Source organism: Acinetobacter sp. ANC 4173 (assembly GCF_004331255.1).
In the GTDB taxonomy this organism is placed as follows: Bacteria; Pseudomonadota; Gammaproteobacteria; order Pseudomonadales; family Moraxellaceae; genus Acinetobacter.
This window is the reverse complement of the sequence record NZ_SJOF01000001.1, coordinates 1-57,671: the sequence shown is the minus strand read 5'-3', so window position 1 is coordinate 57,671 and position 57,671 is coordinate 1. Positions and strand designations below refer to the sequence as shown.

At 42.2% G+C, this 57,671-nt stretch carries 52 protein-coding genes and 1 pseudogene (1 of these 53 running past the window's edge); 21 read left to right on the top strand and 32 right to left on the bottom strand.

Annotation, left to right across the window (positions count from 1 at the left end; all coding sequences use genetic code 11):
• From murD to E0H94_RS00250, 4 genes are all read right to left on the bottom strand, one after another.
• Positions 1–248, bottom strand: the 5' portion of a protein-coding gene (murD, locus tag E0H94_RS00265) for a UDP-N-acetylmuramoyl-L-alanine--D-glutamate ligase (RefSeq protein WP_131324559.1). 1,099 nt of this gene lie to the left of the window's left edge; only the first 248 of its 1,347 coding nucleotides appear in the window; it begins with the start codon at positions 246–248; its stop codon lies off the left edge, out of view.
• Between the two features lie 159 nt (positions 249–407).
• Positions 408–662 carry a DUF6587 family protein gene (locus E0H94_RS00260; protein ID WP_131324558.1) on the bottom strand — a complete coding sequence of 85 codons (255 nt, stop codon included), beginning with the start codon at positions 660–662 and terminating at the stop codon, positions 408–410.
• Positions 663–682: 20 nt separating this feature from the next.
• The gene (gene feoB / locus E0H94_RS00255) at positions 683–2,539 is read right to left on the bottom strand and encodes a ferrous iron transporter B (RefSeq protein WP_131324557.1); all 1,857 of its coding nucleotides are present in this window, start codon (positions 2,537–2,539) and stop codon (positions 683–685) included.
• Positions 2,536–2,799 carry a FeoA family protein gene (locus E0H94_RS00250; RefSeq protein ID WP_131265343.1) on the bottom strand — a complete coding sequence of 88 codons (264 nt, stop codon included), beginning with the start codon at positions 2,797–2,799 and terminating at the stop codon, positions 2,536–2,538. Before E0H94_RS00250 ends, feoB begins: the two co-directional genes overlap by 4 nt.
• Positions 2,800–2,970: 171 nt before the next feature.
• On the opposite strand from E0H94_RS00250, the gene xerD reads away from it, so the two are divergent.
• The 4 genes from xerD to thrC all read left to right on the top strand — a co-directional run bounded on the left by xerD (position 2,971) and on the right by thrC (position 7,440).
• Positions 2,971–3,888 (top strand): site-specific tyrosine recombinase XerD, encoded by a 918-nt coding sequence (gene xerD / locus E0H94_RS00245; protein ID WP_131324556.1) that lies wholly within the window; start codon positions 2,971–2,973, stop codon positions 3,886–3,888.
• A gap of 110 nt (positions 3,889–3,998) precedes the next feature.
• Entirely contained in the window at positions 3,999–4,814 is an 816-nt protein-coding gene (locus E0H94_RS00240) for a DsbC family protein (RefSeq protein WP_131324555.1), read from the top strand.
• 124 nt (positions 4,815–4,938) lie between these two features.
• The gene (locus E0H94_RS00235; RefSeq protein ID WP_131324554.1) at positions 4,939–6,243 is read left to right on the top strand and encodes a homoserine dehydrogenase; all 1,305 of its coding nucleotides are present in this window, start codon (positions 4,939–4,941) and stop codon (positions 6,241–6,243) included.
• Between the two features lie 57 nt (positions 6,244–6,300).
• Positions 6,301–7,440, top strand: a complete 1,140-nt coding sequence (gene thrC / locus E0H94_RS00230; protein ID WP_131324553.1) for a threonine synthase — start codon at positions 6,301–6,303, stop codon at positions 7,438–7,440.
• Between the two features lie 62 nt (positions 7,441–7,502).
• On the opposite strand, the gene E0H94_RS00225 is transcribed toward thrC, so the two are convergent.
• The 3 genes from E0H94_RS00225 to pbpG all read right to left on the bottom strand — a co-directional run bounded on the left by E0H94_RS00225 (position 7,503) and on the right by pbpG (position 10,132).
• Complete coding sequence (locus E0H94_RS00225) at positions 7,503–8,273, bottom strand: hypothetical protein (protein WP_131324552.1); 771 nt, start codon at positions 8,271–8,273, stop codon at positions 7,503–7,505.
• 27 nt (positions 8,274–8,300) lie between these two features.
• The gene (locus E0H94_RS00220; RefSeq protein WP_131324551.1) at positions 8,301–8,921 is read right to left on the bottom strand and encodes a DUF6915 family protein; all 621 of its coding nucleotides are present in this window, start codon (positions 8,919–8,921) and stop codon (positions 8,301–8,303) included.
• Between the two features lie 152 nt (positions 8,922–9,073).
• A complete protein-coding gene (pbpG, locus tag E0H94_RS00215; protein ID WP_131324550.1) occupies positions 9,074–10,132 on the bottom strand; it encodes a D-alanyl-D-alanine endopeptidase PBP7/8 in 1,059 nt (352 codons plus the stop codon).
• Between the two features lie 218 nt (positions 10,133–10,350).
• Between pbpG and E0H94_RS00210 the strand changes: the two genes are divergently transcribed.
• From E0H94_RS00210 to E0H94_RS00200, 3 genes are read left to right on the top strand one after another with little or no spacing between them, the layout of a single operon-like run.
• Complete coding sequence (locus E0H94_RS00210; protein WP_131324549.1) at positions 10,351–10,986, top strand: response regulator; 636 nt, start codon at positions 10,351–10,353, stop codon at positions 10,984–10,986.
• Positions 10,987–11,022: 36 nt separating this feature from the next.
• On the top strand, positions 11,023–12,582 hold the full coding sequence (locus tag E0H94_RS00205; protein ID WP_131324548.1) for a sensor histidine kinase: 1,560 nt from the start codon (positions 11,023–11,025) through the stop codon (positions 12,580–12,582).
• A 24-nt stretch (positions 12,583–12,606) separates the two neighbouring features.
• Positions 12,607–14,016: a sigma-54-dependent transcriptional regulator gene (locus E0H94_RS00200; RefSeq protein WP_165495570.1), complete on the top strand. Its 1,410-nt coding sequence runs from the start codon at positions 12,607–12,609 to the stop codon at positions 14,014–14,016.
• Here E0H94_RS00200 and E0H94_RS00195 read toward each other — a convergent pair whose 3' ends face one another.
• The 4 genes from E0H94_RS00195 to lptF all read right to left on the bottom strand — a co-directional run bounded on the left by E0H94_RS00195 (position 14,017) and on the right by lptF (position 19,048).
• Complete coding sequence (locus E0H94_RS00195) at positions 14,017–15,183, bottom strand: S41 family peptidase (protein ID WP_131324546.1); 1,167 nt, start codon at positions 15,181–15,183, stop codon at positions 14,017–14,019.
• Positions 15,184–15,206: 23 nt separating this feature from the next.
• Positions 15,207–16,754 (bottom strand): 2,3-bisphosphoglycerate-independent phosphoglycerate mutase, encoded by a 1,548-nt coding sequence (gene gpmI / locus E0H94_RS00190; protein WP_131324545.1) that lies wholly within the window; start codon positions 16,752–16,754, stop codon positions 15,207–15,209.
• Between the two features lie 121 nt (positions 16,755–16,875).
• Positions 16,876–17,946 carry an LPS export ABC transporter permease LptG gene (gene lptG / locus E0H94_RS00185; RefSeq protein WP_131324544.1) on the bottom strand — a complete coding sequence of 357 codons (1,071 nt, stop codon included), beginning with the start codon at positions 17,944–17,946 and terminating at the stop codon, positions 16,876–16,878.
• 1 nt (position 17,947) lies between these two features.
• A complete protein-coding gene (gene lptF / locus E0H94_RS00180; RefSeq protein WP_131324543.1) occupies positions 17,948–19,048 on the bottom strand; it encodes an LPS export ABC transporter permease LptF in 1,101 nt (366 codons plus the stop codon).
• Positions 19,049–19,207: 159 nt separating this feature from the next.
• On the opposite strand from lptF, the gene E0H94_RS00175 reads away from it, so the two are divergent.
• The 4 genes from E0H94_RS00175 (at position 19,208) to E0H94_RS00160 (ending at position 22,063) form a co-directional block, all read left to right on the top strand.
• Positions 19,208–20,656 carry a leucyl aminopeptidase gene (locus E0H94_RS00175; RefSeq protein ID WP_131324542.1) on the top strand — a complete coding sequence of 483 codons (1,449 nt, stop codon included), beginning with the start codon at positions 19,208–19,210 and terminating at the stop codon, positions 20,654–20,656.
• The gene (locus E0H94_RS00170; RefSeq protein WP_131324541.1) at positions 20,649–21,056 is read left to right on the top strand and encodes a DNA polymerase III subunit chi; all 408 of its coding nucleotides are present in this window, start codon (positions 20,649–20,651) and stop codon (positions 21,054–21,056) included. The genes E0H94_RS00175 and E0H94_RS00170 overlap by 8 nt, the downstream gene beginning before the upstream one ends.
• A 22-nt stretch (positions 21,057–21,078) precedes the next feature.
• Positions 21,079–21,714, top strand: a complete 636-nt coding sequence (locus tag E0H94_RS00165) for a hypothetical protein (RefSeq protein ID WP_227548521.1) — start codon at positions 21,079–21,081, stop codon at positions 21,712–21,714.
• 130 nt (positions 21,715–21,844) lie between these two features.
• Entirely contained in the window at positions 21,845–22,063 is a 219-nt protein-coding gene (locus tag E0H94_RS00160) for a hypothetical protein (protein ID WP_131324540.1), read from the top strand.
• Positions 22,064–22,109: 46 nt separating this feature from the next.
• On the opposite strand, the gene E0H94_RS00155 is transcribed toward E0H94_RS00160, so the two are convergent.
• The 7 genes from E0H94_RS00155 to glnK form a co-directional block, all read right to left on the bottom strand.
• Positions 22,110–22,658 carry a VTT domain-containing protein gene (locus tag E0H94_RS00155; protein WP_131324539.1) on the bottom strand — a complete coding sequence of 183 codons (549 nt, stop codon included), beginning with the start codon at positions 22,656–22,658 and terminating at the stop codon, positions 22,110–22,112.
• A 108-nt stretch (positions 22,659–22,766) separates the two neighbouring features.
• On the bottom strand, positions 22,767–23,426 hold the full coding sequence (locus E0H94_RS00150; RefSeq protein ID WP_131324538.1) for a riboflavin synthase: 660 nt from the start codon (positions 23,424–23,426) through the stop codon (positions 22,767–22,769).
• Positions 23,427–23,452: 26 nt separating this feature from the next.
• Positions 23,453–24,742, bottom strand: coding sequence for a DNA adenine methylase (locus E0H94_RS00145; RefSeq protein ID WP_131324537.1), 1,290 nt, complete (start codon positions 24,740–24,742; stop codon positions 23,453–23,455).
• Positions 24,739–25,824, bottom strand: a complete 1,086-nt coding sequence (gene ribD / locus E0H94_RS00140; RefSeq protein WP_131324536.1) for a bifunctional diaminohydroxyphosphoribosylaminopyrimidine deaminase/5-amino-6-(5-phosphoribosylamino)uracil reductase RibD — start codon at positions 25,822–25,824, stop codon at positions 24,739–24,741. The genes E0H94_RS00145 and ribD overlap by 4 nt, the downstream gene beginning before the upstream one ends.
• An 8-nt stretch (positions 25,825–25,832) precedes the next feature.
• Positions 25,833–26,294, bottom strand: a complete 462-nt coding sequence (gene nrdR / locus E0H94_RS00135; protein WP_116762406.1) for a transcriptional regulator NrdR — start codon at positions 26,292–26,294, stop codon at positions 25,833–25,835.
• Positions 26,295–26,434: 140 nt separating this feature from the next.
• Positions 26,435–27,838, bottom strand: a complete 1,404-nt coding sequence (locus E0H94_RS00130; RefSeq protein WP_131324535.1) for an ammonium transporter — start codon at positions 27,836–27,838, stop codon at positions 26,435–26,437.
• Between the two features lie 58 nt (positions 27,839–27,896).
• Positions 27,897–28,235, bottom strand: a complete 339-nt coding sequence (glnK, locus tag E0H94_RS00125) for a P-II family nitrogen regulator (protein ID WP_016168502.1) — start codon at positions 28,233–28,235, stop codon at positions 27,897–27,899.
• A 277-nt stretch (positions 28,236–28,512) separates the two neighbouring features.
• Here glnK and E0H94_RS00120 point away from each other — a divergent pair, with 277 nt between their 5' ends.
• Together E0H94_RS00120 and E0H94_RS00115 are read left to right on the top strand one after the other, a co-directional pair.
• Positions 28,513–28,740: an accessory factor UbiK family protein gene (locus E0H94_RS00120; RefSeq protein WP_131324453.1), complete on the top strand. Its 228-nt coding sequence runs from the start codon at positions 28,513–28,515 to the stop codon at positions 28,738–28,740.
• Between the two features lie 66 nt (positions 28,741–28,806).
• A complete protein-coding gene (locus E0H94_RS00115) occupies positions 28,807–30,285 on the top strand; it encodes a YifB family Mg chelatase-like AAA ATPase (protein WP_131324534.1) in 1,479 nt (492 codons plus the stop codon).
• Between the two features lie 81 nt (positions 30,286–30,366).
• Here the strand turns inward: E0H94_RS00115 and E0H94_RS00110 are convergent, their stop codons facing one another.
• A complete protein-coding gene (locus E0H94_RS00110; RefSeq protein ID WP_131324533.1) occupies positions 30,367–31,137 on the bottom strand; it encodes a TorF family putative porin in 771 nt (256 codons plus the stop codon).
• A gap of 1,250 nt (positions 31,138–32,387) precedes the next feature.
• On the opposite strand from E0H94_RS00110, the gene E0H94_RS00105 reads away from it, so the two are divergent.
• Entirely contained in the window at positions 32,388–33,662 is a 1,275-nt protein-coding gene (locus tag E0H94_RS00105) for an OprD family outer membrane porin (protein ID WP_131324532.1), read from the top strand.
• 102 nt (positions 33,663–33,764) lie between these two features.
• Here E0H94_RS00105 and ppa read toward each other — a convergent pair whose 3' ends face one another.
• Both ppa and E0H94_RS00095 read right to left on the bottom strand, forming a co-directional pair.
• Positions 33,765–34,289: an inorganic diphosphatase gene (gene ppa, locus E0H94_RS00100; protein ID WP_131324531.1), complete on the bottom strand. Its 525-nt coding sequence runs from the start codon at positions 34,287–34,289 to the stop codon at positions 33,765–33,767.
• 112 nt (positions 34,290–34,401) lie between these two features.
• Entirely contained in the window at positions 34,402–34,800 is a 399-nt protein-coding gene (locus E0H94_RS00095; protein ID WP_131324530.1) for an MAPEG family protein, read from the bottom strand.
• Positions 34,801–34,907: 107 nt separating this feature from the next.
• Between E0H94_RS00095 and E0H94_RS00090 the strand changes: the two genes are divergently transcribed.
• The gene (locus tag E0H94_RS00090) at positions 34,908–35,297 is read left to right on the top strand and encodes a hypothetical protein (RefSeq protein ID WP_131324529.1); all 390 of its coding nucleotides are present in this window, start codon (positions 34,908–34,910) and stop codon (positions 35,295–35,297) included.
• Positions 35,298–35,346: 49 nt separating this feature from the next.
• Here E0H94_RS00090 and E0H94_RS00085 read toward each other — a convergent pair whose 3' ends face one another.
• From E0H94_RS00085 to E0H94_RS00060, 6 genes are all read right to left on the bottom strand, one after another.
• A complete protein-coding gene (locus E0H94_RS00085; RefSeq protein WP_131324528.1) occupies positions 35,347–37,023 on the bottom strand; it encodes an AMP-binding protein in 1,677 nt (558 codons plus the stop codon).
• A 151-nt stretch (positions 37,024–37,174) separates the two neighbouring features.
• Positions 37,175–39,394, bottom strand: a complete 2,220-nt coding sequence (gene parC, locus E0H94_RS00080; protein ID WP_131324527.1) for a DNA topoisomerase IV subunit A — start codon at positions 39,392–39,394, stop codon at positions 37,175–37,177.
• A 263-nt stretch (positions 39,395–39,657) separates the two neighbouring features.
• Positions 39,658–40,977, bottom strand: coding sequence for an MFS transporter (locus E0H94_RS00075; protein WP_131324526.1), 1,320 nt, complete (start codon positions 40,975–40,977; stop codon positions 39,658–39,660).
• Positions 40,978–41,192: 215 nt separating this feature from the next.
• Complete coding sequence (locus tag E0H94_RS00070) at positions 41,193–41,837, bottom strand: trimeric intracellular cation channel family protein (protein WP_131324525.1); 645 nt, start codon at positions 41,835–41,837, stop codon at positions 41,193–41,195.
• A 63-nt stretch (positions 41,838–41,900) separates the two neighbouring features.
• Positions 41,901–42,368, bottom strand: coding sequence for a YchJ family protein (locus E0H94_RS00065; protein ID WP_131324524.1), 468 nt, complete (start codon positions 42,366–42,368; stop codon positions 41,901–41,903).
• A gap of 73 nt (positions 42,369–42,441) precedes the next feature.
• The gene (locus E0H94_RS00060) at positions 42,442–44,025 is read right to left on the bottom strand and encodes a TerC family protein (RefSeq protein ID WP_131324523.1); all 1,584 of its coding nucleotides are present in this window, start codon (positions 44,023–44,025) and stop codon (positions 42,442–42,444) included.
• A gap of 329 nt (positions 44,026–44,354) precedes the next feature.
• On the opposite strand from E0H94_RS00060, the gene E0H94_RS00055 reads away from it, so the two are divergent.
• Positions 44,355–44,975, top strand: coding sequence for a TIGR00730 family Rossman fold protein (locus E0H94_RS00055; protein WP_131324945.1), 621 nt, complete (start codon positions 44,355–44,357; stop codon positions 44,973–44,975).
• A 29-nt stretch (positions 44,976–45,004) separates the two neighbouring features.
• Here the strand turns inward: E0H94_RS00055 and E0H94_RS00050 are convergent.
• Positions 45,005–45,666: pseudogene (locus E0H94_RS00050) on the bottom strand (hypothetical protein); the annotation flags it as partial.
• Positions 45,667–45,939: 273 nt separating this feature from the next.
• Here E0H94_RS00050 and mdtD point away from each other — a divergent pair.
• The 4 genes from mdtD to E0H94_RS00030 all read left to right on the top strand — a co-directional run bounded on the left by mdtD (position 45,940) and on the right by E0H94_RS00030 (position 50,147).
• On the top strand, positions 45,940–47,331 hold the full coding sequence (gene mdtD, locus E0H94_RS00045; RefSeq protein ID WP_131324944.1) for a multidrug transporter subunit MdtD: 1,392 nt from the start codon (positions 45,940–45,942) through the stop codon (positions 47,329–47,331).
• 76 nt (positions 47,332–47,407) lie between these two features.
• Positions 47,408–48,178: a GH25 family lysozyme gene (locus tag E0H94_RS00040; protein ID WP_131324522.1), complete on the top strand. Its 771-nt coding sequence runs from the start codon at positions 47,408–47,410 to the stop codon at positions 48,176–48,178.
• Between the two features lie 134 nt (positions 48,179–48,312).
• Positions 48,313–49,368 carry a DNA polymerase IV gene (dinB, locus tag E0H94_RS00035; RefSeq protein ID WP_131324521.1) on the top strand — a complete coding sequence of 352 codons (1,056 nt, stop codon included), beginning with the start codon at positions 48,313–48,315 and terminating at the stop codon, positions 49,366–49,368.
• Positions 49,369–49,790: 422 nt separating this feature from the next.
• A complete protein-coding gene (locus E0H94_RS00030) occupies positions 49,791–50,147 on the top strand; it encodes a RidA family protein (RefSeq protein ID WP_131265384.1) in 357 nt (118 codons plus the stop codon).
• Positions 50,148–50,187: 40 nt separating this feature from the next.
• Here E0H94_RS00030 and E0H94_RS00025 read toward each other — a convergent pair whose 3' ends face one another.
• The 3 genes from E0H94_RS00025 to E0H94_RS00015 form a co-directional block, all read right to left on the bottom strand.
• Complete coding sequence (locus E0H94_RS00025) at positions 50,188–50,733, bottom strand: DUF2726 domain-containing protein (RefSeq protein ID WP_131324520.1); 546 nt, start codon at positions 50,731–50,733, stop codon at positions 50,188–50,190.
• Between the two features lie 322 nt (positions 50,734–51,055).
• Positions 51,056–53,464 (bottom strand): YgiQ family radical SAM protein, encoded by a 2,409-nt coding sequence (locus E0H94_RS00020; RefSeq protein WP_131324519.1) that lies wholly within the window; start codon positions 53,462–53,464, stop codon positions 51,056–51,058.
• 275 nt (positions 53,465–53,739) lie between these two features.
• Positions 53,740–55,113 carry an aromatic acid/H+ symport family MFS transporter gene (locus tag E0H94_RS00015; RefSeq protein WP_131324518.1) on the bottom strand — a complete coding sequence of 458 codons (1,374 nt, stop codon included), beginning with the start codon at positions 55,111–55,113 and terminating at the stop codon, positions 53,740–53,742.
• A gap of 246 nt (positions 55,114–55,359) precedes the next feature.
• Here E0H94_RS00015 and E0H94_RS00010 point away from each other — a divergent pair, with 246 nt between their 5' ends.
• On the top strand, positions 55,360–55,899 hold the full coding sequence (locus E0H94_RS00010) for an NADPH-dependent FMN reductase (protein ID WP_131324517.1): 540 nt from the start codon (positions 55,360–55,362) through the stop codon (positions 55,897–55,899).
• 161 nt (positions 55,900–56,060) lie between these two features.
• Here the strand turns inward: E0H94_RS00010 and E0H94_RS00005 are convergent, their stop codons facing one another.
• Positions 56,061–56,558, bottom strand: a complete 498-nt coding sequence (locus E0H94_RS00005; protein WP_131324516.1) for a hypothetical protein — start codon at positions 56,556–56,558, stop codon at positions 56,061–56,063.
• Positions 56,559–57,671: the final 1,113 nt, after the last annotated feature.

The window sequence follows — 57,671 nt, the reverse complement described above, 5'->3', positions numbered from 1 at the left end:
TGAAGTTCTGGAAGCTTGAGATCTAAACCAGGACTCACAATAATTTCTTCGGCTTGTAATAAGAGTTCTTGATCCAATTGACCAAAACTGGTTTGTACATCGGCAGGAATCTGGTCATGTCCCGGAGGGGTGGCTCGTGAATCTGTTACTGCAACGCGGTAGCCCTTTTCATGTAAGAAATTTACTGCTGCAACACCTGAAATTCCCAGCCCTGCAACGACTTTTAATCCACCACGCTGTATTAACATTTTTGCCCCATGTTTTGGTTGATTGGTAAAACTGACAAAATGTTAGCACTTTGCTGTTTTGAATGCTTTTTCTGTTTTGACTTTCTCTCTGTTTTTTTGTGTCAGCGCGTAAAAAAGCCGTCGAATCTGACGGCTTTTGCGGGATTAGGGAAAAATTGCTTATTTCCACTTCACGGCTTGAATCTCAGCAGTTTTATTTGCGCTGGGTGCATCCTCTTGACTACAGCCACAACCGCCACTACAACCTGCAACTGGTGCAGGCTTGAGCCATTTAGATAGCGTGTTCCAACCCTGCTTTTCCGTAAATCCAGCCAATGCGCCAAAAGTTTTATTGGCTGTCTTCGGAAACACTTTCTTAAACACCACCACTGTACTCCACAGCACCAAGGCTGCAACAATCAGAATTTCAACCATGTTCAGAGTCTCCTTGCAGATTAACCGAAATAGTGCGAGGCAATTTGATACGTCAGGAATGACATCAAATACGCTAGGCCAAACAAATACGCAGTCATAAAGCTCACGGTTTTCCATGAACCTGTTTCACGACGTACAGTCGCTAAAGTCGCTAAACAATGTGGCGCATAAATAAACCAGACCAATAAAGATAAACCTGTTGCCAAAGACCAACCTAAATCACTATTACCACTAATGATGGCGGCCAAGCCTTGCGACATCGCATCATCATTCACCGCAGATAAAGCATAAACAGTACCCAAAGCCGCAACTACAACCTCTCGCGCTGCCATAGCTGGAATTAATGCAATACAAATCTGCCAGTTAAAACCTAATGGCGCAAAAATTGGTTGCATGATATGCCCCAACATCCCTGCAAAGGAATAATCGATATCAGGCATAGTCGCGCCTACTGGCGGTTGCGGGAAAGTACACAAGAACCAGAGCAACACCGAAAGGGCAAAGATAATGCCACCAACGCGCTTCAAAAATATCTTGGTACGATCCAACAAACCAATACCGACACTTTTTAGGTCAGGAAAACGGTAACTTGGCAGCTCCATCAGCAACGCATGTTGCGATTTATCTTTCTGGAAAAATTTCAATACAAATGAAACAATCAATGCACTGACAATGCCTGCCATATACAAAGCAAACAGCACCAAACCTTGTAAATTAAAAATCCCCCACACTGTTTGTGCAGGAATAAACGCTGCAATTAACAAGGCATATACAGGCAGACGTGCCGAACAGGTCATTAGGGGTGCCACAAAAATTGTGGTTAAACGATCACGTGGGTCACTGATACTACGGGTTGCCATAATTCCAGGAACCGCACAGGCAAAGCTAGACAACAAAGGAATAAAAGCTCGACCACTCAGGCCTGCTTTAAACATCAGTTTATCCAGTAAGAACGCTGCACGAGGTAAATAGCCAGATTCTTCCAAAACCAAAATAAAGAAGAACAGAATAATAATCTGGGGCAAAAACACCACGACGCCGCCCGCACCCGCAATAATTCCGTCCACCACCAGACTATGTAATAACGGTTGCGAAATGGATGCGCCAATCACTTCACCCAGCCAGCCAAATAAGCTTTCGATCCCATCCATAAATGGGGCTGCCCAAGCAAAAACCGCTTGGAAAACCACAAACATCATCACAGCGAGCATGACCAAGCCGAATACAGGATGTAAGAAAATTCGATCGAGAAAATCGGAGCGTTTATCTTCTTGGTCTGCATACTGAACGACATCATGCAAAATCGTAGCGATTTTTTGGTGATGCGAACCTTTTAAACCACTCAGTTCTGTATGGGGCACGGCATATTTGGCTTGATCTAAAGCATTCAATAAATTTTCGATGCCTGCATTACGCACAGCAACGGTTTCAGCGACAGGAATACCCAAACGTTCAGATAATCTCTGGGTATTGATCTGCATCCCACGACGGCGTGCTTCGTCCATCATGTTCAGAACCAATAGAATTGGGCGCCCCAGCTCAATCATTTCCAGCACTAAACCTAAATGCAGTTTTAAGTTGGTGGCATCTACCACACATAAAAATGCATCCTGATGCCCTTCTTCTGCAATTTTTCCCTGAACCACATCACGGGTGATGGCTTCGTCAGGGCTGGTTGCATCTAAACTATAGGTTCCAGGTAAATCCAAAACCCGAACAGCTTTCCCAGAAGGCAAGGAGAACTGTCCCATTTTACGTTCTACCGTTACCCCAGCATAGTTGGCAACTTTCTGGCGGGTTCCTGTTAAATGGTTAAATAAAGAGGTTTTACCGCAGTTAGGATTCCCGACAAGGGCAATACGCAACGCATCACTCATGCAGGTGCTCCTTCCATCTCAATTTCAATTTTTTCTGCTTCAGCTTTTCTTAGTGCGAAACGGGTAAATCCAACCTGAATTAAAATCGGATCGCCACCAAAAATACCTTTTGTCACCACCTGAACGGAAGTACCAGGCACAAAACCTAAAGTTTCCAAACGACTGGCTATTAGGTCAGTCTGAGCTGCATTACCATCCACATGACGTTTGACGTTACGAATAATGGCTGTTTGCTTGACTTTCAAATCAGATAAAAGCACCGCACTAAACCCTAAAATATTTTCTGTAGTATACAAGCAAATGAGAATAATTACCAAATAAGGTTAGATTCCTATTCGCATTCACTTTATACCACAAGCTCCACCCAGAAAAATGTTGTAAAATTAGTTAAGATGGGCGATCTAAATCGGTTTCCTGAATTCGAAGCAGTCATGTTAAATAAAAAACCTAGAATACCTACACCTGTCCAAATTCCAGAAAAACTCAGCTTTCTTCAAGGTTTCCGTGACTATTTAATTGCACAAACCGTCAGCCCGCACACGCGGAATGCCTATCTTTCTGACCTGATTCAATGCAGCGAATGCCACAACAAAGCCCTGATCGATTGGCAAAGTGATGATATTGCAGATGTACTTCTCAACTTAACTCAGCAAGGCAAAAGTCCGCGATCTATTGCACGTAGTCTTTCTGCCTTACGTTCATTTTATAAATTTTTAAGAGAACAAAAGCTTCGCAGCGATAATCCTGTGGCCAGTCATCGCACCCCGAAAATTGGACGTGCCTTGCCCAAAGACCTTTCAGAACAAGATGTTGAGGCACTGATTCTGGCACCAGATACCCATACCGCGTTGGGTTTACGTGATCGTGCCATGTTTGAAGTCTTATATGCCTGTGGTTTACGTGTATCAGAATTGTTAAATTTACGCTTAGAACTGATCAATTTGAAACAAGGTTATTTACGTATTGTTGGCAAAGGCAATAAAGAACGTTTAGTGCCCTTAGGGCAAGTGGCTTGTCAATGGATTGAAAACTATTTGGCACAAGCCAGACCCAGCCTCTATAAATCGGCAACTGACTATGTTTTTCTGACCCAACAAGGCGGTATTATGAGCCGACAAAATTTCTGGTATGCGATTAAGCGCTACGCCCTACAAGCAGGCATTCAAGCCGAACTTTCACCGCATACTATGCGTCACGCTTTTGCCACCCATTTACTCAACCATGGCGCAGACTTACGTGTGGTACAAGTGTTATTGGGCCATAGTGATTTATCCACCACACAAATTTATACCCATGTGGCACAAGTCCGTATGCAACAACTACATGCCGATTTTCATCCAAGAGCCTAAACCATAAAGCTCAATCCGCTTCACAGAGTCCACACCAAGAAATAGCACGCTACAAAGTTTTTTTTGCTATGCTAGCTTCCTGTTTTTATACCTAAAAGAAAGGGTTTTATATGTCATTTACCCGCACAAAATTATTTATTGCATGTACCTTGGCAGGCAGTTTGGCTCTCACGGCATGTTCCAATTCAAATAATGATGACAAAAAGCAAAATACCCTCACGGCGAGTGCCCCTGCCACTGGAGAAGCATCTAATCTCTCTGAACGCAATGCACAACAGCGCCTGATTAAAACTTTAGAGCAACATTTTAAAACCGCGGGTATTAATGCCAAAATTGTGGATGTAAAAACAACTGAAGTCCCGAATCTGTATTGGGTGAACCTAGAAGGCATGAGTTCAGTTTATGCCACCAGTGATGGTAAATTCTTAATTCAAGGCGATGTCATTCGCTTAGGCGATAAAAAACTACATAATGTCAGTGACAATTTGCAAGCCACAGCCAATAAAAAGCATTTAGCCAGCTTAAAAACAGAAGACCTGCTGGTGTATCCAGCGCAAGGTAAAACCAAGCATGTGGTTTATGTATTTACCGATGCAAGCTGTCCGTATTGCCACAAATTACATGAGCATATTCCTGAAATTACGGCTAAGGGTATCGAAGTGCGTTACATTGCTTGGCCACGTGGCGAACAATTTATGGCTGCCATGGAAAGCGTATGGTGTAGTGCAGATCGTCAAGCTGCTTTTAACCAAGCCATTGCAGGTGCACAATTGCCACCTGCCACCTGTAAAAACCCTGTCCGCGATCAATATCAGCTGGGCTTGAATATGGGCGTGAATGGTACACCTGCGATCTACAATACCGAAGGTGTTTATTTAGGCGGATACCTTAGCCCTGAAGAATTAGAGCAGCATTTAAATAACTAATTTTTATTTGTTATTTTACTATTAGTTATAGGTGGAGATTATCTTCGCTCCACCCTAGAGTCTGAGCGTTTTTTTAGCTATGATCTAGACTCGCGTAAAATTGAAGAAATAAATGGAGTGTGACGTGAAACCAGTTCGTCTGGCAATCCTCGGTCTTGGTACTGTGGGTGGTGGTGCCCTTAAACTACTAGAAGAAAACGCTGCGGAGATTAAACGTCGCACCGGTCGAGGAATTGAAATTACCCACGTAGGTACTCGTCGTCCGCGTCCAGACCTTGATCTTCCAGCCTCTGTAAAACAAAGTGCAGACCTGATGGACATCGTACGTCAACCCGATGTCGATGTTGTGGTAGAGGTAATGGGTGGTATTCACCCTGCCTATGATGTGATTATGGAAGCCATCAAGCATGGCAAACAAGTCGTCACTGCCAACAAGGCTTTACTGGCTGAACATGGCAATGAATTGTTTAAAGCGGCAGAAGACAATGCCGTACAAATTGCCTATGAAGCCGCTGTGGCAGGCGGTATTCCCATCATTAAAGTGATGCGCGAAGGCCTAGCTGCCAATAAAATTGATTGGTTAGCAGGTATCATTAACGGCACAGGCAATTTCATCTTAACTGAAATGCGCGATAAAGGTCGTGCCTTCGAAGACGTGCTACAAGAAGCACAAGAATTAGGCTATGCCGAAGCTGACCCAACCTTTGACGTTGAAGGGATTGATGCTGCACATAAACTGACAATTTTAGCCTCTTGTGCATTTGGTATTCCATTGCAGTTTGACAAGGTCTATACCGAAGGCATCAGCAAAATCACCGCACAAGATGTGAAGTATGCTGAAGAACTTGGTTTCCGAATCAAGCATTTGGGTATTGCACGTCGTACAGAAAAAGGCATTGAACTACGTGTTCATCCAACGCTTATTCCATCTGAAGAACTGCTTGCCAATGTCAATGGGGTAAAAAATGCCGTCTTGGTACAAGCACATGCTGTCGGCCCAACCTTGTATTACGGTGCAGGTGCTGGCGCTGGTCCTACAGCATCTGCGGTCGTTGCCGATGTGATCGATATCGTACGTGATATTTCCTATACCGAAGATGGTGCAGGGACAATTCCTCAATTGGCATTTGAAGCATTAACCGACATGCCAATTTTAAGTCGTGAAGAAATGACGACTGGATACTACATTCGTTTGAATGCCGAAGATCAAACTGGTGTACTCGCTGACGTCACCACGATTTTAAGCCGTGCAGGTATCAGTATTGATGCCATCATGCAGCAATCACGCTTAAAAGACCTGATTCCAATCGTGATTTTGACCGATCCAGTGGTTGAATCGAAGATGGATGAAGCCTTGCAGCAAATCCAAGCCTTGCCAGTTATTCATGGCGAAATTGTGCGAATTCGTTTAGAATCGCTTGATAATTAATCGGGTCGAGGGGGCAATTCCCCCTTACCAAGCTCTACCCATAATTGGAACATCATCATGTCGAATGCCAATCGTTATACTGGTTTAGTTGACCGTTATCGTGACCGTTTACCAGTGTCTGCTACTACTCGTGGAATCTCTTTGGGCGAAGGTAATACTCCGCTCATTAAATTGGAGAACATTCCACGTATTATTGGTAAAGATGTTGAAATTTATGTGAAGTATGAAGGCTTGAACCCGACAGGCTCATTCAAAGACCGCGGCATGACTATGGCTGTGACCAAAGCGGTTGAAGACGGTTCAAAAGCAATTATCTGTGCATCTACAGGCAATACTTCTGCGGCGGCGGCCGCTTATGCAGCGCGTGCTGGCATCAAAGCCTTTGTGTTAATTCCTGAAGGCAAAATTGCCATGGGAAAAATGGCGCAAGCCATGATGTACGGTGCAATTACCATGCAAATCCGTGGCAACTTTGACGATGGTATGCGTCTTGTAAAAGAAGTTGCCGATCAAGCACCTGTGACCATTGTTAACTCGATTAACCCATACCGTTTACAAGGTCAAAAAACCATTGCTTACGAAATCGTTGAAGCTTTGGGTCGTGCACCAGACTATCACTGCTTACCTGTAGGTAACGCAGGGAATATCACGGCACACTGGATGGGTTATACCGAAGCCGTAGCAAACCAGCCTGTGGATCAGTTTGAACAAGTCATTTACGATGCTGCGACAGATCAATTCACAGGTCCTAAACCAGAAGGCTTACCTATCATGGTCGGCTATCAAGCTGATGGCGCTGCACCTTTCTTACGTGGTGCACCCGTGGAACATCCTGAAACAGTTGCAACAGCCATTCGTATTGGTAACCCACAAAGCTGGAACCATGCCAAAGCTGTGGTACGTGATTCTAAAGGTTGGTTTGATGAACTTGCTGATGCTGAAATTCTAGAAGCACAACGTTTGCTTTCTATGTATGAAGGTGTCTTTGTAGAGCCAGCTTCTGCTGCCTCTATCGGTGGTGCAATTCGTGATATTAAAGCGGGTAAAATTGCTGAAGGTTCTGTGATTGTGTGTACCGTAACGGGCAATGGTCTAAAAGATCCAGATACAGCCATCAAACAATGTGCAGATGCTGTAATGTTATCTATTGATGCAACCATGTCACAAGTAAAAGATTCGATTCTTTCAAATATGTAAGTTTCTACTTGCACTAAAAAAACCAGTTGCTCGCAACTGGTTTTTTTATTTCATGTCAAAGATTATTCATAATCTTCATCATAACTATGCATTTTTGCGAGTTCTTTTTCCAAACGCTGAATTTCTGCTAACTCAATTTGCTTAACCTCAAATAAAGGTTGTTTGAGCAATGCATTCACTGCGTATAAAGCCTCATTTTGCCACAGGCCAATGTTTAAAATTTGTTTATCTTCATCATAGTTTAAAGCATATTCCGCCTGAATGAGCGCTTTTAATAAAATAGGCTGATCCGATAAAGACTCCAATGAACCTGCTAATTCAATATCCGAATAATCGTAATCCTTAAAGATAGATTCAATTTTGTCCTTGAGTAATTCTGGGCTTTCAGCATAAATGAGCCCTGCAAAAAACTCGTCATGCTCTTCAAGCCATTGCTGCTTCTGGGTCGACCACAAACCATAAAATTTAACTTCATACTCAAAGCTAACTAGTTGAAATTTTTGCATTTCAGCCATTTGCACAAAGCTAAAAGTATCTGCATCACTCAAACTACTCGGTAGCACATCCCGAGAAACTTCGCCATCTTGATAAATATGCTCACCACAACGTGAAAAAACAAATTCATCTAATTGTTTCAACATGGCTTCATCGGCATCAAATAAAGATTCTACCTCGTACAAGGCAAAATCTCGTGCACCCTCAACTTCAAGCTTTTGATAAGCCGCTTGAGCTTCAGCCTGATCTTGAAAAACATTGCTAATGCGATTGCCTGCGACATAAAAAACTTCATCGTTATAGCCGAAGTATTTTGCACGAATAACATAGGTGGTCATATTCATCTCCTGATTTTTTAGCTCCGCTTATACAGCGCGTTGTTGTTTTCTTTGATGTAATGCTTGTGCACTTTGCGGAATAGCCATGCCATTATCCATCCACAATTCAAACTGCATTGCGTGGAAGATATCATCTGGACTGTAGACAATATTCTGTAAGTGGGGTAATACGCCTATTCGCGGTAAAATCTCGTAAATAAACCAACTGTTATGCGTAAAAAGTAAAGAATGCAACTTCCCCGTTTGTGCCAAAGGTGAAAGCATTAATTGGGAGGCAACTGGGTTTTGAGCGTAGACTTGGTGTAATTGTTCTAAATGCCGTTCTAAATTTTGAGGTAATCGGCTTGCATCAATGGCCTGAACAAAATCACTTAAAGTGGGAATAAAACGCTGCTGATAATCTACCAACAAATGGTCACGTTCACATAGATCTTTTATGTCAATCGATTTGCCCGCACTGTTCTGAAGACTATGGCCAAATATTGGCACAACGACTGAATTTATTCCCCATAGGGTATGTAAAATTCGATGTCGAGCATCACTACATAAACTTTTGGTACTATCAATAAATGCATGTAATTCATAATAATCTTCTGGCTCGCCACCCCAACGTTTCGCTGAAATTCGAGCATGTTGCATCGCATTCATCGTCAGACCCCGTTGTTATCTTGTTATGTCGCTATCATACGCATTCTGCATACAAAAAATAGTCGAAAAAGATGCTTTAAGACAAGCTGTGTCGCAGCCTATAGACATAAAAAAAACTCTTCATCAAGAAGAGTTTTTTTAAAGGAAAAAAATTAAATTCGTTTTGGCAACTGGCTTGCCCACGTCATTAAACGGGTCGCATCCTCAGTTCTACTTTGAGATGAACTTGCGCCTAAAATAACCACGACTGCTGGACGTGAATTCAGGGTAGTATGCATGACTACACAACGCCCTGCTTCATTGATATAACCTGTTTTAGACAGATTAATATTCCAACCACCATTACGAACTAAGGCATTGGTATTATTAGACTTTAACATCCGATAGCCGAGATTAAAATCATAACTGGCTGTGGTTGAAAACTGACGAATTAAACCGTATTGCGATGCGGTGCTGACTAAAATACCCAAGTCACGTGCCGACGCAACGTTGTGCGGATCTAAGCCTGTAGATTCAATATAATGTGTCGAACTCATGCCCAATGCACGTGCCTTCGCATTCATTGCAGAAATGAAAGCACTACGTCCTCCTGGATACGTTCGCGCTAACGCTGCTGCCGCTGGATTTTCCGATTTCATTAAAGCAAAAAGCAACGCTTCTGCACGGTTCATGCTGTCCCCTGCACGTAGCGTTGAACTCGAATTTTTACCACCTGCCCCTGCAAAATCAATGGACTGTAAGGTAATTTCTTCAGACATGTCTAAACGTGCATCGGCAATGACTACCGCTGTCATTAATTTGGTAATAGAAGCAATTGGTAATGCTGTATTGGTATTTTTACTATAGAGCACCTCACCTGTTTGTGCATCCATGACCAGCGCGGCACGAGCACTTACAGAAGGCTGACTACTATAACCCGCAGAGGTATCAATAATATGAACCGTTTTCGGTGCAGAAGAGGAAGATACCCCATTTGAGCTGCGAACCGTCGTGGTGAGTTTGGTTGATCCTTGCGGAGACACTTCCTCAACCAGTGAAGAAACATCACTATTTAATAATTGACTCGCTTCCTCTGAAGACCAGTTCATTGAAGCCTGACCAACACTCCCCGAGGAAGGATTAATGATGAGTTCAGCAAAGCTGGTTGAACTCAGGCTGAGTAGAATAGACATACTCAACACATGCATGAATGACTTCTTAGAATTTTTCACAATCGTTTACTCAACTCAGGGAGGTAAGATACATTTGCGTATTACCTCAAATATGCCTTACATTTACACAGCAACGGGAATCTTTCGTTCACGCTATTGTGCAAAACTTTTAATTTCGGAATAAGAATAGGATTGCTAATTTTGTCGTTTCATTGCAAGCTTATTTTGCTTTATGTAACAAAAATGATGTAATTTTTTTTAGCCAGAGGGAGAAATCGGTGATTACAGTTTTAGTGGTGGATGACCATGAATTAGTCCGTACTGGTATTTGCCGTATGCTAGAAGATCACGTAGATGTACAAGTCATTGGTCAGGCGGAATCTGGTGAAGAAGCGATTAACCTGGTTCGCCAACATCACCCTAATGTGGTTTTGCTGGATGTGAATATGCCAGGTATTGGTGGCGTAGAAACAACACGTCGCTTATTACAAACTGCACCTGAAACTAAAGTGCTAGCTGTGAGTGGTTTGGCCGAAGAACCTTACCCTTCTTTACTCCTTAAAGCGGGTGCCAAAGGTTATATCACCAAAGGTGCTCCTGTCAGTGAAATGGTTCGTGCCATTAATAAAGTCATGCAAGGTGGCAAATACTTTAGTGCCGATATTGCAGAACAACTCGCAAGCTCTTATTTATCCGACACGCAACAATCGCCATTTGATGCGCTGTCTGAACGTGAAATGCAAGTTGCCATGATGGTGGTGAATTGTATCAGCGCACAAGAAATTGCGGATAAACTCTTTGTCAGCGTAAAAACAGTCAATACTTATCGCTACCGTATTTTTGAAAAATTAAACATTGATAGCGATGTCAAACTGACCCATCTAGCCATTCGTTATGGTCTAATCAAACCTTAAATAACAAAAACTTTCATTATCTAATCGGTTTGCAGCATGCAACATTCCCAATATTTCGAATTAAATCAATACTTTTTTGGGCTGTGGTATGCCGCTTACCGCTTATTGATCACCAGTTGTCTGGTCCTCATTTTTATTCTGACCCAAGATGAACTCTCAACCAACTACGAATTTCCCCAACTGTATTTTTATGTGCTCTGGGGCTATTTCTTCATTAACTGTGTACAACTCTTTAATCTGAAGCATTTTAAACAGCATATTCCTCAGCAGTTTGCATTCATTTTTATTGTCGATGTTATTGCCTTAAGCCTACTCACCATCGCCACCAATGGCCCAAGTTTAAGTATCAGTATCCTGTTCTTAACCACCATTTTTGCAGCTTCATTACTCCTCAATGCACAAAAAGCCTTAATTATTACGCTAATTGCGGTGATTGCAGTTATCTATCAACAATTCGTTATCAGCTTTCTGACCCAACATTCATTCCAGAATCTGGGCAATAGTGTGATCTTGGCAGTTTTATTTTTTGTCTTTTATGCGTGTGGACAAATTGCGGTTCGTCGTTTCAAACTGCTCGATCATGTCAATTTTTCCCAATCACAAGAACTGAAACGTCTGCAAAATATTAATCGTTATATCTTGGAGCAAATTGAAACAGGCTATTTGGTCTTAGATGAAAACTGCCATATTGTTTTAAGTAACCCTGCTGCCTGTGCTTTACTGGGCATTGCACCATTTTATGCCTTTGATAAATATCCGCTGTATAAACTACAACCTGATTTGTTTGAGTTACTGGACTTTGATCAGGTGCAAAACGGGGAAAAATTTCAGTTTGAATCTCAGCTCAGTCGCTACCATTTGCATATTGAAGTGCAGAAACTGATTGTCCCACAACAGGTCCTGACACTTTTGGTGATTCAAGATGGACAAAAGATAAATCAGCAGGTACAACAATTAAAATTGGCTGCGCTGGGGCAACTCTCAGCCAGTATTGCGCATGAAATTCGTAACCCCTTGGCCGCCATTGTTCAAGCCAATGAATTACTGCCGCACAGTACGGTTGATCAGCAGCAAACACTGAGCCAAATGATTAGCAAGCAAACCAAGCGAATTGATAAAATTGTGCAAGACACTTTAAGTATGGTGCGTAATCAAGGAACTCAACCGATTAGCATACAATTAGATCGTTTTATCCCCCTTTTTATTCAAGAAGACCTGCCCGATCTGAAAACTAAAATTTTATGTCATATTGCCCCACAGCTCAGTTTGAACTTTGATGAGGCACAATTTAGACAGGTATTAATTAATTTAATTCGCAATGCAATCCGACATAATTCACCTGAACGCAGTACAATAGAACTCCACTGCTATACGCAGGATAAAAACATTCACATTGATGTGTGTGATTTTGGGGAAGGCGTGGCGATTCACGATCAAGCCCACCTGTTTCAACCATTCTTTAGTACAGCGATTACAGGAACGGGTTTAGGATTATATCTATCACATAGCTTTTGCGAGGCCAATCAAGCGCTCTTAAGCTATGTAGAACAACAACAGGGAGCTTGCTTTCGCATTCAATGCCGACAGCTGACTTAATAATTCAATTTTTACTGGGGTGTTATAGTGGCGCAACAACCACTCGTTTTATTTGTAGATGACGAAGAAGACCTATGTACGCTGATGCAAATGATGCTGAGCCGTATGGGAATCGAGACGCATGTGGCTTATCGTATAGCACAGGCCAAAAAAATGTTGTCTGAACATCACTATGATGTTTGTTTTACGGATTTAAATCTCCCTGACGGTAGTGGCTTGGAATTGGTTGAAGAAATTTCTCAACTCTATCCGCAGTTACCTGTCGCAGTGCTGACGGCCTATGGCAATATGGACATTGCGATTGCAGCGCTCAAGGCGGGGGCTTTTGACTTTGTCAGCAAACCGATTAAACAAACCCATCTGGAACAGCTGTTACAAAAGGCGCTGAATAATCCGGTACAGCAACAGGCTTCTAGTGAAGATGCACTTGAACAACGCATGCTGATTGGTCAATCCATCCCCATCCAACAACTCCGTGTCACCTTAAAGAAGATTGCTCGCTCACAAGCCCCAGTCTTTATTACAGGTGAATCTGGCACAGGCAAAGAAGTTGTTGCGAACTTGGTTCATCGTCTTAGTAATCGCAACGAAGGCCCTTTTATTGCGATTAACTGTGGCGCGATTCCTTCCGACCTGCTCGAAAGTGAGTTATTTGGACACAAAAAAGGCAGCTTTACAGGTGCAACTCAAGATAAACAAGGTCTGATTCAATCTGCGCATGGCGGTAGTTTATTTTTAGATGAAATTGCCGAACTGCCCCTGAATATGCAAGTCAAATTGCTGCGTGCAGTGCAGGAAAAAACCATTCGTCCCATTGGCTCAGATACCGAAATTGATGTCGATTTCCGGGTGATCAGCGCCAGTCATCAAGACCTCGAATCTCTAGTTCAGCAAGGTAAATTCCGACAAGACCTGTTTTTCCGCATTCATGTGATGGATTTGGTTCTGCCACCACTCCGCGAACGTGGTCAGGACATTTTAATTCTCGCGCAACATTTTATTCATAAAGTCTGCCGTGAATGGGAAATTGAAGTCAAAGCATTAACCACACGCGCGAAAGATTTCTTATTGGCACAGTACTATCCGGGTAATGTCCGTGAACTGCGTAACATCATCGAGCGTGCCATTACTTTAAGTGATGAGGATTATATTGAAGTGCAGCATTTACAAAGTGCTCCCTTGCGCCGCAGCGTCTACGCACCAGTCTCATCAATCGACCAAATGCTGACAACGCCTTCAGAATTAACGCTAAAACCTCGGAAATTACCGGATGAAGGTCTGGAGTTGTATTTAGAAAATATTGAAAAAGAGATTCTGCTGAATGCCTTGAATATTACGCATTGGAATCGTACTTTAGCGGCCAAGAAACTAGGGATGTCCTTCCGCTCTTTGCGTTATCGCCTGAAAAAGTTTGGGCTGGATACTGATGAATAATTAACGGCGATTAGCAATGATCTCTGCAGCATGCTCTAGATAGGTCTCTTCTTTCATATCATGTTGCAAGGGATATTGCTGATCGGGTTGAATGCCAATGCCTTCGATCATCTTCCCTGATGGGGTGTAATAATGGGATACCGTCATTTGTAGCGCAGTGCCATTCGACAAAGGGAACAGTTTCTGTACCACGCCTTTGCCATAACTTTTTTCCCCAATCACCCAAGCACGACGATGCTCTTTCATCGCAGCCGTAAAAACTTCTGCCGCAGATGCAGATCGCGCATTAATTAATACACCGACTTTAAGATTCTGAAATTCCGAGCTAGGTAAAGCTTGAAATTGCTGATTACCTTCTGAGCGGCTTTTGGTGGTGACAATAATGCCCTGATTTAAAAACAGGTCTGCTGTTTCCACTGCTGCGGACAATAAACCACCGGGGTTATTTCGTAAATCAATCAACACCGCCTTAAGACGGGATGGGTTGTTTTCTTCAATTAAACGCTTAATTTCATTGGCTGTATCTTGTTGAAACACGCGAACTTTAAGCAACAGCACTTGGTTATGTAGCAGTTGTGCCTCAATGTCTGTTTCAATTTTCTTGGTCCGAACCAAACTGATGGGCTTGGTGGTCTGCCCCAATTGCACACTTAAAGTCGAGCCAATTGAACCATACAACAAAGCATTGACCTGTTCACGGTTCAGCTTTCTTAATTCTTGATCCTCAATTTTAAAAACTGAAACGCCATTGCGTAAGCCTTGTTTATAGGCATCGGCTTCCGGCTTGAGTCCTTGAATCGTCCATTGATGCTGATTGTCATAACTTAAATTAAAATCGACCGAGGCCAAGTCACCATCAGTATATTGCACCAACTGCTTATAATCTTCGGGCGATAAATAACGAGAATAACGGTCTAAACCACTCACCAAGCCCTGAATGGCTTGTTGGAAAAGTTGTTCATCATTTTTATTATCGACATAATTGTCTTTGACAATGCCATAGATCTGTACAAACTGCTGAATCGATTCCACAGGCACTTCAGGATAGTTTTGTTCGACTTCGTCAAAATCTGGCACGGTGTCAGTCTCATTCACCGCACCTATCGCATGACCACAACACATGAATAACGCTGTTAAGGGAATAACAAATTTCAAGTGTTGTGTCATTGATTCACCTGTGAAAAACCGACTTAGGCTTGTAGGGTAATAAGATTACGCCCTTGCATTTCTGCTGGAACAGGCAATTGCATCAAATTTAATAAGGTTGGTGCAACATCCGCTAATACACCACCTTCGACAATAGTGGCTTGGGTTGGACCCACATAAATAAATGGGACTAATTCTGTTGTATGTTGAGTATGCACTTGCCCGCTCACATAGTCTTGCATTTGCTCCACATTACCATGATCGGCCGTAATCAGCATATGGCCTTTGTTTGCCATCACAGCATCGTAAACACGCCCCAAACAGGTATCCACCGCTTCTACGGCTTTCACTGCTGCCTGGAATACACCAGTATGCCCCACCATGTCACCATTGGCATAGTTCACCACCAAAAGGTCATATTCACCCGAATTAATTGCCGCGACCAATTCATCAGTCACTTCATAAGCACTCATTTCTGGTTTTAAATCATAAGTCGCAACATTTGGTGATGGGATTAAAATACGTTTTTCACCTGGATATTCGTCTTCACGGCCACCACTAAAAAAGAACGTCACATGCGCATATTTCTCAGTTTCAGCAATACGCAACTGTGTTTTACCTAAATTAGAAAGGTATTCACCCAAAGAATTATGCAACGCTTCAGGCATATAGGCTACAGGTGCATCAATGGTCGCTTGATAACGCGTTAACATCACGAACATCGACAGATTGGGTACAACTTTACGTTCAAAGCCAGCAAAATCTTGCTCTACAAAAGCTTTGGTAATTTCACGTGCACGGTCAGCACGGAAGTTCATAAAGACAATGCTGTCCCCATCTTGAACTTTAGCCATATCTCCAATACGCGTAGCTTTAACAAACTCATCAGATTCGTTCGCTGCATATGCCAGCTCTAAGCCTTCAACTGCCGTTGTAGCTGTACGCACCGCCTCACCTTCTGTTAATAGACGATAAGCTTGTTCCACGCGATCCCAACGGTTATCACGATCCATGGCATAGTAACGACCAATCATGGTGGCTATACGGCCTTGATTTGGATATTGCGCAAATAAAGCATCGAGTTTTTCTAATGAAGGTTGCGCGCTTTTAGGTGGCGTGTCACGGCCATCTAAGAAGGCGTGTAAATACACCTTCGCACCACGTTTAAGTGCAAGCTCTGCCATCGCGACAATATGGTCTTGGTGTGAATGTACACCACCTTCAGAGAGCAAACCCATAATGTGCACTGCACCTTGAGCTGCTTTGGCTTTTTCAACCGCATCAATCAATACTTGCTGTTCAAAAAAAGCGCCTGTACGGATGTCTTTGGTAATTCGGGTAAAATCTTGATACAGCACACGGCCTGCACCCAAATTCATATGACCGACTTCTGAGTTGCCCATTTGTCCATCTGGCAAGCCAACATCTTCACCAGAACCAGAGATTAATCCATGCGGATGCTTTTGTTGCATAGCAGTCAAGTTTGGTCGTTGTGCTGCAAGGAAGGCATTATCTTTAACCGCTTCACGGTGTCCAATACCATCCATAATTACCAATACGTGGGGGACTTTGCCAGCAGTTGCATCCGTCATGATTTACACTCTTGTCTATAAATTGGTCGCTATATCTTACCGAATTTTCGTGCAAGACTCCATGTATGCGACAGGGTTAAACTCACTTGTACAGATTGTTTTCGCCAATCTGTACAAATTCTTAGCGGGCACGGCGCAATAAATAACCGCCCACCACAAACATAAAGACAATCGGGACAAAGACGAACCAAGCGGGGGATGGACTATAAACCAAGCTGGCATAACCCAGAAAATCTTGCAAATAGAAGAAACCAAGTCCAATAAATAAAGCAATCACCAAACGAAAGCCCATCGATTGTTGGCGTAATGGTCCAAAAATAAAAGAACAGGCAATCAAGACCAACGCAATTAAAGCAAATGGCGAACCCACTTTTTGCCAAAATGCCAATTGGTAGGTTTTCGGCACTTGGCTGTATTCATGCATATAACGCATAAAGCTGACCAGTTGACTCGGCGACAAATCTTCAGGATCAATGGTGACCATATGGACATATTTAGGTTGTAATGCCAAAGCCAAGGGCTGTTGTGCTGCATCGCGTTTGACCGCATTGCCGGCATCCTGAATTTCTACCTGTTCAGTGCCTTTTAAATTCCAACGACCATCTTGAACAAACTGTCCCTGTTCGGCATCCAATACACTATTTAAACGGTATTCTTGGTCAAAATCGACCACTTGAATATTCCGCAATTGACCTTGTGAGTTAGCATAATCAATATAAATAAAGCGCTGCCCTTCGCGCGTCCAATAACCTTTGACTTCACCTAAAGCCGCAACACTCCGGTGACTTTTCACGCTCTTGGCGTGTTCATTGGTATAGGGAATCACCCATTCGCTTAATACAAAGGATAAAATGACCAGAATTAAAGCCGAACGGATTACCCAGCCCACAATACGCCACAGGCTAATCCCGATGGAACGCATCACAATCAATTCACTGTTAGATGCCATGGTGCCTAAGCCCAACACTGCCCCAATTAAAGCAGAAATTGGTAAAATCTCATACAGATAGCGTGGCGCACCCCATAAGACATAAATCAAGGCCTGCCAAGCGGTATAGGTATCATTCAGCTCACTTAATTCACCCAAATAGGTAAATAGAATTTGTAATACCGACAAGACCGCTGTCGCCCCCAACATGGCATAGGCTGTGGTCTTAGTCACATGTTTCGCGACAATACGACGTGCAAACATTTTAAGACCTCACTCGCTGAATCTGTTTCTTAATTTTTGGGGCTAATTTTTGCTTACGAGAGAAAATCGCGGCGGCCATTGCATAGACAAAGAGCACCAACGGATAGGCCCAAATTCCAATTTCCTGTTTGCTGACACGGGTTTTTATCGCCATCATCGCGACAATTAAACTGGCAAAAATTAACAGTGCAGGAAATAGTTTTAAATAACGCCCCTGACGTGGACTCACTTCAGACAAAGCCACAGCCAATGCTAATGCCACAATCATGACCAGTGGAACAAACATCCTCCAACCTAATTCACTTGCCACAATTGGATCATTGCGGTTTTGCCATAACTTACTCGTGGTTAAGGCTTCAACCTCAGCACTTTCAAATTTAGCTTCTTTATCATTTTCTAAACGCAAACGATAACTTTGAAATTCCGCTTGGGTATATTTCGGTTGACCTGCATAAATTTCATAACGACGACCTTGTATCAAATCGACTACATTGGCGCTGTCATTTGCCACTTCAACCCGTGTTGCTTCTTTTGCCAGAATCATGACGTCTGGCTTGCCTTCTTTTTCTGCACGTTGGTAAAAGAAAATATCTTTTAGATTTCGCCGATCTTCTGATAAATCGCCGGCATAAATGGTATATCGACCCGAGGAAATAAACTCTTTGGGGCGAACCAAATCGAACCCCGTACGTACTGCCTGACTGGTGGTAAGCTGTTCAAACTGACGTAAGCCCCAAGGCGACATCCACAGCATTAACACACTCTGTAACAGCATAAACACCAAGGTCAATGGAATCAGCATTCGTGCCAATTGATGTCGACTGACGCCACTTCCATTCAGGACCGCCATTTCATGATCGACATATAAACGACCAAATACCAGCATGAGACCAATAAAGAAACCCAAAGGAAAAATCAGCGTTAAAAACTCAGGTAAACGATAACCGATGATGCTGAATAAAATGCCTGCATCTAAACGACCTTGAGCAGCGATGCCGAAATACTTGATTAATCGGCCACCCATCATGATTAAGGTCAATAAGCCAATCACAACCAATGAATTAGACACCACTTGCTTGACTAAATAACGCCGAATAATCAAATTGATTCTTCCAATTTCAAAAAGAGTAAAAACTACCGTTAGTTTACCCGAATGTTAAAAATATAAAACCTATTCCCCTGCTTCTGCATTGAAACTCGAACCATAAAAATGTTTCAATGGCTGAATGACTTAAAACCCTCAAAGGCGTGAAGACCCCCTATGAAACTCAGCTTGAATACCGCTCTACCCGCTCCCGCTACCGATCAGGCTTTATTCATTTTAGCCGACAATGCTCAGCTTGCTCAGATCGCATCAACATATCAAATCAATGACTTAGAACAGATTGCACAAGCCACGCAATTTAAAGCTGGATTAAACGAAACTTTACCACTCTTGGCAAAGATTCCCGGCTTTGCCCATGCCGTTCTGATTGGACTCGACAAAGTTGAAGATTTACAACCTGCAAAATTAGCAAAAATTGCACAAAGCATTATCAAATCTTCACAAAAAAAACATCAGCAGATTCAAGTTGATCTGAATGCTTTACCTGAAGCCTTGCATTATTTATTTGCCTTAAGCCTGACTCAAGCGGCTTATGGCTATGATGAATTTAAATCAAAAAAGAACGAATTTTTACTCAATGAAATTGGCCTGATTGCTGCGCAAAGCCCTTTAAATAATTCACAATTAAGCCTGATTCAAGCCATTCAATCGGGTCAAAATTATGCACGTGACTTGGGTAACCGTCCGGGCAATATATGTTTCCCTGAATATTTAGCCGATCAAGCTTTGGCTTTGGCACAGCAATACCCAGAGCAACTCAAAGTTACCGTCATTAATGAACAGGAAATGGCCGATCTGGGCATGTTTGCCTTTTTAGCGGTCAGCCGTGGTTCAGACCGTCCGGGTCGTATTATTACTTTGGAATACAAAGCTCAACCAGATCAAGCACCGATTGTTTTGGTCGGTAAAGGCGTCACTTTCGACACCGGTGGTATTTCACTCAAACCCGGTCTAGGCATGGACGAAATGAAATTCGACATGTGTGGAGCAGCTTCGGTACTCGGTACTTTACGTGCTTTATGTGAAGCGAAACTACCCATTCATGTGGTCGGTGCAATTGCTGCTGCAGAAAATATGCCATCTGGTCATGCCACCCGCCCAGGGGATATTGTCACCAGTATGAGTGGGCAAACGGTTGAAATCTTAAATACCGATGCCGAAGGCCGTTTGGTGCTCTGTGATACCCTGACCTACATCAAACGTTTTAACCCTGAATTGGTGATTGACATTGCGACCTTAACAGGTGCATGTGTGGTGGCACTAGGTTCTGTCTTAACAGGCATGTTTACCCCAGACGATGAACTCGCTGCTGAATTAAATGCCGCAGGTCAAACTGCCTTTGACCGTGTATGGCGTATGCCTGTGATTGATGATTATCAAGAACAGCTCGATTCACCTTTTGCGGACATTGGCAACATTGGTGGTCCAAAAGCAGGTGCAGTGACCGCTGCATGTTTCCTGCAACGCTTTACCCGTGAATATCGTTGGGCGCATTTAGATATTGCAGGCACAGCATGGCTTTCGGGCAGCAATAAAGGTGCAACAGGTCGTCCAGTACCGTTGTTAATGCAATTCTTAGCCAACCGCGTTAACACGAATGGCTAAAGTTCGCTTTTATCTGTTTGAAAAAAGTCCAGAACGGCAAGTCGAAAGTACTTGCCGTTTGTGTCGTAAAATTCTGCGTCAACCCAAACGGATTTGGCTGTATTGCCCCGATGCTGCATTGCAGCAGCAATTGGATGAACGCTTATGGAGTTTCGATGCAGCCAGCTTTATTGGACATGGTATTGACCAAGAACATGCAAATGTCTGCATCTCGGCACGCTTACCCACAGAAAATGATTGGATTGTGTTTAATTTTAACAATCAGGCACTTGATCAATTTCATGAATTTAGCCAAATTATAGAAATTATTGAAAATAATGATTCTGCTAAACAGCTCGGTCGTGAAAAATTTAAACAATACCGACGCTTAGGCATTGAACCTCAAACTTTCAAGCTTTAACTGTTCAACCTTAGGGAGAAATATGGTGGCATTAAATGTCGGTCCAGATTTTAAACAGCGCTGGTTAGAAGCGCCTGAAGCTGTACGTCAGACATTTATGGATGATCTGAATCATATTTGTGATTTATTACAGCCCGAGACACAAACACAGCTCTGGCTCGCAGCAGATCAGAAAGCCCAACAGCAAGCCCAGCAAACTGTTGAACAAGCCTATGCCGATCTAAAAGCACGTCTGATTGAAGAAGCCCGAGTTCGTCGTCAATTGGCTTTAGAACTGTCCTTGGCCAATAAGCGTGCGGCCACTGAACAATATGCGCAACAACTGTTTGCGGATGAACAACGCCAATATGCTGAACAAACCCATACTTTAGACAACTTGCGCCAGCATATTGAACAAGAAACGCTACGCTATACCGAACGCTATCACGTCAATGATAGTCACCAAAATCTAAACTTTGCCCCAGGCATGGTGCATGTTTCAGATCAACACATTATGTCTGAATTAGAAACCGTACGCTTACGCTTAGAACTCGAAGCCGAAGCTCATATTGAACAAGCCGTGAGTAAATTCCGTAATAAATTACGTACCGCAGCGCAAGAAGAAATTGAATACATATTACATAATTCTAATTTTTCTGATGTAAAACCAACCGTTTAATTTTTCTACTTCAATTTGATGGGTGTCATGAAAATGACACATAAATGTCACAATATGGTCATCACTTTAAAATAAACGCTTTAAAGTGTTGACGCCAAAAATTGACATATCAATAAATTAGGAAGAAAAAATGGACCTACTGAACCACGTTTCTCACCGCATTGCTGCTCTCGATTCAGGCGAACAATGGATTGTTTCTGCTCAAAAACTACTGATTAGCCGCGCCGATTTTCAATCACTTTCAGTGTTTCTCTCGCGCGAGTCGGAAAAAGGACTTTTTAGCCTCTCCCCACAAGGATTTAGTGCAACTTGGCATGATGAACCTGTCGTGACCATTATTAAGCATTAACCTTTAAATATTCGCCCCGTAAAGTTGAGTGGCTTGTTTGAGCAGGTCACTCGATAAACTCAAGGGTTGCAAAAAAGATATTGCCCGCGCCATAACCAATACTCAGTAAAACGCCAATCCAGATTAAACTTCCAATGGTGTTGTACCACATAAAACTAGAAAATTTCATCCCCCCTGCACCCGCAGCAAAAGGGGCAAATGAACGTACAAAGGGAATAAACCGCGCCAGAATAATGGTCTTACCACCATGTTTAACAAAATAATGGTTGGTCTTGCTCAGATATTCTGGCTTTATCCAACGTGAATGACGATGCAAATACTTAAAGCCTAGCTTTTTTCCAGTGTAATAATTCACGGCATAGCCCAATATCGCAGCAATCATGAGTAATGTTCCCATGCTATGCAGCTGAATAATGGCAGAGGATGAGCACAAAGCACCTACAGCAATCAATAAACTATCGCCAGGCAGAAAAAACATAAAAACAAAGCCCGTTTCTGCAAAAATAATCAGAAACAAAATGGCGTAAATCCAGACTCCATACTGCGACAATAGAAGCGGCAACATTTGTTCTATATTTAGAAAAAAATCAAGCATTACATAAATCTACACTAATCAATTTAAGTATCACGTGCTTTATTTCACTCGAATAGAAATGAAAACAGCCCTGTAGTTTAGGCTGTTTTCGCATCCGATATATACTTTTTATTTTAAAAAGCCATTTGCCGCCAAGAAATCCATACTGATTTTGGACTGTGCTTGGGTCTCTGCGGCTTTATCGCCCAACAATAAACGTTCGATATAACGCGCCAAGACATCGACTTCCAAATTCACTTTCGAACCCGTTTTCCACGTCCCAATATTGGTACGTTCTGCCGTATGTGGAATTAAATTCAGGCTGATGATATTGCCGCGTAAATGGTTGATGGTCAGACTAATGCCATCCACAGTAACCGACCCTTTCTCTGCCAAATATTTGGCAATTTCTACAGGCGCAGTGACTTCAAAATAGAGTGAACGAGCATCTTCACGCACTAAGGTAATCTCACCCACGGCATCCACATGACCACTGACAATATGCCCACCAAACCGTGTGGTCGGCAACATGGCTTTTTCTACATTGACGGGTTGACCAACTTTCCAGTGACCCAAGGTCGTTCGATTCAAACTTTCACGTGACACATCGGCTGCGTACCACGTATCGCCCCATTCAATCACCGTTAAGCAGATCCCATTGGTGGCAATCGAATCACCTAAATGTACATCTGACATGTCCAAATTCGTTTGAATACGTAAACGTACATCACCACCCACGCTTTGCAGGCTTTCTACTCGACCAAGGCTTTCAATAATTCCTGTAAACATAATCTTTTCTCTTCCTGAATTTGGACTTACCACAATGCTAACTGGGTACTTACACCTGAGGTATCGACTCCACCCAATTCTGCGAAATGATACAGTTGACCGAGTAACTGACGTAGTGGCGGACCAGATTTGGCATGGGTATCGGTAATCACAATAAATTCCAACACACGTGCGCGTTCCGACTGACGTTGCTTACTGACGCGATAACGCGGGACATCTTGGGTTAACAACATTACACGTCCACGCTCAAGATTGGCTTTAAGCAAATCGGCCGCTTCAATATTACCATCGGTCGAATAACTGGTCAGAATATAACGTGCATTGATGGTCGACAGTAATTTTTCATAAGCTTCCTTGGCATACTTAGAGGAATTGTAAGGACTTGGGCGCTCTTTACGCCACGCGCGGTCAATTCCACTCTTAAAGCCTTTGGTGTCTGGGCTTGGCAAATCCACCTGATCCCATAAGGTCAGTGCATTCAACACATGATAGTTACTGCTATAAGCATGTTGGTTATACGGCGGATCTAAATACGCCACATCCACTTCAAAACCACTCATCTGATTGGCTAAATGCTGCGCATCAACACACCACATTTCTGCGGCAGGGCGTTTTGGATCACCGATTTCACAAAAACGGCTTGGGGTCAGCCAAAGCAAAGATTCAATACGCTCCAAGGCAGTTTGGGTTTTACCGCCCCAACCATGATGAAAACTTTTGAAGACACCACTGGTATTGCTGACAAAACTGGCTGAATACAACAACGGCGCCAACAAAGCACTCATTTCCACATCATCAATCGCACCTTGTGCTTGCCAAGTGGCAATTTGCTGACGAATCGCATCTATCCGCATGCCATTGCGACGTTTAAAGAACAATCGGTCACGGGCGGGATCGTAAATTTCATCATTACGTGGGCACAGGTTATGTGTGACCCAACCCTTCACCTCTGGCAAGCGATTTAAATAATCAATCGCCTTTTGATAGCCGCCCAACTCTTTAAATGCAGGTGCATCCGTACATGCCAGAATGGCATGGTTTAAGGCATGGCTATAGGGTTCCCAGTCATTGGCAATGACACGGTAACCATTCTGGCGCGCCAAACGAGAGACCACACCACTACCCGCAAAAAAATCAGCAAAAATAGGCGAACGACCTTTGGCATTCAAGGTTCCCGTGTGCTCAAGTGCCTCTAAAATCAGATGTAATAAACGACGCTTGTTTCCTAAATAAGGAACCAATTGATGAAATAAGTATTCGTCTGTGGTCCGTGCCGCGTGACGTCGTTTATGATAAACCGTAGACTCTTGATTCATATAGACTCTTGAATGGGTGTTAGCCTTAAGCGCACATCATTTCCCACTTGGGAAACATCGATGAGCTTAAATCGAAGTTGCTCTGCCAAATGCGTAAATTCCGCATTAAACATCGCACGTGCAGATTGACCTAATAAGGTGGGTGCAACATAACTAATCAGTTCATCGACCAATGCCTGCTTAAGAAAAGCACTGGATAAGGTTGCACCCGCTTCGACCAACACATCGTAAATTTGAAAATCTTTTAGCGTTCTTAACAAACTTTCTAAAGATTGAATTTCTAACTGTATCACGCCCAACTGCGCCAGTTCAGGACGGAATGGTCCCATCACCATGACCGTATCGGGCTGTTGTAAAATTTGGGTGTCTAAAGGTAAGCGACCTTGTCGATCTAAAATAACGCGTTTGGGTTGCACCACCGTACTGATGTCTTCAAGGTCTGGCAAGTGACGCACATTCAATAAACAGTCATCTGCCAGAACTGTATCAATGCCTGTAATCACGGCCCCTGAAATAGCGCGCCAATGCTGAACATCACGTCGTGCTTCAGGTCCAGTAATCCATTTCGACTCACCAGATGCCATCGCGGTTCGACCATCCAAACTCGATGCAACTTTTAAACGCACATAAGGTAAGCCAGTCGCCATCGCCTTGAGAAAGCCGCGATTCAACACCGCAGCTTCTGCCTCACAGACTCCTGTGGTGACCTGAATGCCCGCTTCTTGAAGAATATGAATACCTTTCCCTGCCACCAACGGATTAGGATCAGAACAAGCCACCACCACTTGCGCAATGCCTGCTTCGACCAAACCTTTGGCACAAGGCGGAGTACGGCCATAATGCGCACAAGGTTCCAAGGTGACATAAGCTGTTGCACCACGTGCTTGATCACCGGCTTGGCGAATGGCAAACACTTCCGCATGAGGTTGTCCTGCACGTGGATGAAAACCTTCACCGACCAATTGTCCATCTTTGACAATCACGCAACCAACATTCGGATTAGGTTTGGTGGAGTATTGCCCCTGCTGTGCTAAGCGAATAGCGCGCTGCATCCAAACTTGGTCTTGGTTTAACTCAGACATGGGCACACTCATTCATGTTCACGTTGTTGCATTTGTTCAATTTGACGACGAAAAGCTTCCACATCCTGAAAGTCCTGATAGACCGAAGCAAAACGCACATAAGCCACATGATCCAAGGCAAATAAAGCTTGCATAACAATTTCCCCGATAGTGCGCGACTTGACATCACGTTCTCCTAAACGGCGAATATGTAGCTGAATATCGCTCAACACAGCTTCAATTTGTTCTTGTGTAACTGGACGCTTTTGTAATGCATGCATTAACGAGCGGCGTAACTTGGCTTCATCAAAAGGCTCATTTTTGCCGTCTGATTTAATCACACGTGGCATGACCACTTCATAACTTTCAAATGTAGTAAAACGCTCACCGCAACTAATACATTCACGGCGACGTCTGATTTGACAGCCTTCAGCGGCTAAGCGCGAGTCGATGACTTTACTGTCTGCGGCGTTGCAAAAAGGACAATGCATGACGGTCGAATTAAACAAAACATTTTTGAATTCTGAGTGTAGCAAAAATTATGGTTTTTGTAGAGCATTACGCTAGATATGGAAAAAAAACAGCCCTTTCGGGCTGTTTTACACAATATATTGATTATATCGCGAAAAAATTATTCAATGCGTTCGCCATGTTGACTTAAGTCGAGACCCATGCGCTCATCATCAGCTTCTACACGAATACCAATCACCACATCAATCACTTTTAAGATCACAAAAGTTAACACTGCAGAGTAAGCGATGGTCGCAAGTACACCTTCAATTTGAACCCACAATTGGCTCATCATATTTGCGGGTGCTTTATCCCCCATGATGAATTCACTGGCGAAGACTGCTGTGAGAATCGCTCCCACAATACCGCCAACACCGTGTAAGCCGAAAGCATCTAATGAGTCATCTGCTTTAAGGGCACGTTTCAGACCTGTGATCCCCCAGAAGCAAACCACACCACCAATCAGACCCATCGCTAAGGCACCACCAACGGTCACGAAACCTGCCGCAGGAGTAATCACGACCAGACCTGCTACCGCACCAGATGCACCACCCAATACAGAGGCCTTACCGCGTACCACTTTTTCAGTAATTAACCATGCGATTGCCGCTGCTGCTGCTGCAACTTGTGTGGTGACCAGTGCATAACCTGCGGAACCATTTGCACCCAATGCTGAACCACCGTTAAAACCAAACCAGCCAACCCAGACAAGGCTTGCACCAATCACTGTTAATGTCAGGTTATGCGGTGCCATAGATTCACGACCTAGCCCCATACGTTTCCCTAACATATATGCAGCCACTAGACCCGCGACACCTGAGTTAATATGTACGACTGTACCGCCTGCAAAATCAAGTGCGCCATCGTTAAATAACCAACCGCCACCCCAGACCCAGTGGGTAATTGGCGCATACACCACAACCACCCAGATCGCGATAAATGCGACGAACGCTCCAAATTTCATCCGTTCTGCAATTGAACCACTGATAATAGCAACGGTAATAATGGCAAAAGTCATTTGGAAAATAACAAAGAGAATTTCAGGAATTGTGCCTGTTAATGCTGTTGTGGTAATTCCTGACAGCATGATTTTATCAAAACCACCAATAAAGGCATTTCCTTCAGTAAATGCAAGTGTATAACCCACAATTACCCATGCAAGGCTCACAACGGCCGCAGCAACAAAACTGTGTGCCATGGTGCTTAAGACGTTTTTCTTACGAACCATACCACCGTAGAAAAGGGCCAAACCTGGAATAGTCATTAACAAGACCAATGCGGTAGAAACTAAAATCCAAGCCGTATCACCCGTATCGAGGGCGGGTTCTTTAGCCGCAGGAGCTGTAGCTTCTTCAGCTGGAGCAGGTGTCGCAACTGCTTGTACATCTGGCGATGCCGCTGCAGTCGTTTCCACTGTTGTTGTGACTTCTTCTGATGGAGCAGATGCTGTTACTTCTTCAGCCCAAGCAACAGAACCGCCTAAAAGTGCGCCTGATAGACTCAGCGCGAGTAGCATTTTTTTCATTCGTGTCCCCCAACCTAATTTTGCGAGTTACTCGATACTCAGCAAACTTTATGCCAAATTAAACAGCATCTGGACCTGTTTCACCTGTACGAATACGGATAACTTGCTCTAAGTTAGTCACAAAGATTTTTCCGTCACCAATTTTTCCAGTGCTCGCAACACGAGTGACCGATTCAATCACTGCATCAACCATTTCGTCACTAATTGCGATTTCAATTTTAACTTTTGGAAGAAAATCAACGACGTACTCAGCACCACGATACAACTCAGTATGACCTTTTTGACGGCCAAAACCTTTGACTTCTGTTACAGTGATCCCTTGAACACCAATTTCTGACAATGCTTCACGCACATCATCTAATTTAAAGGGTTTTACAATTGCAGTTACTAGCTTCATGTTTGTTTTTCCTTCGGCTTTTCTCACCAGTAAGGTTTTATGTTCAATTTTCGTGCCAAGATTTCTAAGGTTGAGGGAAATAAAAACCTGATACACAGCTCTATTTATACCTTATTTTTGTCTTTTAATCGAAGCTTAGGTCTTTAATATTTGAGATTTTTAGCCGAAAGTCGGCTATTTTGCCAGATCGCGTCAAGGATTATTGCGATAGCACTATAGTCTCTGTCGAAGCAGTGCTACACTGCTCCCGCTCTTCTCCAGCAATATGGATAAAACAATGATTGAAACTTTATTACAAGCCATTCTAGAACAAGTAGAACAACCGAAAACTGATTTGGAACATAATTTAAGAGCCTTATTAAATGAGGCTGTCACTAAAATGGATTTGGTTTCTCGTGACGAAATTGAACGTCAAAAAACTGCACTTAATAATGCCAATCAACGTTTAACCGAATTACTCCTCCAAGTCGAAGCACTTGAACAAAAAATTCAGAACAAAAAATAAGCACACTATTAGTGCAATAAAAAACCAATAACGATCAAAAATAACGCACCAAAATGGAACAACAACATGTCTTTTGCCAAAATAAATACGCGAGGGCTATTGGGTCTGCACGCCCCACTGATTGAAGTCGAAGTTCATTTAAGTCAAGGATTACCATCACTTACCATTGTAGGATTAGCAGAAGCAGCTGTTCGGGAAAGTAAAGATCGGGTCCGTTCAGCCATTATTAATAGTGGTTTTCAGTTTCCCAGTAAACGTCTCACGATTAATCTTGCGCCTGCAGATTTGCCCAAAGATGGTTCACGCCTAGATTTACCGATTGCCTTGGGCATTTTAATTGCGTCTGGGCAACTACCAGAACAAAGCATCAATCATCTTGAATTCATTGGGGAATTGGCGCTAGACGGTCAATTACGTCCAACCACAGGAACGCTGAGTATTGCCATCGCGTGTCAGCAAGCCCAACACCAATTGGTTTTGCCCAAACAAAATGCACTAGAGGCAGCACAACTGCCCCATTTTGAGGTGTATGCAGCAAAACACCTCAAAGAGGTTTGTGAACACTTAAGCCAAAACAAACCGTTGTCTCCAGTACAAAAGCCTATCGACTCAACTTCACATCGCTATAAATTTGATCTGGCTGATGTGAAAGGGCAACTCCGTCCGCGGCGGGCTTTAGAAATTGCAGCAGCAGGTGGTCATTCCTTACTGTTTCGTGGTCCGCCAGGCACAGGTAAAACCTTATTGGCATCACGTTTACCCAGTATTCTTCCGCCACTCAGTTCTAGTGAAAATTTAGAAGTGGCCAGCATTTATTCTGTTGCCAATACACAGCATCATTTTGGACATCGTCCTTTTCGTGCACCACATCATACTGCTTCAGCCATTGCCTTGGTGGGTGGCGGTTCACACCCTAAACCAGGAGAAATTACCTTAGCCCATTTAGGCGTTCTGTTTTTAGATGAACTGCCTGAATTTGATCGCAAAGTCTTGGAAGTGCTTAGACAGCCTTTAGAATCGAAAGAGATTGTGATTTCTCGGGCATCCCGTCAAATGACTTATCCTGCCAATTTTCAGTTAATCGCTGCCATGAATCCTTGTCCATGTGGCTATGCGTTTAATCAAGATCAGCGTTGTCAATGTTCGACTGAGGCCATCAAACGTTATCAAAATCGAATTTCGGGTCCCCTGCTGGATCGCATAGATTTGCATATTGATGTACCACCACTTACGGTACATGAATTACAAGCACATGCCCCAGCTGAAAATTCTGATCAAGTGCGTCAACGTGTGATTCAAGCCTATGAGCAACAAATTCAACGACAAAATTGTTTAAATCATGCTTTGAATCCACAACAACTGGAACAATTTGCAGGCTTGAATGAGCAAACCCAAAAAATGCTTGAATTGGCTCAACAACGCTTAAATTTATCCGCACGGGCCTATCATCGAGTATTAAGAGTGGCCAGAACTATTGCTGACTTGGCCAATGCTACTGAAATTCAAACTGGACATTTAAGTGAAGCTTTATCCTATCGGCAGTAAAGCCTTTAATCGGTTCTGATTCAAATACCAAATAAAAAGCCTCTAGTCCCAAGGACTAGAGGCTTTTTAACATCCTTAAATTTAGAATGTTTTGGTTAAGGTAAAGACTGCACCTGTTTCTACGCTACGAGCGGTTGCATCATCCATAGCGTCAGTATCAATATTTGTACCTACTGCTGCTAATTCAGCGGTTGCACCAGAAATTGATTTAAATGCATAGTTAACACCGACTTTCCAGTCTACATAGTTATCGTCGCCACCGAATGAATATTTGTCTTCATCATCCACGACGGTATAGCCCACACTTGCGACACCGCCAAAACCTGTTGAACCAAATGGAACAGCGTAGCCTGCATTCACATTCCAACTGTTTGTATCTGCACCTGCATAATCATTGGTAAAGTTGACATTGGTCAGAATGCTGTCCCCTTCAGCCAGCACACTTGCGAAAGTTAATTTGCCATAAAATTCGACCCAACTTAAGTCAGATGCACTTGGATAGTTGTAATACACCACACCCACATCTAATAAAGGTTTGCTAGCAAAGCTATCTAATGTGGTTGCAAAACCCAACGATGGATCTAACTCTAAACTTGGCGTCCCCGAACCAAAGTTTACATTGGAACCCCAAAGCCCAAAATACACACCTGAATCATGTGCAAGTGTGAATCCTGCTTGTACTGCTGGATCATTTTGAGTTTGCGACAATCCACGGAAACGATAGTCTGTTGTTACTGCTGCATTGCCGCTAAAAGAAAGACCAAATGGTGATGCTGCTTGATCATCCGCAAAGGTAAATGTTGAAGCTGCTGCAACAACCGCCATAGATAATACTTTTAATGTGAATTTCATTCTGAGGTTCCCCTACATCGAATTACGACGTTTTTTGCTGTAATTAATAAACTCAGGAATGTATTAGCAAGCGCTATGCCAATTTTAAGAAAATATTTTTCACGTTGCTGTTCGCTGTCAAATATTGAGAAACTTCAGGCCGAACTATAAATTTCCATAGTGATAGAGTTTTATAAACCATACGCTGTGTCTAAAAAGTTCTGAACTTAATTGGCCATAGCATAAAACCACTCAACGTAGCTGTAACGTAAAAAGATCGTAAATTTACAATAAAACAATACATAACAATGACTTACAAATATTCATTCTTTTACTTATTATCAAAACTTGTCAATCAGGTTGATCAATCCTTATCATCGAAATGACCCAGATCATCAGCATCGTTACTTATCGAAAAAGCGTTGGTTAAGGTGATGGACACATCATGCAGACCATTCATAATTCTTATATTTTTCATTTGAAAAGACATAACTTGCTAAATAAACGGCATAAAATTTATTTTAAGATTACCAATGACTAAAGCCGTGTAAGATCTTACTCTCTATGGCATTCATATTCTGTTCAACATCATTCAATTCACTTTCATCATGGTATTTCTAGCCCAAAATGAGACTGAGTTGATGAGGTACATTTCTGTTTGGCTTTTACTACTCAGAACCCATTGGATTAGCAAAATTTGAATCAAGCTGTTCTGGTAGAGTACTCAAAATGCTTCATTTCTGTTCAAAACAGATTTTCACACCACAAGTTGTACAAAATACACGCACCACTACTGACCACACCCCAATTTTTAATAGGCTGCGAATCACAATTTATTCCAACATTGTATGCTCGGCATTCAACGAAAATTGCCCCATACATAAATGAAACATTTCTCATTTTCATTTAGAAATTAAATTGTTTCATAAAAGCAAGACATAATTTGCATATAAAACAATCAATCAATTCGATTTTGAAGAAAAAATAAACAAAAGAATATGTGATTTTTCTGTGTTTGATCGAAACAAAAACACTGGAAATTTTCCATTGAATAAAATATATTTTTATTATGAATGAATGGCTTATGTATAAAATATGGTTATTCATTTCCGAACAACAATAATGCAATCTCGTCAAGTAGCTGGTAACAAGAATGAAATAAAATTAATAAAAATCTATCTTTTTTATAGATTAATTATACAATTTATTAAAATTTCGAGTTATGCCAAAAAACGAAATTGTGAATCTAACTTTTTTTGAGGTTGTTTCTTATGCCAAAGGCGCAAAAACTTACATTAGCAGTATTAATTCAGGCGGCCCTTATTACTACCGCTTATGCAAGCGAACAAAGTGAAGCAAAAGGATTTGTAGAAGATGCTGAAGGATCAGTGTTGTTCCGCACTGGTTATTTATCTCGTGACAAAAAAAATGGCGCAGCAGATACCAGCTCAGCTGCTCAAACTGCTATGGTTAAAATCGAATCAGGTTATACCCAAGGTATTGTCGGTTTTGGTGTGGGCGTGATTGGTGATGGTTCATTCAAATTGGGTGAAAATAACCACGCTGGCAACCAAATGATTCCATTACATAACGATGGTTCTGCTTATGACCACTGGGCTCGTGGTGGCGGTATTGTAAAAGCTCGTATCTCTAACACTGAAGTTCGTTACGGTACTCAAGTACTCGACTTACCAGTACTTGCAAGCAACACTGCACGTTTGGTTCCAGAATACTTTGAAGGTGTATTGGCAACGAGCCGTGAAATTAATGGTCTTGAATTAACTGCTGGTAAGTTCACTAAAGATCAAATGTCAGATCAAGTAACTACTGATGGCAATGAATTAGACCGCGCAGTGGTTTGGGGTGCAAAATATAAATTTAATGATCAATTAAATGCATCTTACTTTGGTTTAGACAGCAAAAATGCTCTTGAACGCCATTATGTGAATGCCAACTACAAACAAGCTTTGGCAAACAACAGCTCTTTAACCTATGACTTCAGTGGTTATCACACTGAGTGGGATGAAGGTGCAAGCGCATCATCTTCTAAGTTACCTGTTACTTCATCTGACCGTAGCAACAATATCTGGGCATTTTCTGGTGCATATCATCAAGGTGCGCACAATGTCATGCTTGCTTACCAACAAAGTACTGGTAACACAGGCTATGCATATGGCGAAAATGCAGATGGCTTCCAAAGTATCTATTTACCGAACTCTTACCTTTCAGACTTTAACGGTCGTGGTGAAAAGTCAGTTCAAGTTCAATATAGCTTAGATTTTGCAAATTATGGTGTGCCTGGCTTAAGCTGGACCAGCGCTTATGTCTATGGTTGGGATATTGATACAGCAACTGATAATAACGCGAAAGAAAGCGAACTCTTTAACCAAGTAAAATATACAGTTCAATCTGGTTTTGCTAAAGATGCAAGCTTGCGTTTACGTTATTCTCACTATCGTAATGATGATGCCTACGCAAATGATTACTATATGCCTGATACCAACGAATGGCGTATCTGGTTAGATATCCCTGTAAAATTCTTCTAATTTGAAGTCATTTTCAGAGATTTAAAAAAACCTGCACACTGTGCAGGTTTTTTTATGGGTTCAGAAAAATAAATTTATCTAAACCCTGATTTTATTGAAAAATTATTTTGCAGCTTCAATTGCTTTAAGCACTTCTTGCTTAGCAACGTCAGCACCTTCCCAACCTGTTAATTTCACCCATTTGCCTGGCTCTAAATCTTTGTAGTGAGCAAAGAAATGTTCCACTTGCTGGATTAAAAGCGGAGGAAGATCAGTATATTCCTGAATATCTTTATAAATTGGAGTTAATTTTTCATGTGGTACAGCGATTAATTTCGCATCGATACCGCCATCATCTTCCATGTTTAATTTACCTACAGGACGGCAACGAATCACTGAACCTGGTTCAACTGGGTGCGGTGTTACAACAAGCACGTCAAGCGGGTCACCATCTTCAGACAAAGTGTTTGGTACATAACCGTAGTTTGCTGGGTAGAACATTGCTGTACCCATGAAACGGTCTACAAATAAAGCGTCAGAATCTTTATCAATTTCATATTTGATTGGCGCTGCGTTTGCAGGAATTTCAATGATGACATAAATGTCATTTGGTGCATCTTTACCCGCTGGGATATTGCTGTAGCTCATAGCATCAACTCTTTAACGATTTAAATTATATTGAAACCGAAATTAAGGTCTTCGGTTTAATCACGGAGCGATTATACATCTGCCCCGTAAAAATAGGGAATATGTACGTTCATTAGCTAAGTTTGATCACCAAGATCAACAACGAAATTGGACACAATAAGGACAGACACCAGACAATTGAACGCAACGTCGCCCAATTGGCCAAATAACAGACCCCATAAATCACGCGTAAGACCAAATAGGCAATACCAAAAGTCATAATCACAGATTGTGACACGACCATATATTCCGCCATTAGAACAGCAGCAATAAATAAAGGTAATCCTTCAAAACTATTTTGTTGTGCAGCATTGGCACGTGCCGCAATACCTGTTGCCTTGTTTAAAAACTCACGTGGATATTGATTATCTCTGACCTGAAAACCACTCGTAAGTCTGGCAATAAAACTAAAGACATAAGGTAATAAACATGCAATTAAGATCAGATAGACAATACCGCTAATGCTTTGCATTAATTTTGTTCTCGTGAGGAAGCAATAAGACTTATCATAACATGGCAATTCTAGAATATTTTTTGTTAAATATAGTGTTTTGATTACCAAGTCATTCGGGAATAGCTATGTCATTTAATGCGGAGCAACACAAACTGTTCGATGAACTGGAAAAACAACGCCAACATCAACGGCAGATGGATCGTGTACTCGCCATTGTGTTCCCTATTGTTGCTTTTTTACTGACCGTCATTTGTGCCAATATGAACATCTGGTCGACCGTATGTACCTTTGTTTTGCTCTGGGTTGCCTTTTGGGCTGTGGGCATTCGTCGCTTACCCTTATGGCATTGGGTCCTGATTACCCTCATTTATTGTTTGGTCGATAATTTTCTGAGTTATGGCAGCTTTAACCGTTCAGGTTTCAGTCGCCAATTCGGCACCATCTTTATCTTTATTGGCATTGTAGGCGTAGGACGCCCTTATTTTGACCGTTGGCTGATGAAGAAAAATAAGTAAATGCCATAAAAAAAGCGCCCCAAGGCGCTTTTTTTAGATAGGCGGAATCTTATGCAGTTTTACGCAAATCTTTACGTAAAATTTTACCTACATTCGATTTTGGTAATTCTTCCATAAACTCTACATAACGTGGACGTTTGTAACCGGTTAAGTTTTCTTTCGCGAATTCAAGAACTTCTTCAGTGGTTAAAGAAGCATCTTTTTTCACAACAAATAATTTTGGTACTTCACCTGATTTTTCATCAGGGACGCCAATCGCAGCAACCTCAAGAACTTTCGGATGTTTTGCAATCACTTCTTCAATTTCTGAAGGATAGACGTTAAAGCCAGACACCAAAATCATGTCTTTCTTACGGTCTACAATTTTGGTGTAGCCACGGTCATCCATAATGCCAATATCACCCGTACGGAAGAAACCATTCACCATCACTTTGGCTGTTTCATCAGGGCGGTTCCAGTAACCTTTCATGACCTGTGGGCCACGAATACAGATTTCACCTTGCTCGCCCAACGCAACTGGATTGCCATCATCATCTAAAATCGCAATGTCGGTTAACGGTAATGGAATACCAATCGTACCGCTGAATTCATCCGAAGCCGGTGGATTTGCCGTTGCAACCGGTGAAGTTTCAGATAAGCCATAACCTTCAATAATGTTTGTACCCGTGACTTTTTTCCACGCTGCTGCGGTCGAAGGAAGTACGGCCATACCACCACCCATTGCCATTTTAAGCTTGCTGTGGTCGAGCTGTTTAAATTCTTCGTTATTGACCAAAGCATTGAATAAAGTGTTCACTGCTGGGAAGAACGTTGGTTGATACTTGCGTAATTCCTTCATCACCGCAGGTAAATCACGCGGGTTCGGAATTAAAACATTGGCTTGACCTTTATACATACCGTACATGGCACAAACCATAAACGCGAAAATATGATACAGCGGCAAAGCACAGAAAATACGGTCATCTGGCTGACCATCTTGAGCACCAAATTTACTTTGGAAAATACCATCACACTGTAATAAGTTGGCCACAAGGTTACGATGGGTTAACTCCGCACCTTTAGAAACACCTGTGGTTCCACCCGTATACTGTAGAACAGCCGTATCACTGAGGGTTAAATTGGGGCGCTTATAGTTGCTTGAGCTGACTTTTGACATTGCCGCATTAAAACGGATATGACCAGGAATATTCCACGCGGGAATTTGCTTACGCACTGAACGCAATACAAAGTTGACTAAAGTCCCTTTTAACGTCCCTAACATGTCACCAACAGAAGCAACCACCACATGCTTCACGGGTGTTTTACCAATAATGGTTTGATAAACCGAAGCAAAGTTTTCAATAATCACTAAAACTTCAGAACCCGAATCATTTAATTGATGTTCCAACTCACGCGCAGTGTATAGCGGATTAACGTTCACGAGCACCAGACCCGCACGCAATACACCAAGGGCAACCACTGGATATTGGAGAACGTTTGGCATCATGACTGCGACACGAGAACCCTTCGCCAGACCTAAACTTTGTAGATAAACAGCAAATTTACGACTCGCTTCGTCAAGTTCACTAAAAGTCAGTGCTTTATCCATAAAGATAAACGCATCACGTGAACCAAATTTTTGGAAATTACGCTCAAATACATCTACCAAAGAAGTATTCTCTGGGGGTAATTCTACAGTTTCAGGAATTCCTGTCTTGCGGTATTCAGCGAACCAAAGCTTTTCCATAATCCCAATCTCTCCAATCTATAATCCTTAAAATATGCAGCTTTTTTTTCGGGTTTGTGTGTGTTTATTTAGCTTGTTAATGCACATTCCCGTATCCATTTTCACGAACACAGCCTCATATATAACTTATTTCAACAAATACATGCTAGTTTTATCTCTGAACCAACAGTCTATTTGCTTTTTGATATCCACGTGGTAACAGTTGCCCTTTTGTCGCACGCTTGCCCATGTATTTTTGTAAATCATCACCTTTTATTTTAAGTTGTTGTTGTCCCGCAACCACTTGAATTATTTCATCTAAATTCAGTGTTGTCATAGATATAATTTGATCTTTATCTTCAAGTTGTATCAATTTATTACCTTTCCCTTTATTCAGAATTGGTAATTCTGACAAATCGATAATCAGTAAACGTCCAGCCGAACTTAATAAAGCCAAATGGGTCGCTTGCTGTAAAGGATATAACGGTAATGGTTTGGCATCGTCAGGCACAGTCAAGAAGGCTTTGCCTGCTTTGGCATTGGTATCCAGCTGTTTGGCTTGCGTCTTAAAGCCATAGCCTTTACTGCTCATGGCTAAAATTTCGGACTCATCTTCTTCAATCAGCACTTGTAGGAAACCTACCCCACTCACAGGCGCAAGCTTGGAACTTAAAGGTTCACCTAAACCGCGGGCGGAAGGCAAGCTGTTAATTGCCAGTGCATAACTGCGTCCTGTCTGATCCAAAATATAAACTTTTTGATTAGACTTGCCTTGTGCATGACTGCGGTACTGATCGCCCGCACGGAAATTTAGGTTCTCGGCATCAACCTCATGACCTTTGGCACTACGAATCCAACCTGCTTCCGAAAGCACGACAGTCACAGGATCAGCAGGCATTAAATCTTGCTCGCTAATGGCTGTTGCTTCAGCACGTTGTACGATTGGCGAGCGGCGATCATCACCAAAACGTTTCGCATCTTCTTTAAGTTCATTAATAATTAATGTCTTTAAAGATTCTGGATTCGCCAATTGTTCACGAATAATGGCAGCTTTGGCTTCCAATTCTGCTTGTTCACGGCGAATTTCCATTTCTTCTAATTTCGCCAAGTGGCGTAATTTCAATTCTAAAATGGCTTCGGCTTGAATTTCATCAATGCCAAAGTGTGAGATCAATTCAGCTTTGGGTTGGTCTTCTTCGCGAATAATCCGAATCACAGTATCAAGATCCAGATACGCGATGAGTAAACCCGCCAAAATGTGCAGGCGTTTTTCAATTTTATTTAAATGATATTGCAGGCGACGCGTGACCGTTTCTTTACGAATTTCAATCCATTCCAACAAGATACGTCGAATCGATTTCACTTGTGGACGACCATCTGCACCAATCATATTCATATTGACGCGATAGCTAGATTCTAAATCGGTCGTGGCAAATAAATGACTCATCACCGCTTCTGCATCAATGCGATTTGAACGAAGCACTATCACCAATCGGGTTGGATTCTGATGATCCGATTCATCTCGCACATCACTGACCAACGGTAATTTTTTCGCTTGCATCTGGTCGGCAATTTGCGTGATCACTTTTGACCCTGACACTTGGTACGGCAAGTCTTTGATTACAATTTCATTTTTCTCAATGCTGTACACCGCACGCATACGGTAGCTACCACGACCTGTGGTCTGAATTTTGAGTAATTCATCTGGTGGGGTAATAATTTCAGCTTTGGTGGGTAAATCTGGGGCAGGAATATATTCTGCGACTTTCTCATCGCTTAAATTAGGATTGCGAATTAGGGCAATAGTGCCTTTAATCACTTCACGCAAGTTATGCGGCGGAATGTCAGTCGCCATACCGACCGCAATCCCTGTGGTGCCATTCAGAAGAATGTTGGGTACACGTGCAGGCAGGTTCACAGGTTCTTTCATTGACCCATCAAAGTTATCTTGCCAGTCACACGTGCCCTGTCCCAATTCTGCCAACAAAACTTCACTGTACTGCGACAATTTAGCTTCGGTATAACGCATAGCAGCAAAGGACTTAGGATCATCTGGTGAACCCCAGTTGCCCTGACCTTCGATAAACGGGTAACGGTAGCTAAACGGTTGTGCCATCAACACCATGGCTTCATAACATGCCGAATCACCATGGGGATGGTATTTACCGAGCACATCACCCACTGTACGCGCAGATTTTTTCGGTTTACCACTGTGTTTCAACCCCAATTCACTCATGGCATACACAATACGGCGTTGAACAGGCTTCAGACCATCACTAATGTGAGGCAAAGCACGATCCATAATCACGTACATGGCATAATTGAGGTAAGCGCGTTCAGTAAATTCTGCGACGGAGCGGTTTTCTGTTGCGTGATGCGCAAGGTTAGTCATAACAACCTTTCATCCTAATCAAATCGTTTTTTTATCTAAGTTCTTATGCTAAGTCTCAGACTGTGACTGCACAAGGGTGTGCCATCTACTACTACGACAATTTGTGTCTTAATGGATCTCTGATGTCGTAAAATTATCCACTTTTAAATAAATGATCAACTTATAATTTTTTATTTTCACCGCAATGCGCTGAACACATGATCTACCCAATAATCCTAAAGCGGGCATGACGGCAGTTCTGCCGCCCAATTCACCTGCAAATTTTACATGCCAATTGATTCTAAAGTTTTACCTTTGGTTTCTTCACCTAAAACCAAAATGACCAATGCTACGGCAAGCAAGACTGCGGTAAACATCATAAACACATGATTAAAACCATTGCTCTGTACCATCATTTGCGTCACCACCAACGGCGCCACGATGCCGCCCATACGCCCAATCGCAGAGGCCCAACCCGAACCAAAGGCACGAATATTGGTCGGATACTGTTCTGGGGTATAAGTATAAAGTACGCCCCATGCCCCTAAATTAAAGAACGACATCAGACAGCCCCAAAACATAATGAGCGTGACGGTATTCGCTTGTCCAAAGAAATAAGCCGATAAGGCACAAAAGCCAATAAAACCTGCCAATGTCCATTTACGTCCGAGTTTCTCGACCAGCCATGCTGCGGCAATATACCCTGGCAGTTGTGCCAAGATCATGACCAAAACATATTCAAATGACTGCACAATACTATAGCCTTGTTTGACCAACAGACTGGGTAACCACGTGAAAATGCCATAATAAGAATAAACAATGCCAAACCAGATCAGCCACAGCATTAAGGTACGTTTTGCAAAAGGATTTGACCACAGCTGTGAAAAAGATACGCTTTGTTTGGCAGCGACAGGTTTCACTTCAATTTGCTGAATGACTTCCACGCCACATTCACGTTCCAGTTTTTGCACCAAAGCATGGGCTTCTTCAATCCGTCCACGGTTAATTAAATACGGTACCGATTCAGGCACTTTCTTTAAAATCATAAACACATACAGTGCAGGCAAACCACCAATCAAAAAGGCCACATGCCAGCCATAACTTGGAATCACAAAATAGGACACCAAAGCAGCCACTAACCAACCCAGTCCCCAAAAACTTTCCAACAATACAATAAATCGCCCGCGCACTTGCGCAGGAATGTATTCACTGACCAAAGTCACGGCAACAGGGAGCTGTCCGCCAAGACCTAAACCGACAATAAAACGAAAGACCAATAACCAAGTCAAATTTGGGGCAAAAGCACACAATGCCGTGGCAATACTATAAGTCACTAAAGTCACAGCAAACACATTACGACGTCCCCAACGGTCGGCCAATGCTCCTGAACAGACCGCACCTATCGCCATACCGACAAAACCAATCGACACCACCCAGCCTTTTTCTGCGGGACTCAAACTCCATTCGGTTGCCATCTTGGTCAGAATGAAGGAAATCAGTCCTGTATCCATGGCATCAAACATCCAGCCCAAGCCAATCACCCACAACAAGGTATAGTGGAACTTTCCAACAGGTAAACGTTGTACACGTGAAACTAAATCCATAGCGATGACTCAAGTTAAGATGAGGAAAATAACAACCCTGAAAGTACTGCTTTGCAATTTTCATGTTGTTGCAGAAGAAAAAATACCGCGCAGTCTATTTTAATAAATTCTGTTGAAAGATGGGGGAAATGAAATTTATTTTATATTTTAAATATATGCCCAAATTCAGCTTTGGGCACCGTCATTTTAAATTTTGGTAAAATTGCAAGCGTTGATTAATGCGTATCGGTTGAAGAGGCAGAATCAGCATCATCATCTTTATAAATAAATTTCGGCATCTCCAGACCAAAATAAATCGCAATCAGACGTAAAGAAAATCCAAAAATCAGGGTTGAAATCACCGTCAGCTCTAGGGATAGTCCAATTTCCAAACAGACCCAATAACAAATCACCGCGACAAAAGAAATACTGGCATAGAGCTCACGACGGAACACTAATGGGACATCGTTACACAAAATGTCACGCAAAATCCCGCCAGATACCCCTGTCATAATGCCTGCCACTGCGGAAACCACAAAACCATGTCCCATCGACAAGGCAATTTGGCAACCAATAATGGTAAAGCCAATCAGACCTAAAGCATCTAATACCAAGAAAATATTGTGCAGATGACGCATCCACTTGGCAATTAAAATGGTGAACAACGCGGCACAACACGTCAGGACCAAATATTCAGGATGCTTGACCCAAGTCAAAGGATAATGGCCGAGTAACATATCACGAACTGAGCCACCACCGAGTGCTGTGACACAGGCAATTAGAATCACTCCAAACCAATCCATACTACGTCGACCCGCAGACAATGCTCCAGTCATGGCCTCAGCCGTAATCGCAATAATATAAATTATGGTCAGTAACATCGCCCTGCTTTTCCGTTGAAGGGTTAAGATGCGGGCTATTCTAAGCCAAATCCAAACTGAACGTTATAAAAATTGTGCGCAACATTGCTTAAATTTTTTACCCGACCCACAAATACAGGGCTGTTTCATGGTGATGACTTGCGCTGTAGTCGGATCAAGGAAATACCAGTGCTGTGCCTGTTTCACAAAATGTGAAACTTCATGATGTGTTTGGGCCTGTTGCCCATCATGATAATGCGCTTTGAATTCCACTTGGGCATGGCTCTTGTCCAGTTTTTCCTGCGCGTGTACCACTTCTAAACCTAACCATTGATTAGATTCACTCCACACTTTAATTGCGGGGACATCCAAAGCCTGCTGTTGCCCCAATGCCGTCGTCTGCACAATATAGTCAATCTGCTGTTTGGCAAATGCACTATAACGCGAACGCATTAACTGTTCCGCGCTAAGCGCAGTGCATTGCCCTACATGCAAAGGCTGACAACACTCGGCATATAATCCTAAGCCGCAAGGACATTGTTCTTTTGACATACATTTTCCCAATAAAATAGCCCGAACAGTGCGGGCTATTTTAACTGAAGTTTAAACGCGGATTTCTACAGCGTTAATCATCTTTTTCCACAATGTGTTTTGGAATCACATGAACTTTCTCAATTTTATGACCATCCATCGTTACCACTTCAAAAATAAAGCCATCAGCTTCAATACTGGAACCATTTTCAGGCAAGCGGCCTAAATGGAACAGTAAATAACCCGATAAAGTTGAATATTGTTCTGAGTCATCCACCAAGTTTTTGCCCAATAACAAAGACACATGGCGAATATCGGTCGAACCTTCCAACATCAAACTGCCATCTTCTAGGCTTTCTGCCGCGGTTTCCAATTCATCTTCATCAGGGAATTCGCCTGCAATCGCTTCGAGGACATCAATCGGTGTGGCAATCCCTTCGATCGAACCATATTCATTCAACACAATCGCCAACTGTAATGGGGCTTGACGCAGTTGTTCCATCACCATCAGCACTTGTGCATTTTCATGCACGATCACAGGGTCACGTAAATGCTTCTCGAAATTCAATACTCCAGTTTCGATGTATTCATTCATGACTTTATGCGTCAACACTACACCTGCAATATTGTCCAGCTCACCATGTGCCACAATCAAACGAGAATGAGTCATGCTCAGCAATTGCTGTTTGATCGCGGTTTCATCTTCATCCAAATCTAGCCATTCCAGTTCAGGACGTGGAGTCATGACTGATTTGACTGGACGTTCGGAAAGCCCCAATACCCCTTGCACCATAACACTGTGATACACCCCATTTTCCTGATCAAAGACTTCATCAGCAAAAGCGCGGGTGGCCAAGACATCTTCGTTTTGATGTTCAGGTGCATCACTGGCATTTTTCCCCCCCAACATACGCAGCACCGCTGAAGCTGTGCGATAGCGTAAATCATTGGTGGTGACCATTTTTTCCTGATTTTTCTTCACCGTTTGGTTCAGGAACTCGATCATGACCGAGAAACCAATCGCGGCATATAAGTAACCCTTCGGAATATGATAGCCAAAACCTTCGACCACCAAAGAGAAACCAATCATCATCAAGAAACACAGACACAGAATCACCACGGTCGGATGTCTGTTCACAAAATCCATGAGCGGCTTGGATGCCCACAACATAATGCCCACAGCAATAATGACCGCAATCATCATCACAGACAGATGTTTCACCATGCCCACAGCGGTAATTACGCTGTCTAAGGAGAACACTGCATCTAAAATCACAATTTGGACAATCACCATCCAGAACGTCGCATGCACAGGATTTTCTTCCTTTAAAGCAGGCTTGCTTTCAATCCGCTCACGTAATTCCATGGTGCCTTTAAACAGCAAGAAGACCCCACCCAGCAGCAAGATTAAGTCTCGCCCAGAAAAAGGATGTTCGAAAATATGGAATAACGGATTGGTTAAAGTCACCACCCATGCAATGGACGCCAATAGAATCAAACGCATACCTAAAGCTAAAATCAGCCCGAGAATACGCGCGGTATTGCGTTGTTCTGGTGGTAATTTTTCTGCCAAAATTGCAATAAAAACGAGGTTATCAATCCCCAATACAATTTCAAGCACCACTAAGGTGGCTAAGCCTACCCATGCAGAAGGATCAGACATCCACTCAAAAATCATTGAATGCTCTCCTTCATCATGTTTTTAGGATGAATAAGGTAAGGTTTAAGTGCAAATTGGCTCTGCATCTTCTCTCTTATTATGGCAAAAATGTGTGTTCGTTTAGTGCGACAACAGTCACGACTCATGTTGATTCATTTGTTGTAAAACAGAAGCTCAGTATAGGCAAGATCAGTACTAAATTCATCTTTTTTTAGACAGTGCATATTTTGCGTCACCAAGCAACAACATAAAGACAGCCACAACAACGATACGTAACATCGCCTTGTCATATTTCTTACATAAGCTAGAGCAGCCAACAAGAAAGTGATAAGGTAAAATAGAGAATGATGAATAGCGTATTAAAAATGAATGTAGAACATGAAAAAGTAACAACGAAAACTTCTCAAGCCCTCATTGCACTCTACTGTGGTTCACGTTCTGGTAATCATCCCATTTATAAAGAAAAGGCGATTGCACTGGCAAGCGCCATTGCGGAACAAGGCTTTGGTCTGGTATATGGTGGTGCCAGTATTGGGTTAATGGGTCAAGTCGCCGATACCGTGATGGGACATGGCGGTGATACCGTAGGCGTGATTCCTGAATTTATGTTGGATTATGAAATTGCACATAACCGACTGACAGAATTACATGTGGTCAAAACTATGCATGAACGTAAAGCCATGATGGCAGAGCGTGCGAGTGCCTTTGTTGCCTTGCCTGGTGGTTTAGGCACATTTGAAGAAATTTTAGAAATTGCCACTTGGGGGCAACTTAATCAACATCAGAAACCCATGATGCTATATAACGTCAACGGCTTTTATGATGCCTTGATTGCACAACTGGATCATGCTGTACAAGAAGGTTTTCTACCTCCGCAACATCGCGCCAAACTCATTGTGTGTAATCATGCAGATCAAATTTTAAATGCCTTAAAGAGTTTACAATCCCCTGCACGTTTCGTTATTTAATCGATTTTAGCCACAAAAAAGCGAGCCGTTCATGCTCGCTTTTTTTCTGCCTTGACCAAACGTTTAGCGGAAATTTCAACCTGAAATGTGTTGATATAACTAGGTAATTCTGTTGCCAACAGTAAACTGATGACCAAGCCAAACATTAATTTCATGGCATCTTTACTGACATGACGTGAAGTCCGATATTTATTCACTTCAGCCAAAGGCATGGACAACGCAAACTCACGCCCTGCCAGTAAGCCCAAGAATACCTATGTGATACTGATTGGAATATTGCCCCACTCTTGAAACACCCACAAAATGGTGGCATACATAAACTCGATCATCGTGGCTGAGCGAATATCCGCAGCCCCAGTTTTGCTCTCGATAATATTTTGAATTGCCCACTGCAATAAAAAATCCAACCGAGCAATACCACAAACACCAAAATGCAAAATATTAAGCATTCAAATGGCACTTGGCGCGGGACATAGACAAAAATAGTGGCTAAATCCTGAATTAGCCACTGACTCCACAAAAATGCGGTCGACACCCATTACAAACCAATCCAAATATTTGAAGCTGGTTTATGACGGGTTCTACTTCAATAAATACGAATCCTTTGCATCACAAAGCGATAACCCCAAATCGCAACTACAAACGCAACGGCATAAGCCATCATCAATTTGGTCAGCATCGCGCTTAAACTATGACATTTTTATTTCATTTTAATAATTAAAGTGTGACAGACAGCACATCCCATCAAATAGATTAGACCTTTCTCATTGAATTTAATTACATGACCGCCCTCATCTTCAGGTCATAAAAAGTAAGCTGACCAATATTCAGACTGTCCAAAATCTCGTTTTCACATCTAGGGACACCAGTTTGATTGCTAATTTATGTGATTTTTTCAATACTGATTCTTTGGCTTTGCTATGATGACTTTCAACAGTGTATTGATCAATTCCATTTCTACTCTATGAGCCAAGCCATTTCACATCGCGCCTTACAACCTGAATACCGACTCTTGGTTTTACTGGTGTCGATTGGCTTTTTTATGCAGGCTTTAGATACCACGATTGTCAACACTGCCATTCCCGCCATGGCCATACATTTACATGAAGACCCCCTGAATATGCACAGTGTGGTGGTGGCATATGTTTTGGCTGTCGCTGCGTGCATTCCACTAAGTGGCTGGCTCGCCGATCGTTTTGGGGTACGCAATACCTATTTGGCAGCCATTGTCATTTTTACCCTCGCATCATTGGGTTGCGGTCTATCTCAAAACCTGAATCAATTGTTAATGTTTCGTATTATTCAAGGCATCGGGGGAGCATTGCTGTTGCCTGTTGGTCGCTTAGCCATGCTGAAACTGATTCCACGAGATCAATTTTTATCTGCCATGAGTTTAATGAGTCTGGCAGGTTTGATTGGCCCCTTAATTGGACCAACTCTGGGTGGATGGCTGGTTGAAGTTGCCACGTGGCACTGGATTTTTCTGATTAATTTACCGATGGGCATTTTAGGCATTTTAGTGACTTTAAAAGCCTTACCGAATGCCACTGAACCCAGTGTACAAGCCTTCGATTTTAGTGGTTTTCTGTGGTTAGTCATCGCCATGGTCGGACTGTCTTTAGGCATTGAGAGTTTTGCCAGTACAGCACACAGCCATTGGCAAGGACTCGCCTTAATTGGACTGGGACTCGTCAGCTCAGCCATTTATGCCTATCATGCCCACACCCATCAAAATGCCTTGTTTCGTAGTCGATTATTTAAAAACAACATCTATGCGATTGGTATCTTAGGCAATTTCTTTGCACGACTGGGTGGCAATGCCTTTCCATTTTTACTGCCCTTAATGCTGCAAGTGGCTTTTCATTTTGAACCCTTCATCACAGGATTGATGATGATTCCTTTGGTCTTGGGCTCATTGGTCTCTAAGCCGATTGTACGACCTGTGATTCAAAAATTTGGCTATCGACCCGTACTGGTGGTCAATACCATACTCGTAGGGAGTGCCCTCGCCAGTTTCGCCTTGACCACGGCGGATACGCCACTATGGCTAAGAACACTCCACTTTTTCATTTGTGGCATGTTGAACTCAACCCAATTTGTCGCCATGAATACCTTTACCTTGAAAGACCTATCTCAGCAAAATGCCAGTAGCGGGAACAGTTTCCTGTCCATGATCATGATGCTGTCCATGAGTATTGGGGTCGCACTTGCCGGTACGTTGATTAACCTCTTTACCGCACATTATGGGGTTGCACAAGTCACGACGGCTTTTCAAATGACCTTTATCTGTCTGGGTGCCATCAATATCATCACTGCTGCAATTTTCTGGAAAATTCCCAAAAACAGCAGCATATAGTCCTTTTGCAAAACGCACATGGAGTCAATTTTATGCTCGCGTTATCATAGCACCACTTGATGAGATTAAAATACGCATGACCAAATCAACACGCATAACAAAATCCAGTTCCTTTATTGCTTCCTGCATTGGCCTAGGGACGGTTTGTCTTGCTGTTATACTCTATGTTTTTATTGTTCATCAAAATCCCGCTGCTGCGCAGGAATTTCCAGTGCAGGGTTTCGATATCTCCCATCATCAAGGCGAAATTAACTGGAAACAGGTTCCGCATAAAAAATTCCAGTTTATCTATTTAAAAGCCACCGAAGGGGGCGATTTTAAAGACCGTAAGTTTCAGGACAATTGGCTACAAGCCCGTGAACACGGCTTTTTGGTGGGTGCGTATCATTTTTATCGTCTCTGCCGTGATGGCAACATTCAGGCGCAGAATTTTATTGAAACTGTACCCAATAAACCTGATGCCCTACCACCTGTGATTGATTTGGAATATGACAGCAACTGTATTAATACCTATACCAGAGAACAATTACTGACTGAAATTCAAATTATGCATGATCAGCTACAACAACATTATGGTAAGCAACCGATTTTTTATATTTCAAAAACTTTCTATAATATTGTTTTAGCAGGTGAATTCAAAAATACACCGCTTTGGGTGCGTGAATATCAAGGACAACCTGAACTTAAAGGCAATCCCCAATGGACCTTTTGGCAACATACCAATCAGGGCACAATTCAGGGCATCAGCAAACCCGTCGATATGAATGTCTTTCATGGTTCAGTGTATGACTGGAGTATCTTCTTACAAAAGAACGGGATTCAACCGCTTACCCCTACCACACCTTAAATACTTTTTTATGACCCCATTCACGGATTAGCGCTATTAGCCGTCATGGTCTGTCGCGCTAATTGCTGTAGTGCTACACAGCTTTGCTGGAGCATGCCATACTCTTGAACAGTGGTGCGTTAGTTTTGGGTGATATGAGAAAAATCATACATATTGATATGGATGCGTTTTTTGCATCGGTAGAATTACGTGATCGTCCCGATCTGCAACATTTGCCTGTGGTGATTTCATCGCATCATCCGCGTGCTGTCATTGCCGCAGCCTCTTATCCCGCACGGAAATTTGGGCTACGTTCCGCCATGTCCATGACCCAAGCGAGAAAACTCTGCCCGCAGGTCGTGGTGATTGAACCCAACTTTAATCAATATCGTGAAGTTTCCGTACAAATTCACCAAATTTTCCAATGCTATACCCCACTGATTGAACCGCTATCTCTAGACGAAGCTTATCTAGACGTTACCGAAAATTTGTATGGTTTAGCCAGTGCAACTGAAGTGGCACAACGTATCCGTGCCGAAATTTTCCAAAAGACTGGTTTAACTGCTTCTGCTGGAGTGGCACCGAATAAATTTCTGGCAAAAATTGCCTCGGATTGGAATAAACCCGATGGTCTCTGTGTCATTAAACCCAGCCAAGTACAAATTTTTATTCAGCATTTGCCCCTCAAAAAAATTCCAGGCGTCGGTAAAGTCACCCAAGAAAAATTGAGACAACTGCATTTGGAAACCTTGGGTGATTTACAGAAAATTGAGGAAAGTACCCTGACTCATCACTTTGGCAAGTATGGTCACCAATTATTTTTATATGCACAAGGTATTGATGAACGTCCTGTGCAGGTTGAGCGTGAACGGCAGCAAATTTCCAAAGAAACCACGTTTGATGATGATTTTACCTTACAACAATGCCAACCCTATTGGGCAAAACTCACAGCGCAGGTCTGGGAAAGTTTAAATAAAAAACAGCTTATGGCACGTGGCGTAACCGTCAAACTGAAGTTAAAGAACTTTCAGGTGCTTCAACACAGTAAAAGTTTTAAAACACCTTTAAATAATCTTGCTGAACTGACCCAAGTTTTAGACCTGTTACTCAGTGAAATGTATATTCCTGCCGAATATCAATTCCGTCTGATCGGTGTGGGTGTCTACCAATTAAACCCTACCGATGATCTGCCTCAACTAAGTCTCTGGTAAGCCCACTTTTGTGTCTTTTTTAAACAAAAGAATAAAAATACAACAATTTGCCCTACACTTTTTTTATTTTTAGGTTAACCTATTTCACGCGGTACATTATCCATGTAAACGCTGAAATGCTAAAAATCACCTTTACTTTTAGCATGTTGTCCTGTGGTGAACGCGACGATCCAATCCGAGTATTACAGGGCAATTCTGAACATGTTGCATGGGTTCTGTTGCTCTTCTGATTCAAACCATAAAAAAATCAAACTGTATCAACCTTATTCTTTCTATTGTTATTCATATTTCCAAACCGTATTTTCCAATGACTCCGCAAAGAAATTGCCCCCTTCTCTTGCTGTACGGATCATACAAAACACCATTTGCAGATCACACCCGATCACGTAAACTGACCGTTCTCTTTACATCATGGAAATCACATGACGGTTCAACGTTTACATGTCGAAAAGCGTTTTTCTGAAATAGCCATTTCAGGTAACTTGGTTCATCTTGCAGGTCAACTTGCAGCAGATACCAGTCTCGATATTAAAGGACAAACCCAACAGACCTTAGACATTATTGATCGTTTTCTTGCCGATGCAGGCACAGATAAGCGCCATATTTTGTCGGTCATGATTTTTTTGAAAGATATTGAAAATGATTATGCAGGCATGAATGAAGTTTGGGATGCATGGTGCGCAGATATGCAAGCACTGCCTCGTACCTGTGTTGAAGCAAAAATGTACACGCCAGATGTATTAGTTGAAATGACCGTGACCGCAGTCCGTCCAGAGTAAACTGAGCTAGAATCAGCTTGAACATGGATTCAGGCTGATTTTACCCCCATAGTTTCAACTTACGTTTTTCATGATTGTGATAAAAATTATACTTTTTCAAAGATGTATCCAACTCTTGAGTATCTGGCTCTTGCCACTCTTTACGGAGTTCGCCTAAAAAGTCTCGTCGAATTTGCTGATAACTCGGCACTTCGTCATAACGAATCACCCGATAACCTGCCATCTCTAATAACGCATCTTTATACTGTGTTTGCTGAAAGCGCTTTAAGGCATTCGGATCATCTAAACCAATAATCGCCACAATCTGATGGGATGCATCGAGAATTACGAAATCTGCCAATAAATTACGATACTTATTTCGAGTACGACTATATTTTGTCGTCATCAATGCATCATAAGAAACCTGTGCCAAAATGGTGTAGCTTGGGAGAATTTCCTTTAAACGTGCAAAGGTCAACTGCTGATTCAAACTAAAAACTGCACGCCGCTTAAGCACACTATCCTGTTGTTTTGATTGATTATTAAAGCTTTTAAAAATCATGCAACTAAACAACAATAGCAGTCCAATCAGTAAATACATACTCATAAATTAATTCCTTTAATCTATTCTTATAATCCTAGGGCTTTACATCGATTTTTTTGTCATGAATCGATTATAGCGCCTCTATTTTTATTCAAGCGTTCAAGTTAAAAAACGATATTTATCTTGACGAAATTATTATAAAAACCGACTACACATCACTTGACGTGAGCCAATTAACTCGTGTGTTTTTTATACACACATAAATTGAATAAAATTACTTTAGCCTAATCCTCAAGCAAGATGCAATTCATCTTAAGTCTTGAACAAGAAAATTCCGACGAACTGAAGCCTAAAAAAAGACGCCGAAGCGTCTTTTTTATCCATCTTAAGCACGTGCTTTCGGATTTTTTCTTTTCTTTGATGCAGTTGCATTAAAAGGACGTTTCTCACCCGTTTCACGCGGCGGCAAACCTGTATGCTGCGTTAAAATCTGACCGCGCTCAGGACGCTTCTTGGTGTTTGATGGGCGTGATTGATTTCCTGATTGTTGATTACGGCTCTCCCCATTACGCTTTTGCGAATCACCATCCACAGTCGAGTTTTTCTTCCGAGCAGACTGATACTGACCTTCGGTTCCTTGCGGTTGATAGGTTGGAATCAAATGCTGTTTCGAATTACCAATCAAGTCTTGGCGGCCCATCTCTTTTAAAGCTTCACGGAGTAATGGCCAGTTGTTTGGATCATGATAACGCAAGAATGCTTTGTGCAGACGACGACGCTTCTCACCTTTCACAATATCCACATCTTCGGTATATCGCGCCACTTTGGCTAATGGGTTTTTACCGGTGTGATACATGGTCGTTGCAGTAGCCATTGGCGATGGGTAGAAAGTCTGTACCTGATCGGCACGGAAACCATTCTTTTTCAACCAAATCGCCAAGTTCATCATATCGTATTCGGTCGTACCCGGATGCGCAGCAATAAAGTACGGAATGAGATACTGCTCTTTACCCGCTTCCTTACTGAAACGATCAAACATTTGTTTGAAACGATCATAGGTCCCGATACCCGGTTTCATCATCTTAGATAATGGACCTTTCTCGGTATGTTCAGGGGCAATTTTTAAATAACCACCGACATGATGCTGTACCAATTCTTTGACATATTCAGGATTCAGTACCGCTAAGTCATAGCGCAGACCTGAACCAATCAGAATTTTTTTGATGCCTTTAATGGCGCGTGCTTTACGATATAGCTGCGTTAAAGGGGCATGATCGGTATGTAAGTTTTGGCATACACCTGGATAAACACAGGATGGTTTACGACAGTTCTTTTCAATCTCAGGGTCTTTACAGTGCAAACGATACATGTTTGCTGTAGGCCCACCCAAGTCAGAAATGATGCCGGTAAAGCCCGGTGCGGTATCACGAATCTTTTCAACTTCACGCAAAATTGATTCTTCTGAACGGTTTTGAATAATACGCCCTTCATGCTCTGTAATTGAGCAGAAGGTACAACCACCAAAACAACCCCGCATGATGTTCACAGAGAACTTAATCATGTCAAATGCAGGGAAACGAGCTTCACCATACACTGGATGTGGTAGACGTGCATACGGCAAATCAAACACATAATCCATTTCTTCAGTCGTTAACGGAATCGGTGGCGCATTTAACCAGACATCACGCTCGCCATGCTTTTGTACCAAAGCACGTGCATTTCCCGGATTGGTTTCCAAGTGTAAAATACGGTTGGCATGGGCATATAGAACTGGATCATTCGCCACTTCTTCAAATGCAGGTAAACGAATCACAGCCAATTCACGCGGTGGTAATTTATGCTTAATCGCTTTTGACGACGGCTGTAACTGCACAATTTGTGTATCAGGATCCAGTTGATCCCCTTCACGAATAATCGGATTGGCAACCAATTCTTTTTGGAAATTTTGGTATTGGGTTAAAGAATTACCCTTATCTTTTTCAATTTCACAGCCATCTAAATCTTCAGTCATCACATAAGGATTAATGATCGGATCAACACGACCAATGGCATCCACATCATTCGATGCAATTTCGACAAATTTGGCTTTAGATGCACGATTATGCTTATTCACGATAAATGCCGTGCCACGAACATCGGTAATTTCGTGAATTTTTTCGCCCTTGGCTAAGCGATGCATCACTTCAGTGATCGAACGCTCACCATTACCATACATCAAAAGATCGGCTTTTGAGTCCATCAACACTGAACGACGGACTTTGTCTGACCAATAATCATAATGTGCAATACGACGCAAAGAGGCTTCAATACCACCTAACAATACTGGCACATCTGGAAAAGCCTCACGTACACGTTGGCAATATACCGTTGCTGCACGATCTGGACGTTTATTCGGCACATTGTCGGGTGAATAAGCATCATCCGAACGGATCTTTCGGTCAGCCGTATAACGGTTGATCATCGAATCCATATTCCCTGCGGTCACACCCCAAGCGATATTCGGTTTGCCCAAAACGCGGAAGGCTTCAGCATTGGTCCAGTCCGGTTGCGCAATAATGCCGACACGGAAACCCTGTGCTTCTAGAGTACGACCAATAATGCCCGAACAAAATGAGGGATGGTCGATATAAGCATCACCACACACCAAAATAAAGTCACAACTATCCCAACCGAGTTGATCCATTTCCTCACGCGACATCGGCAAAAATGGCGCAGGTTCAAAGCATGACGCCCAATATTTGTCGTAATCAAACAACGCTGTTGGCGCAGTCTGCATGGTATAAGCAGTAGACATGGCTAGCAATTCTCGGCTGGCAGATGAAAGATCTCAAATAAAGATCAAAGATGAAAGCCGATCATTTTACCATGAATTCCATTCAGCTTGCTTGATTAAAATATATACAAAAACAAGCATCTAAAAATTTATGTTTATTGTGAAATCAAAATCATGCAGATTAAACATCTGCATGTGGATGCGGCTGCCTGAGATCATGAAAACACCACCCTTTCTATCGCCTTGGCTTCGATCAGGTGGTGTTTCAAATCAGCTTTTCTTTCACACAGCTTAGGTCATGAGCTTGTAATTGAACGCTTTGCTGTCTCTATGTTTGGCTGTTCTTGTTGTGTACTACCATCAACAGAAGCTTTTAGATTCACCATAAATATCGCTAAGGCAGCAATAATGCCGGGAATTGCAATCACCATAAAGTTCATTTGATGCGGCAACTGCAAGGTCAATAATGCACCTGTCAAAATAGGTCCCACAATTGCGCCAATACGCCCAATTCCTGATGCCCAGCCCATACCTGTAGAACGTACTGCGGTTGGGTAGAACTGTGCTACGAAGGTGTAGAGTAAAATTTGTGAACCAATGGTTGCTGCGCCAGCCAGTGCAATCAGCGTGTACAACACCGCCTGTGGGCTATTAAAACCAAGTAAAATCAAGGCTAAAGCACCTACGGTAAACATAATACTCAGTACAGGTTTAAGATGAAAACGATCTGCCAAAGCTCCGCCACCAATTGCACCGACCATGCCACCAATATTCAAAGCAAACAGGAACAACATACTCGCACCGAGTGAATAGCCTGCTTGAATCATCAATTTTGGTAACCAACTACCTAGTGCATAAACCATCAGTAAACACATGAAAAAGGCGACCCAGAACATCAGGGTGCTGAACATACGACCTTGCTGGAACAAGGCACGTAAAGGTGCTTCGTCACCTGCGATAACATCATTTAATACAAATCGTATCTCTGCATTTAATTTTTGCTCAGGACTAATTTTTTGCACAATCTGAGTCACTTGTGCTGTTTCGCCTTTTTTGGTCAGAAACATTAATGATTCGGGTAAAAACTTCCAGATAATCGGTAAAGCTAGAAACGGAATTCCTGCAATAAAGAACATGATTTTCCAGCCGTGATCCGCAACAAGCCATGCCCCCAATAAAGCTGAAGCCATACCACCAATGGCATAACCACTAAACATGACGGCAACCAAAGTACTACGAATACGTTTCGGTGCATATTCAGTCATCAAGGCAACCACGTTCGGCATCACACCTCCAATGCCCAGCCCTGCCAGAAATCTTAAAATACCAAATTCAACAGGTGAGGAAGCAAAAGCGCCTAAAAAGGTAAATCCACTGAAGATGGCTACACAGATCATAATGGTTTTTTTACGACCTAATTTATCGGACAACGTACCAAAACTCATGGCACCAAACATCATGCCAAACAATGCCGTACTGGCGAGTAAACCTGCTTGTACCGCGCTAAGCCCCCACTCTTGCATCAATAAAGGCAAGGCAACGCCATAAATGACTAAATCATAACCATCAAAAATAATAATCAGTAAACACCAAATCAAAACACTCCAATGAAAAGGAGTAAATTTGGCTTCATCGACCACCGTATTTATATTTAAAGTTTGTGTGCTCACGCTTCACCTCCAACTTGTGAAATCATCCCAAAATAGATTTACACAATGCGGTAAAGCTGCTTTATTGTCCAAAACCGATTGCATATATAGATATGCCACAAAGGTATGCAATTACTTCATTATTCATGCTTTTATCATCTTTAAGATATAATTATTCGAACCGTACATCAGGTCTTAACAAAGTTTGACTGGGAAAGCATGCCATAAATGGTTAATTTACATACAAGAATAAAAAATGGAACCCTCATGCTTATCTATCTTATTGTTGGTAGTATCCGAGAAGGCCGCACAGCCATTAAAGTCGCGCACTGGATCACAGATTGTATTTCTGATTTTGCCCTGCATGACATTGATATCGAACTCATTGATTTAAAACATTGGGATTTACCATTGTTTTCAGGTTCGCATCCTCCGGCCACGGGTATTTATGATCAACCCAAACAACAACAATGGGCAGATAAAATTGCCTTAGCAGATGCCTTTATTTTTATTAGCCCTGAATATAATCATGGTTATAGCCCCGCCCTTAAGAATGCCTTAGATTATCTGGGTAAAGAATGGCAGAGTAAACCCGCCGCTTTTATCGGTTATGGATCTAGCAATGGCTCTCGTTCTATCAGTCAAATTCGCCAAGTGACATCAAGTTTAGGTATGGTTGATCCCAATGCGGTATTAGAAATTCGGGATATTTTTAAACGTAATAAAGAAGAAACATTTGCAGCCAATGAATTTGAAATAGATGGTTTGAAGTTGATTATGAATAAACTCATCCAATATCAATTATGAAGCACAGTATGGTCATCTGTACTCAATTAAGCGTCTCATTCAAGAAACCCTGTACCCCAACAGGATTTCTTGAATGAAAGAGTTAGACCGTCCTTTCAATGCTTAGACTTTTAAATGCCTATCCATGCTGAATGAACCTGATCAAAAAATTGCCAAAATATTTATATGTATTTTTCAGACTCAATCAGCGCAGCGGATCGTTCGAATGCTTTAGTCACGATCTCACCGATCAGGCTCTCTTCTAGTTGGGCTGTGGCTAACCTTGCAGCAAATCCTAGATGAAAATCTAAAAGCCAATCTGCAGGAGGTTCGGGCAATGGTTGTCTTGGGAAATCAATCTGAGGAGTTAACCAAGGTATCCTTTTGGGCCATTTTGGATAGGTCGGGCACCAATCATCTAGATCATCCAGAATAAAACTGGCATCCAATCCAAAACGGTTTGCAAACCAGACCATCTGTATAAATTCAGAAGCAACGAGTGCACCCAATTCTGAAGGTGGTAATTGTTGCGAATTCACTGCAACTGGAGAATGTTTGCCAATGATCCAAGTTTCAGCAGAGGGACAAGTAAAACGCGGTATAACGATGTCATAAATGGTAGGGTTTCGCTGTGCGATAATGGCTAGTAATCTTGAATTCAGTGTTAATGTTGTACCCATGGGAATAGCCTCACCTTACTGATTTCAAATACTAAAATCCTTAAAGAAAGTTCATATCGTCTCATAACCAACTCCTTAGGTTGATGTTCAAGAGGTCATGTTGTCATAACCTCTTTGACAACAATGTGGTGCAATAACAATGCTCTCCTTGTTCGAATTTTTTCATTCTGGAATGATATAAAGCTTTAGTTTAAATCGTTCTAGACCTCCTTGATTTCTTTTGCATTATTATCGAATCTTAGATTTTTAATGTGATGATCTTCTCAAGTGATACCCTCCTTCCCCAGATTAAAAAACAATGACTTATCCTGAATCTGAGTAAAATTGCTAAACATGATAGATCTTTGCAAATTCATGTGTTCCTTATATTGAAGAATTTTTCGGTTTAATAACTTTATTGTGTACTGAAAGATTGAGGGCTTTTCCATACATCAAATCCAATCATTTCATCTCTGTATTCTTAAATTGTTTACCTTTTAATCAACACAAAATTACTATAGAACGCAGATATACTGGAGTCAAAGTCAGACCATGACTAGGTTTTGGATATATCTGTGATCTACCTCTATCAACACAGATGAAGTATGTCGTATGACCCTATAATTGACGGTATTATTTTAAATTTGTTTACATTTTGAACAATATTTTTAAAACTTGATGCTTATAAAAACCAAATAGCCTATTAAAAAAACACCCCTAACTGAATGGTTAAGGGTGTTTTTTTAATAGGCTGAACACTTAGATAGGCAAATTCATGATTTAAAAATTAAGCTTTAGCTAACACTGAATCATTTACGCTAGTTTTTTCTGACTCATCAAAATTAAAAAAAAGTAGGAATTGATTCGACTGAAAGCCCCTTAAGCTCATAATAATCGCCCCCCAAACACATTAATACAGGTTTAAGATGGAAACGATCCGCTAAATTAGTCTAATCAAAATTTCTCATCATTTGACCGATTAATCATATTTTTAAATAATTTTCGTCTATTCTTTTTAATTTCCAATAAAAAACACCCCCTAACGTTGGTTAGGGGGTGTTTGAATTAATGAGCTGGCGATGACTTACTCTCACATGGGTAACCCCACACTACCATCAGCGCTAAGAGGTTTCA

Bases quoted from the DNA above. Each gene is read 5' to 3' on its own strand.
- E0H94_RS00260 (WP_131324558.1), bottom strand. From the start codon at position 662: ATGGTTGAAATTCTGATTGTTGCAGCCTTGGTGCTGTGGAGTACAGTG.
- feoB (WP_131324557.1), bottom strand. From the start codon at position 2,539: ATGAGTGATGCGTTGCGTATTGCCCTTGTCGGGAATCCTAACTGCGGT.
- xerD (WP_131324556.1), top strand. From the start codon at position 2,971: ATGTTAAATAAAAAACCTAGAATACCTACACCTGTCCAAATTCCAGAA.
- E0H94_RS00240 (WP_131324555.1), top strand. From the start codon at position 3,999: ATGTCATTTACCCGCACAAAATTATTTATTGCATGTACCTTGGCAGGC.
- thrC (WP_131324553.1), top strand. From the start codon at position 6,301: ATGTCGAATGCCAATCGTTATACTGGTTTAGTTGACCGTTATCGTGAC.
- E0H94_RS00225 (WP_131324552.1), bottom strand. From the start codon at position 8,273: ATGACCACCTATGTTATTCGTGCAAAATACTTCGGCTATAACGATGAA.
- E0H94_RS00220 (WP_131324551.1), bottom strand. From the start codon at position 8,921: ATGAATGCGATGCAACATGCTCGAATTTCAGCGAAACGTTGGGGTGGC.
- E0H94_RS00205 (WP_131324548.1), top strand. From the start codon at position 11,023: ATGCAACATTCCCAATATTTCGAATTAAATCAATACTTTTTTGGGCTG.
- E0H94_RS00195 (WP_131324546.1), bottom strand. From the start codon at position 15,183: ATGACACAACACTTGAAATTTGTTATTCCCTTAACAGCGTTATTCATG.
- gpmI (WP_131324545.1), bottom strand. From the start codon at position 16,754: ATGACGGATGCAACTGCTGGCAAAGTCCCCCACGTATTGGTAATTATG.
- lptG (WP_131324544.1), bottom strand. From the start codon at position 17,946: ATGTTTGCACGTCGTATTGTCGCGAAACATGTGACTAAGACCACAGCC.
- E0H94_RS00175 (WP_131324542.1), top strand. From the start codon at position 19,208: ATGAAACTCAGCTTGAATACCGCTCTACCCGCTCCCGCTACCGATCAG.
- E0H94_RS00170 (WP_131324541.1), top strand. From the start codon at position 20,649: ATGGCTAAAGTTCGCTTTTATCTGTTTGAAAAAAGTCCAGAACGGCAA.
- E0H94_RS00165 (WP_227548521.1), top strand. From the start codon at position 21,079: ATGGTGGCATTAAATGTCGGTCCAGATTTTAAACAGCGCTGGTTAGAA.
- E0H94_RS00160 (WP_131324540.1), top strand. From the start codon at position 21,845: ATGGACCTACTGAACCACGTTTCTCACCGCATTGCTGCTCTCGATTCA.
- E0H94_RS00155 (WP_131324539.1), bottom strand. From the start codon at position 22,658: ATGCTTGATTTTTTTCTAAATATAGAACAAATGTTGCCGCTTCTATTG.
- E0H94_RS00150 (WP_131324538.1), bottom strand. From the start codon at position 23,426: ATGTTTACAGGAATTATTGAAAGCCTTGGTCGAGTAGAAAGCCTGCAA.
- E0H94_RS00145 (WP_131324537.1), bottom strand. From the start codon at position 24,742: ATGAATCAAGAGTCTACGGTTTATCATAAACGACGTCACGCGGCACGG.
- ribD (WP_131324536.1), bottom strand. From the start codon at position 25,824: ATGTCTGAGTTAAACCAAGACCAAGTTTGGATGCAGCGCGCTATTCGC.
- nrdR (WP_116762406.1), bottom strand. From the start codon at position 26,294: ATGCATTGTCCTTTTTGCAACGCCGCAGACAGTAAAGTCATCGACTCG.
- E0H94_RS00130 (WP_131324535.1), bottom strand. From the start codon at position 27,838: ATGAAAAAAATGCTACTCGCGCTGAGTCTATCAGGCGCACTTTTAGGC.
- glnK (WP_016168502.1), bottom strand. From the start codon at position 28,235: ATGAAGCTAGTAACTGCAATTGTAAAACCCTTTAAATTAGATGATGTG.
- E0H94_RS00120 (WP_131324453.1), top strand. From the start codon at position 28,513: ATGATTGAAACTTTATTACAAGCCATTCTAGAACAAGTAGAACAACCG.
- E0H94_RS00115 (WP_131324534.1), top strand. From the start codon at position 28,807: ATGTCTTTTGCCAAAATAAATACGCGAGGGCTATTGGGTCTGCACGCC.
- E0H94_RS00110 (WP_131324533.1), bottom strand. From the start codon at position 31,137: ATGAAATTCACATTAAAAGTATTATCTATGGCGGTTGTTGCAGCAGCT.
- E0H94_RS00105 (WP_131324532.1), top strand. From the start codon at position 32,388: ATGCCAAAGGCGCAAAAACTTACATTAGCAGTATTAATTCAGGCGGCC.
- ppa (WP_131324531.1), bottom strand. From the start codon at position 34,289: ATGAGCTACAGCAATATCCCAGCGGGTAAAGATGCACCAAATGACATT.
- E0H94_RS00095 (WP_131324530.1), bottom strand. From the start codon at position 34,800: ATGCAAAGCATTAGCGGTATTGTCTATCTGATCTTAATTGCATGTTTA.
- E0H94_RS00090 (WP_131324529.1), top strand. From the start codon at position 34,908: ATGTCATTTAATGCGGAGCAACACAAACTGTTCGATGAACTGGAAAAA.
- E0H94_RS00085 (WP_131324528.1), bottom strand. From the start codon at position 37,023: ATGGAAAAGCTTTGGTTCGCTGAATACCGCAAGACAGGAATTCCTGAA.
- parC (WP_131324527.1), bottom strand. From the start codon at position 39,394: ATGACTAACCTTGCGCATCACGCAACAGAAAACCGCTCCGTCGCAGAA.
- E0H94_RS00075 (WP_131324526.1), bottom strand. From the start codon at position 40,977: ATGGATTTAGTTTCACGTGTACAACGTTTACCTGTTGGAAAGTTCCAC.
- E0H94_RS00070 (WP_131324525.1), bottom strand. From the start codon at position 41,837: ATGTTACTGACCATAATTTATATTATTGCGATTACGGCTGAGGCCATG.
- E0H94_RS00065 (WP_131324524.1), bottom strand. From the start codon at position 42,368: ATGTCAAAAGAACAATGTCCTTGCGGCTTAGGATTATATGCCGAGTGT.
- E0H94_RS00060 (WP_131324523.1), bottom strand. From the start codon at position 44,025: ATGATTTTTGAGTGGATGTCTGATCCTTCTGCATGGGTAGGCTTAGCC.
- E0H94_RS00055 (WP_131324945.1), top strand. From the start codon at position 44,355: ATGAATAGCGTATTAAAAATGAATGTAGAACATGAAAAAGTAACAACG.
- mdtD (WP_131324944.1), top strand. From the start codon at position 45,940: ATGAGCCAAGCCATTTCACATCGCGCCTTACAACCTGAATACCGACTC.
- E0H94_RS00040 (WP_131324522.1), top strand. From the start codon at position 47,408: ATGACCAAATCAACACGCATAACAAAATCCAGTTCCTTTATTGCTTCC.
- dinB (WP_131324521.1), top strand. From the start codon at position 48,313: ATGAGAAAAATCATACATATTGATATGGATGCGTTTTTTGCATCGGTA.
- E0H94_RS00030 (WP_131265384.1), top strand. From the start codon at position 49,791: ATGACGGTTCAACGTTTACATGTCGAAAAGCGTTTTTCTGAAATAGCC.
- E0H94_RS00025 (WP_131324520.1), bottom strand. From the start codon at position 50,733: ATGAGTATGTATTTACTGATTGGACTGCTATTGTTGTTTAGTTGCATG.
- E0H94_RS00020 (WP_131324519.1), bottom strand. From the start codon at position 53,464: ATGTCTACTGCTTATACCATGCAGACTGCGCCAACAGCGTTGTTTGAT.
- E0H94_RS00010 (WP_131324517.1), top strand. From the start codon at position 55,360: ATGCTTATCTATCTTATTGTTGGTAGTATCCGAGAAGGCCGCACAGCC.
- E0H94_RS00005 (WP_131324516.1), bottom strand. From the start codon at position 56,558: ATGGGTACAACATTAACACTGAATTCAAGATTACTAGCCATTATCGCA.